At 68.2% G+C, this 55,288-nt stretch carries 55 protein-coding genes (2 of these 55 running past the window's edge); 20 read left to right on the top strand and 35 right to left on the bottom strand.

What is annotated here, in order from left to right:
* A protein-coding gene (gene hutG / locus AC3WJT_RS03745; RefSeq protein ID WP_492341723.1) for an N-formylglutamate deformylase crosses the window boundary here: on the top strand, window positions 1-168 show its 3' portion. 612 nt of this gene lie to the left of the window's left edge; only the last 168 of its 780 coding nucleotides appear in the window; the start codon falls outside the window, past its left edge; it ends in the stop codon at window positions 166-168.
* Between the two features lie 75 nt (window positions 169-243).
* A complete protein-coding gene (locus AC3WJT_RS03740) occupies window positions 244-531 on the top strand; it encodes a hypothetical protein (RefSeq protein ID WP_492341722.1) in 288 nt (95 codons plus the stop codon).
* Here the strand turns inward: AC3WJT_RS03740 and AC3WJT_RS03735 are convergent.
* On the bottom strand, window positions 528-1,937 hold the full coding sequence (locus tag AC3WJT_RS03735) for an amino acid permease (RefSeq protein ID WP_492341721.1): 1,410 nt from the start codon (window positions 1,935-1,937) through the stop codon (window positions 528-530). The genes AC3WJT_RS03740 and AC3WJT_RS03735 overlap by 4 nt on opposite strands.
* A 123-nt stretch (window positions 1,938-2,060) precedes the next feature.
* Here AC3WJT_RS03735 and AC3WJT_RS03730 point away from each other — a divergent pair, with 123 nt between their 5' ends.
* On the top strand, window positions 2,061-3,866 hold the full coding sequence (locus AC3WJT_RS03730) for a DUF885 domain-containing protein (RefSeq protein ID WP_492341720.1): 1,806 nt from the start codon (window positions 2,061-2,063) through the stop codon (window positions 3,864-3,866).
* On the opposite strand, the gene AC3WJT_RS03725 is transcribed toward AC3WJT_RS03730, so the two are convergent.
* Both AC3WJT_RS03725 and AC3WJT_RS03720 read right to left on the bottom strand, forming a co-directional pair.
* Window positions 3,863-4,102: a DUF6356 family protein gene (locus AC3WJT_RS03725; protein WP_492341719.1), complete on the bottom strand. Its 240-nt coding sequence runs from the start codon at window positions 4,100-4,102 to the stop codon at window positions 3,863-3,865. The two genes, AC3WJT_RS03730 and AC3WJT_RS03725, sit on opposite strands and share 4 nt — an antisense overlap.
* A 93-nt stretch (window positions 4,103-4,195) precedes the next feature.
* A complete protein-coding gene (locus AC3WJT_RS03720) occupies window positions 4,196-4,837 on the bottom strand; it encodes a TetR/AcrR family transcriptional regulator (RefSeq protein WP_492341718.1) in 642 nt (213 codons plus the stop codon).
* A 106-nt stretch (window positions 4,838-4,943) separates the two neighbouring features.
* Between AC3WJT_RS03720 and AC3WJT_RS03715 the strand changes: the two genes are divergently transcribed.
* Window positions 4,944-5,756 carry a UDP-2,3-diacylglucosamine diphosphatase gene (locus AC3WJT_RS03715; protein ID WP_492341717.1) on the top strand — a complete coding sequence of 271 codons (813 nt, stop codon included), beginning with the start codon at window positions 4,944-4,946 and terminating at the stop codon, window positions 5,754-5,756.
* On the top strand, window positions 5,756-6,850 hold the full coding sequence (locus tag AC3WJT_RS03710) for a glycosyltransferase family 4 protein (RefSeq protein ID WP_492341716.1): 1,095 nt from the start codon (window positions 5,756-5,758) through the stop codon (window positions 6,848-6,850). Before AC3WJT_RS03715 ends, AC3WJT_RS03710 begins: the two co-directional genes overlap by 1 nt.
* Before the next feature lie 206 nt (window positions 6,851-7,056).
* Here the strand turns inward: AC3WJT_RS03710 and AC3WJT_RS03705 are convergent, their stop codons facing one another.
* The 6 genes from AC3WJT_RS03705 to phnC form a co-directional block, all read right to left on the bottom strand.
* Window positions 7,057-8,094: a substrate-binding domain-containing protein gene (locus AC3WJT_RS03705; protein ID WP_492341715.1), complete on the bottom strand. Its 1,038-nt coding sequence runs from the start codon at window positions 8,092-8,094 to the stop codon at window positions 7,057-7,059.
* Between the two features lie 88 nt (window positions 8,095-8,182).
* Complete coding sequence (locus AC3WJT_RS03700) at window positions 8,183-9,406, bottom strand: OprO/OprP family phosphate-selective porin (protein WP_492341714.1); 1,224 nt, start codon at window positions 9,404-9,406, stop codon at window positions 8,183-8,185.
* Between the two features lie 281 nt (window positions 9,407-9,687).
* A complete protein-coding gene (locus AC3WJT_RS03695) occupies window positions 9,688-10,869 on the bottom strand; it encodes an OprO/OprP family phosphate-selective porin (RefSeq protein WP_492341713.1) in 1,182 nt (393 codons plus the stop codon).
* A gap of 184 nt (window positions 10,870-11,053) precedes the next feature.
* Entirely contained in the window at window positions 11,054-11,902 is an 849-nt protein-coding gene (gene phnE, locus AC3WJT_RS03690) for a phosphonate ABC transporter, permease protein PhnE (RefSeq protein ID WP_492341712.1), read from the bottom strand.
* Window positions 11,903-11,907: 5 nt separating this feature from the next.
* Window positions 11,908-12,930, bottom strand: a complete 1,023-nt coding sequence (gene phnD / locus AC3WJT_RS03685) for a phosphate/phosphite/phosphonate ABC transporter substrate-binding protein (RefSeq protein WP_492341711.1) — start codon at window positions 12,928-12,930, stop codon at window positions 11,908-11,910.
* On the bottom strand, window positions 12,927-13,721 hold the full coding sequence (phnC, locus tag AC3WJT_RS03680) for a phosphonate ABC transporter ATP-binding protein (RefSeq protein WP_492341710.1): 795 nt from the start codon (window positions 13,719-13,721) through the stop codon (window positions 12,927-12,929). The genes phnD and phnC overlap by 4 nt, the downstream gene beginning before the upstream one ends.
* 280 nt (window positions 13,722-14,001) lie before the next feature.
* On the opposite strand from phnC, the gene AC3WJT_RS03675 reads away from it, so the two are divergent.
* From AC3WJT_RS03675 to AC3WJT_RS03650, 6 genes are all read left to right on the top strand, one after another.
* Window positions 14,002-15,267, top strand: a complete 1,266-nt coding sequence (locus AC3WJT_RS03675) for a type III PLP-dependent enzyme (RefSeq protein ID WP_492341709.1) — start codon at window positions 14,002-14,004, stop codon at window positions 15,265-15,267.
* A gap of 172 nt (window positions 15,268-15,439) precedes the next feature.
* The gene (locus tag AC3WJT_RS03670; protein ID WP_492341708.1) at window positions 15,440-16,486 is read left to right on the top strand and encodes a 1,9-bis(guanidino)-5-aza-nonane synthase; all 1,047 of its coding nucleotides are present in this window, start codon (window positions 15,440-15,442) and stop codon (window positions 16,484-16,486) included.
* A 76-nt stretch (window positions 16,487-16,562) separates the two neighbouring features.
* Window positions 16,563-17,009 (top strand): hypothetical protein, encoded by a 447-nt coding sequence (locus AC3WJT_RS03665; RefSeq protein WP_492341707.1) that lies wholly within the window; start codon window positions 16,563-16,565, stop codon window positions 17,007-17,009.
* A complete protein-coding gene (locus tag AC3WJT_RS03660; RefSeq protein WP_492341706.1) occupies window positions 17,006-17,803 on the top strand; it encodes an acid phosphatase in 798 nt (265 codons plus the stop codon). The genes AC3WJT_RS03665 and AC3WJT_RS03660 overlap by 4 nt, the downstream gene beginning before the upstream one ends.
* 39 nt (window positions 17,804-17,842) lie before the next feature.
* Window positions 17,843-18,328: a Fur family transcriptional regulator gene (locus tag AC3WJT_RS03655; RefSeq protein WP_492341705.1), complete on the top strand. Its 486-nt coding sequence runs from the start codon at window positions 17,843-17,845 to the stop codon at window positions 18,326-18,328.
* Between the two features lie 5 nt (window positions 18,329-18,333).
* The gene (locus AC3WJT_RS03650; RefSeq protein WP_492341704.1) at window positions 18,334-19,266 is read left to right on the top strand and encodes a thioesterase family protein; all 933 of its coding nucleotides are present in this window, start codon (window positions 18,334-18,336) and stop codon (window positions 19,264-19,266) included.
* On the opposite strand, the gene AC3WJT_RS03645 is transcribed toward AC3WJT_RS03650, so the two are convergent.
* A complete protein-coding gene (locus tag AC3WJT_RS03645) occupies window positions 19,263-20,141 on the bottom strand; it encodes an alpha/beta fold hydrolase (RefSeq protein ID WP_492341703.1) in 879 nt (292 codons plus the stop codon). The genes AC3WJT_RS03650 and AC3WJT_RS03645 overlap by 4 nt on opposite strands.
* Window positions 20,142-20,184: 43 nt before the next feature.
* Window positions 20,185-20,841 carry a glycine zipper domain-containing protein gene (locus AC3WJT_RS03640; RefSeq protein ID WP_492341702.1) on the bottom strand — a complete coding sequence of 219 codons (657 nt, stop codon included), beginning with the start codon at window positions 20,839-20,841 and terminating at the stop codon, window positions 20,185-20,187.
* Window positions 20,842-20,969: 128 nt separating this feature from the next.
* Here AC3WJT_RS03640 and AC3WJT_RS03635 point away from each other — a divergent pair, with 128 nt between their 5' ends.
* Window positions 20,970-21,830 carry a crotonase/enoyl-CoA hydratase family protein gene (locus tag AC3WJT_RS03635; RefSeq protein WP_492341701.1) on the top strand — a complete coding sequence of 287 codons (861 nt, stop codon included), beginning with the start codon at window positions 20,970-20,972 and terminating at the stop codon, window positions 21,828-21,830.
* A 34-nt stretch (window positions 21,831-21,864) separates the two neighbouring features.
* Here the strand turns inward: AC3WJT_RS03635 and AC3WJT_RS03630 are convergent, their stop codons facing one another.
* The 4 genes from AC3WJT_RS03630 to AC3WJT_RS03615 form a co-directional block, all read right to left on the bottom strand.
* Window positions 21,865-23,076, bottom strand: a complete 1,212-nt coding sequence (locus AC3WJT_RS03630) for a pentapeptide repeat-containing protein (RefSeq protein WP_492341700.1) — start codon at window positions 23,074-23,076, stop codon at window positions 21,865-21,867.
* A 79-nt stretch (window positions 23,077-23,155) separates the two neighbouring features.
* Entirely contained in the window at window positions 23,156-24,115 is a 960-nt protein-coding gene (locus AC3WJT_RS03625) for a magnesium transporter CorA family protein (RefSeq protein WP_492341699.1), read from the bottom strand.
* A 66-nt stretch (window positions 24,116-24,181) separates the two neighbouring features.
* Window positions 24,182-24,871: a CHAP domain-containing protein gene (locus AC3WJT_RS03620; RefSeq protein WP_492341698.1), complete on the bottom strand. Its 690-nt coding sequence runs from the start codon at window positions 24,869-24,871 to the stop codon at window positions 24,182-24,184.
* Between the two features lie 74 nt (window positions 24,872-24,945).
* A complete protein-coding gene (locus tag AC3WJT_RS03615) occupies window positions 24,946-26,037 on the bottom strand; it encodes an acyltransferase family protein (protein WP_492341697.1) in 1,092 nt (363 codons plus the stop codon).
* A 154-nt stretch (window positions 26,038-26,191) separates the two neighbouring features.
* Here AC3WJT_RS03615 and AC3WJT_RS03610 point away from each other — a divergent pair, with 154 nt between their 5' ends.
* Window positions 26,192-26,992 (top strand): TerC family protein, encoded by an 801-nt coding sequence (locus AC3WJT_RS03610; protein WP_492341696.1) that lies wholly within the window; start codon window positions 26,192-26,194, stop codon window positions 26,990-26,992.
* 128 nt (window positions 26,993-27,120) lie between these two features.
* Here AC3WJT_RS03610 and AC3WJT_RS03605 read toward each other — a convergent pair whose 3' ends face one another.
* On the bottom strand, window positions 27,121-29,283 hold the full coding sequence (locus AC3WJT_RS03605; protein ID WP_492341695.1) for a primosomal protein N': 2,163 nt from the start codon (window positions 29,281-29,283) through the stop codon (window positions 27,121-27,123).
* Between the two features lie 39 nt (window positions 29,284-29,322).
* On the opposite strand from AC3WJT_RS03605, the gene fsa reads away from it, so the two are divergent.
* The 3 genes from fsa (at window position 29,323) to AC3WJT_RS03590 (ending at window position 31,764) form a co-directional block, all read left to right on the top strand.
* A complete protein-coding gene (fsa, locus tag AC3WJT_RS03600) occupies window positions 29,323-29,976 on the top strand; it encodes a fructose-6-phosphate aldolase (RefSeq protein WP_492341694.1) in 654 nt (217 codons plus the stop codon).
* Window positions 29,977-30,029: 53 nt separating this feature from the next.
* Window positions 30,030-30,698: a DUF484 family protein gene (locus AC3WJT_RS03595; RefSeq protein WP_492341693.1), complete on the top strand. Its 669-nt coding sequence runs from the start codon at window positions 30,030-30,032 to the stop codon at window positions 30,696-30,698.
* A 148-nt stretch (window positions 30,699-30,846) separates the two neighbouring features.
* Window positions 30,847-31,764, top strand: coding sequence for a tyrosine recombinase XerC (locus AC3WJT_RS03590; RefSeq protein WP_492341692.1), 918 nt, complete (start codon window positions 30,847-30,849; stop codon window positions 31,762-31,764).
* A gap of 211 nt (window positions 31,765-31,975) precedes the next feature.
* Here AC3WJT_RS03590 and lpdA read toward each other — a convergent pair whose 3' ends face one another.
* From lpdA to AC3WJT_RS03525, 13 genes are all read right to left on the bottom strand, one after another.
* Entirely contained in the window at window positions 31,976-33,376 is a 1,401-nt protein-coding gene (gene lpdA / locus AC3WJT_RS03585; protein WP_492341691.1) for a dihydrolipoyl dehydrogenase, read from the bottom strand.
* Between the two features lie 82 nt (window positions 33,377-33,458).
* Entirely contained in the window at window positions 33,459-33,980 is a 522-nt protein-coding gene (locus AC3WJT_RS03580) for a hypothetical protein (protein WP_492341690.1), read from the bottom strand.
* Window positions 33,981-34,047: 67 nt separating this feature from the next.
* Window positions 34,048-34,710, bottom strand: coding sequence for a hypothetical protein (locus AC3WJT_RS03575; protein WP_492341689.1), 663 nt, complete (start codon window positions 34,708-34,710; stop codon window positions 34,048-34,050).
* Window positions 34,711-34,732: 22 nt separating this feature from the next.
* Entirely contained in the window at window positions 34,733-35,191 is a 459-nt protein-coding gene (locus tag AC3WJT_RS03570) for a putative signal transducing protein (RefSeq protein WP_492341688.1), read from the bottom strand.
* A 35-nt stretch (window positions 35,192-35,226) separates the two neighbouring features.
* Entirely contained in the window at window positions 35,227-36,444 is a 1,218-nt protein-coding gene (gene odhB / locus AC3WJT_RS03565) for a 2-oxoglutarate dehydrogenase complex dihydrolipoyllysine-residue succinyltransferase (RefSeq protein WP_492341687.1), read from the bottom strand.
* 51 nt (window positions 36,445-36,495) lie between these two features.
* Window positions 36,496-39,450 (bottom strand): 2-oxoglutarate dehydrogenase E1 component, encoded by a 2,955-nt coding sequence (locus tag AC3WJT_RS03560; RefSeq protein WP_492341686.1) that lies wholly within the window; start codon window positions 39,448-39,450, stop codon window positions 36,496-36,498.
* Between the two features lie 248 nt (window positions 39,451-39,698).
* Entirely contained in the window at window positions 39,699-40,583 is an 885-nt protein-coding gene (gene sucD, locus AC3WJT_RS03555) for a succinate--CoA ligase subunit alpha (RefSeq protein WP_492341685.1), read from the bottom strand.
* Window positions 40,584-41,783, bottom strand: coding sequence for an ADP-forming succinate--CoA ligase subunit beta (gene sucC, locus AC3WJT_RS03550; RefSeq protein WP_492341684.1), 1,200 nt, complete (start codon window positions 41,781-41,783; stop codon window positions 40,584-40,586).
* Window positions 41,784-42,047: 264 nt separating this feature from the next.
* The gene (locus AC3WJT_RS03545; RefSeq protein ID WP_492341683.1) at window positions 42,048-44,294 is read right to left on the bottom strand and encodes a TonB-dependent receptor; all 2,247 of its coding nucleotides are present in this window, start codon (window positions 44,292-44,294) and stop codon (window positions 42,048-42,050) included.
* A 204-nt stretch (window positions 44,295-44,498) separates the two neighbouring features.
* On the bottom strand, window positions 44,499-45,194 hold the full coding sequence (locus AC3WJT_RS03540; protein WP_492341682.1) for a TetR/AcrR family transcriptional regulator: 696 nt from the start codon (window positions 45,192-45,194) through the stop codon (window positions 44,499-44,501).
* Window positions 45,195-45,274: 80 nt separating this feature from the next.
* Window positions 45,275-45,808, bottom strand: a complete 534-nt coding sequence (locus tag AC3WJT_RS03535; protein ID WP_492341681.1) for a DUF2306 domain-containing protein — start codon at window positions 45,806-45,808, stop codon at window positions 45,275-45,277.
* Between the two features lie 2 nt (window positions 45,809-45,810).
* Window positions 45,811-47,268 (bottom strand): carotenoid oxygenase family protein, encoded by a 1,458-nt coding sequence (locus tag AC3WJT_RS03530; RefSeq protein ID WP_492341680.1) that lies wholly within the window; start codon window positions 47,266-47,268, stop codon window positions 45,811-45,813.
* A gap of 30 nt (window positions 47,269-47,298) precedes the next feature.
* Window positions 47,299-47,763 (bottom strand): DUF2141 domain-containing protein, encoded by a 465-nt coding sequence (locus tag AC3WJT_RS03525; protein ID WP_492341679.1) that lies wholly within the window; start codon window positions 47,761-47,763, stop codon window positions 47,299-47,301.
* Between the two features lie 133 nt (window positions 47,764-47,896).
* Here AC3WJT_RS03525 and AC3WJT_RS03520 point away from each other — a divergent pair, with 133 nt between their 5' ends.
* Window positions 47,897-48,643, top strand: coding sequence for a LytTR family DNA-binding domain-containing protein (locus AC3WJT_RS03520; RefSeq protein ID WP_492341678.1), 747 nt, complete (start codon window positions 47,897-47,899; stop codon window positions 48,641-48,643).
* On the opposite strand, the gene AC3WJT_RS03515 is transcribed toward AC3WJT_RS03520, so the two are convergent.
* From AC3WJT_RS03515 to mdh, 4 genes are all read right to left on the bottom strand, one after another.
* Window positions 48,640-49,077, bottom strand: a complete 438-nt coding sequence (locus AC3WJT_RS03515) for a DUF2141 domain-containing protein (RefSeq protein ID WP_492341677.1) — start codon at window positions 49,075-49,077, stop codon at window positions 48,640-48,642. The two genes, AC3WJT_RS03520 and AC3WJT_RS03515, sit on opposite strands and share 4 nt — an antisense overlap.
* Window positions 49,074-49,622 carry a GNAT family N-acetyltransferase gene (locus tag AC3WJT_RS03510; protein ID WP_492341676.1) on the bottom strand — a complete coding sequence of 183 codons (549 nt, stop codon included), beginning with the start codon at window positions 49,620-49,622 and terminating at the stop codon, window positions 49,074-49,076. The genes AC3WJT_RS03515 and AC3WJT_RS03510 overlap by 4 nt, the downstream gene beginning before the upstream one ends.
* On the bottom strand, window positions 49,619-50,101 hold the full coding sequence (locus AC3WJT_RS03505) for a DUF6265 family protein (protein ID WP_492341675.1): 483 nt from the start codon (window positions 50,099-50,101) through the stop codon (window positions 49,619-49,621). The genes AC3WJT_RS03510 and AC3WJT_RS03505 overlap by 4 nt, the downstream gene beginning before the upstream one ends.
* A 266-nt stretch (window positions 50,102-50,367) precedes the next feature.
* A complete protein-coding gene (gene mdh, locus AC3WJT_RS03500; RefSeq protein WP_492341674.1) occupies window positions 50,368-51,330 on the bottom strand; it encodes a malate dehydrogenase in 963 nt (320 codons plus the stop codon).
* A gap of 225 nt (window positions 51,331-51,555) precedes the next feature.
* Between mdh and AC3WJT_RS03495 the strand changes: the two genes are divergently transcribed.
* Window positions 51,556-52,605, top strand: a complete 1,050-nt coding sequence (locus AC3WJT_RS03495; RefSeq protein ID WP_492341673.1) for a MaoC family dehydratase — start codon at window positions 51,556-51,558, stop codon at window positions 52,603-52,605.
* Window positions 52,598-53,023 (top strand): HIT domain-containing protein, encoded by a 426-nt coding sequence (locus AC3WJT_RS03490; RefSeq protein WP_492341672.1) that lies wholly within the window; start codon window positions 52,598-52,600, stop codon window positions 53,021-53,023. The genes AC3WJT_RS03495 and AC3WJT_RS03490 overlap by 8 nt, the downstream gene beginning before the upstream one ends.
* Before the next feature lie 39 nt (window positions 53,024-53,062).
* Here AC3WJT_RS03490 and AC3WJT_RS03485 read toward each other — a convergent pair whose 3' ends face one another.
* Together AC3WJT_RS03485 and AC3WJT_RS03480 are read right to left on the bottom strand one after the other, a co-directional pair.
* Complete coding sequence (locus AC3WJT_RS03485; RefSeq protein ID WP_492341671.1) at window positions 53,063-53,764, bottom strand: hypothetical protein; 702 nt, start codon at window positions 53,762-53,764, stop codon at window positions 53,063-53,065.
* On the bottom strand, window positions 53,761-54,624 hold the full coding sequence (locus AC3WJT_RS03480; protein WP_492341670.1) for an HpcH/HpaI aldolase/citrate lyase family protein: 864 nt from the start codon (window positions 54,622-54,624) through the stop codon (window positions 53,761-53,763). Before AC3WJT_RS03480 ends, AC3WJT_RS03485 begins: the two co-directional genes overlap by 4 nt.
* A gap of 336 nt (window positions 54,625-54,960) precedes the next feature.
* On the opposite strand from AC3WJT_RS03480, the gene mtaB reads away from it, so the two are divergent.
* Window positions 54,961-55,288, top strand: the beginning of a protein-coding gene (gene mtaB / locus AC3WJT_RS03475) for a tRNA (N(6)-L-threonylcarbamoyladenosine(37)-C(2))-methylthiotransferase MtaB (protein ID WP_492341669.1). The gene runs 947 nt beyond the window's last position; only the first 328 of its 1,275 coding nucleotides appear in the window; its start codon is at window positions 54,961-54,963; its stop codon lies off the right edge, out of view.

Raw genomic sequence — 55,288 nt, 5'->3', positions numbered from 1 at the left:
ACCCGCACCTACGGCGACCCGGCCAGCGGCGTGCACGCCATCCAGATGGAACTGGCCAAGAGCACGCACCTGGGCGCCGACAACCGGGTCGACGCCGGACGCGCGGGGATCCTCCGGCCAGTGCTCAAGGGCGCGATCTCGGCGGCGCTGGCGGCCGCGGAGTCCTGAGCGGCGTTTGACTATTATCAAGGCGATTAGACGAGGCGGTCGCTACTTCCGGGTGAAATCCAGAGGTCTTCTCCCTTGCCCGTCACGACTGAGACAGAAACGCGCATCACGCTGATCGGCGTCCTGCGGTGCGTCGGCATCTGCGTGGCGATTGGCGAGATGGCCTACCTGTTCGCCTGGATGCTTCTGACCCTGTCCCTCGCGGCCGAGGTCAGGCGGACCGAGGCGCTGAGCGGTCTGTTCGACCTCGGCGTTGGCATGGTCTGGGCGGCCCTGTTCGGCACGGTCGTCGGCCTGACGACCACGCTGACGTTCAATCTGATCGACCGGAGGCCGGTTGTCCGCGCGCGGACGAGGAACTAGGCCTTAGACAGGTTGCTGGTGGTCCGGAAGTACAGCAGGTACGCCGCCAGCCCGATCAGGTTCCAGATCACGAACACGATCATCGTGAAGGTGTTGAGCCCTGCGAACAGGTAAGCGCAACCGAGCACCGCGAACGGTCCCACCAGCCACCAGAGCGGCGTCTTGAACCGTCGCGGACGGGCCGGCTGCTGGACGCGCAGGATCATCATGGCGATGGCCGTGGCGATGAAGGCGGCCAGGGTGCCGGCGTTGGCGACCGAGACGATGGTGCCCAGGGGCAGCGCTCCCCCGAGAATGGCCGCGATGACCCCGGTGAAGAGGGTCACCGCCACCGGCGTGCCCAGCTTGCTGTGCACCTTCGCAAGACCGCGCGGCAGCAGACCATCACGCGCCATGGCGAAGAACACGCGGGTCTGTCCGTACATGAACACCATGATCACCGTCGGCATGGCGATGATGGCGGCAAGACCGATCAGCCAGGCGGCCTTGGGGTGGCCGAGCTCGCGGATGATGTGCGCCAGCGGCTCGGGGCTCTTGGCGAACTCGGCCGGAGCCATCGCGCCGATCGCGGTGGCGGCGACCGCCATGTAGATCAGCGTGCACAGCAGCATCGAGCCGACGATTCCGATGGTCAGGTCCCGCGCCGGATTCTTGGTTTCCTCTGACGCCGTCGAGATCGCGTCGAAGCCGTAGAAGGCGAAGAAGATGATCGAGGCCGCGCCCATCACGCCGAACTTCACGCCATCGACTTCGTGCGCCCAGAAGCCCTGGGGCATGAACGGCGAGAAGTGGGCCGCGTTGAAGGCTGGAAGCGCCAGGGCGATGAAGCCGGCCAGGGCGACCAGTTTGACGATTACCAGCACGAAGTTGACCCGGGCGCTCTCGCGCGTGCCCAGCGCCAGCAGAGCGGCCACCAGCAGGGCGATGACCACCGCCGGCAGATTCACGATCCCGCCGGCCTCGGGGCCCTTGAGCAGCTGTTGCGGCGCATCCGGCCACCAGCTGAGGATCAGGCCCGAGGCGTAGCCGGCCCAACCGACCGACACGGCTGCGCAGACCACGGTGTATTCGAGGATCAGGCTCCAGCCGACGACCCAGGCGGCCGTCTCGCCCATGACCGCGTAGCTGTAGGTGTAGGCGCTGCCCGCCCGCGGCATCAGGGTGGCCATCTCGGCATAGCAGAGGGCGGCGGCGGCGCAGACGGCCCCGGCGATCAGAAAGCTGAGCATCGCCCCCGGCCCCGCCAGGCCCGCGGCCTCGCCGGTCAGGGTGTAGATGCCGGTGCCGACGATGGCCCCGACGCCGAGCGCAACCAGATGCGGCCAACCCAGCGTGGGCTTCAGGCCGTGGCCCTCCACATGACCAATCTCACGATCGATGGCGATGCGCCGCGTCAGGAAGCTCATGAGCCCCTCCCCCAGAGTTCAGGCGCGGAGCATGGCCCGCGCCGGGCCGGTTCGCCAAGCCCCGGCTTGCGGCGGCGCGCGGGCGGCGCCAGCTTGGCGGGCTCTGACGAGGGGATGAAGTCGATGGTTCGAGGAATTTCGCTGGCTGTGGCGCTGGCCGCCACGCTGGGCCTGTCCGGCGCGCAGGCCCGCGAGGGAGCGCCGGCGACGGTCGCTGTCACCGTCCCGACGTCACAGGCCCTTTCGCCGCTGGACGCCCTCGTCAGCGACTACGAGGCCTGGAACCTCGCCCAGAGCCCGATATCCGCCGGCCAGAACGGCGACCGGGCGGCGCTGTCGAAGCTGCCGGACGTGACGCCGGCCGCCGATGCGGCGCGCAAGGCCGCGCTGGAAGGGTTCAAGGCGCGGCTGGACGCGATCCCCGCCGCCTCGCTGGATGCCGATGGCCAGCTGAACCGCGCCTTTCTGGCCCGTCTGATCCGCGACAACCTGGGCTACATCGACTTCGACACGGGCCGGTTCGCCTTCTCCAGCGACGACGGCTTCCATCTGCTGGCGCCCTATGTGGCGACGGTGACGCCGATCAACTCGGTCGCCGACGCCGAGGCCTGGCTCGGCCGGATGGGCGCGCTGGCGAAATACTACGACGACAACATCGCCAACGCCCGCCGGGGCATCACGACCGGCTGGCTGCAGCCGCGGATGATCAGCGAGATCGTGCTCGGCCAGGCCCAGGCGGCGCTGAAGATCGCGCCCGAGGCCGACCCGTTGATGACGCCGTTCCGCGCCATGTCGCCGGCGATCGCCGCCGCCGAGCAGGCGGCGCTGAAGGCCCGCGCCCTGGCCATCATCACCGGCCAGGTGCGCCCGGCGCAGCAGCGCTTCGCCACCTTCGTCGAGAAGGAATACCTGCCGAAGACCAAGGCCGCGCTGGGCGTCGGCAGCGCCCCCGGCGGCAAGGACTATTACGCCTTCCTCGCCCGCCGTTTCACGACCACCAGCCTGACCCCCGACGAGATCCACGCTCTGGGCGAGCGCGAGGTGGCCCGCATACGGGCCGAGATGGACGCGGTGCGCGCCGAGGCCGGCTTCTCGGGCACACACGCCGAATTTCTCGCCTTCCTGCGCAGCGACCCGCAGTTCTATGTGACCACCCGCCAGGCGCTGCTGGAAAAGGCCAGCGAGGTCGCCAAGCGGATCGACGACCAGCTGCCGCGCTATTTCGGAACCCTGCCTCGCCTGCCCTACGGCGTGCGGCCCGTGCCGGCGGAAATCGAGAAGGGCTACACCAGCGGCCGCTATTTCCCGGGCAGCGCCAGTCAGGGGATCGCCGGCGGCTACATGGTCAACACCTACGCGCTCGACCAGCGCGGCCTCTACGAGTTGCCGGCCCTGACCCTGCACGAGGCCGTCCCCGGCCACCACCTGCAGATCGCCCTGGCCCAGGAACTGGAGGGCGTGCCCGCCTTCCGCCGCGACGCCGACATGACCGCCTTCGTCGAGGGCTGGGCGCTGTATGCCGAGAGCCTCGGCACGGAGATGGGCATCTACCGGACGCCCTACGAGAAGTTCGGGCGACTCTCGATGGAGATGTGGCGCGCCTGCCGGCTGGTGTCGGACACTGGACTGCACTGGCTGGGCTGGAGCCTGGACGAAGCGCGCAAGTGCTTCACGGAGAACACGGCGCTCTCGTCGCTGAACATCGAGGTCGAGCTGGCGCGATACGTCGGCTGGCCGGGGCAGGCGCTGGCCTACAAGGTCGGTGAGCTGAAGATCAAGGAACTGCGCAAGCGGGCCGAGACGGCGCTGGGCGCGAAGTTCGACATCCGCCGGTTCCACGACGCGGTGCTGCTGGCCGGGCCGCTGCCGATGGATCTGCTCGAAGTCCGTATCGACGCCTGGATCGCGGCGGAGAAGACGCGGACCTAGACCCCCGCGCCTTCCCAGTCGCCGTAGCCGGCTTCAGCCGGCCCACGGCCGGTGAGGCGGTGGTAGAGCGTCTTGATCGTGCGGCTGCCGGTGGTCTGGAACATCCACGGGAAGACGCCGTGCAGGACCGACGCGACGCCCGCGCCGATCATCGCGAAGCCGAAGCTCGTCGCCACGCCCAGATGCTTGCCGTAGCTCTCGCCGACGGAATGCGGGTGATCGGTGAAGGGGTTCATGACCGGCTCCGGGGTGCGGTGAGCCAGTGATGGCCTGAGCCGAGCGGGAGGGTCAAGCAGTCGGGGACATGGACCGCAGGTCCATGTCCCCGCTTATTCCGGCCAGAGGTCGGTCACGCCGCCCTTGCGGTTGAGCATGTGGGTGGCGCGCTTGATGACCGTCAGCAGGCGCTCGACGCGCTCATCCTTGTCGTAGGTCACCTGAGCTCTCGCCATGCCCTCGAGCATGAACCGGGCGAGGTCGCGGCTGGCCTGGAACCGGGGGCCGGCGCCGGCATGCAGCATCTTCAGGAAATGGTCGCCGATCTGCGCCCTGTCGAACTCGGCCAGCGAGGGGGCCAGCAGGTCGCGCACCAGCGGATCGGTGCGCGAGGCGGCCTCCAGTTCGGCGAAGGCGACGAACGGGAGACGGTGCAGAAGATCCCAGTAGGTCTCGATCGCGTGCTCGGTGACGTCCGCCCCCGGCGGCAGACTTTCGGCCGCGTCGCGGAACATCTCCGCCCGCCGGGCCTGGATGAAGTCGATCGCCGCCTCAAGCAGGCTCTCGCGCGTCGGGAAATGGTAAAGCATCGCGCCGCGGGTGATCTCGGCCGCTTCGGCTACCGCGGCGTTGGTCGTGGCCGCATAGCCGTTTTCGGCGATGACCCGCACGGCTTCCTCGAGAATCCGGGCGCGCGTGCGGCGCGATTTGGGGGTGTCACGCGATACTGAAAGGGCCTCTGCCATGGGGCTCATCTAGGGCTCCCCATATTGCGCCGCAACATGTCCTGTCCCCGTTTCACGAGACTGACACGCAATCAGCCTAGCGGCTGGGGATCGGCGCCTGTCAGCGGAGCGAAAAATGGGACCGCACGCCCAAACCTTGAGCTGCCGCGCGGCGTTCATCAGCGACGTGCATCTGGGGACGCGCGGCTGCCAGGCCGAGATGCTGCTCGACTTCATCCGCCATCTTGAATGCGACCATCTCTATCTGGTCGGCGACATAATCGACGGCTGGAAGCTGAAGAGCGGATGGCACTGGCCGCAGAGCCACAACGACGTCGTCCAGAAGGTGCTCCGGATGGCGCGCAAGGGCGTCAGGGTGACCTATGTGCCCGGCAACCACGACGAGGTGGCCCGAGACTTCTGCGGCGTTCATTTCGGCGGTGTGGTCGTCGTGCGCGACGCCATCCACGAAACCGCGGACGGGCGGCGTTTCCTGGTCGTCCACGGGGACGAGTTCGACGGTATCGTGCAACACGCCCGCTGGCTCGCCTTCCTCGGCGATTGGTCCTATAGAACGCTCCTGCTACTGAACACTCTCGTCGCCCGGGCGCGTCATCGGCTGGGGTTGGGATACTGGAGTTTCTCGGCCTACCTGAAGGTCAAGGTGAAGAACGCTTTGCAGTTCATCGAGAATTTCGAGGAAGCCGTAACCGACGAGGCCCGTCGGCGCGGTGTGGATGGCGTGATCTGCGGCCATATCCACAAGGCGGAGATGCGCGACTTCGGCGGCATCCTCTATGTCAACGACGGCGACTGGGTGGAGAGCTGCACGGCGCTGGTCGAGCATCATGACGGCCGCCTGGAGATCGTGGAGTGGGCGAAGCGCCGTTCCTGGTCCACAATGGCGCGGGGCGACTCCGACGCCCTGCCGGAGCCTGCCGCCGCCTGATGCGTATCCTCGTGGCCACCGACGCCTGGGAGCCCCAGGTCAACGGCGTTGTCCGGACGCTGACGCGCACGGTCGCGGAGATGCGCGCCATGGGCCACGAGGTCGAGGTGATCAGCCCCGACCAGTTCAACACCGTGCCGCTGCCGACCTATTCCGAGATCAAGCTGGCCGTCGGCGCCTATGAACCGATCCAGGAGCGGTTCAAGTCGTTCGAACCCGAAGCGATCCATATCGCCACCGAAGGTCCGGTGGGTCTGGCCGCGCGGCGCGTGTGCCTGGAATGGAAGCTGCCGTTCACGACCAGCTATCACACGCGCTTTCCGGAATACGTCTCGGCCCGCCTGCCCGTCCCGCTGGCGGCCGGCTACGCCTACATGAAGTGGTTCCACAAGCCGTCCGGCCGGATGATGGTGGCCACCGACACCATGCGCGAGGAGCTGGAAAGCCACGGCTTCCGCAACATCTCCGCCTGGTCGCGCGGGGTCGATACCGACATCTTCCATCCGAAGCGGGATGACGAGCCCGACGTCTATGCGGGTCTGGCGCGGCCGATCTTCCTCAATGTCGGTCGCGTGGCGGTGGAGAAGAACATCGAGGCCTTCGCCAGCCTCGACCTGCCCGGCACCAAGGTGGTGGTCGGCGATGGTCCCCAGCGCGCCGAGCTGGAGGAGAACTATCCGGATGTGAAGTTCGTCGGCGCCAAGTACGGCGACGAGCTGGCGGCCTACTTCGGCTGCGCCGACGTGTTCGTGTTCCCCTCGCTGACCGACACGTTCGGCCTGGTGATTCTGGAGGCGATGGCGGCCGGCGTCCCCGTCGCGGGCTTCAATGCGCCGGGGCCGGCGGACATCATTCCGGGGTCCAACGCCGGCGCCCTGGCGCCGGACCGCGTCAACGGCCTGCGGGAGGCCTGCCTGGCCTGCCTCGAGCTCGATCGCACCGCCGTCCGGGCCTTTGCCGAACAGTTCAGCTGGCGCGCCTGCGCCGAGCAGTTCGTGAAGAACCTCGAGCCCTATCCCGAGCCGGAGAAGACCCGCTTCTGGCGGCGGCTGCGGCGGCTGGCCCGGCTGCGGCGCCGGCCGAAGGCGGCCTAGCTCATACATAGTCATGGCCCGGCTGGTCCGGGCCACCCATGCATGTTGGCGCCAGCCAGGCCGAGTGCTGCCCTTTCGGCGTTCGACTTCCCTTGTCAGTTTTCTCGGATGGTCCGGACAAGCCGGCCCATGATGGATCATGGAAACAGAAAAACGCCGCGGATCATTCGATCCGCGGCGCAAGTCTTTGGGTTCGGGAGAGAGTCTTACGAAGCAGGACGGCCCATGACCGTACCGGCCTTGAACGCGGCCTTGCCGGCGTCGTGCTGGCCGGCAGGCAGCGGGATCAGACCCCGGCCCTGCAGGTAGCCGCCGCGGCCCGTGGCTGCGTCGGAGAGGAACTCCTCGACGAACTCACGCAGGCCCGGCGTCACGCCGAGGTTGGACTTCTTGACGTAGATGTAGAGCGAGCGCGACAGCGGGTAAGCGCCGCTGGAGATGGACGCCGCGGTCGGCGCGACGCCATTGACCGTCGCACCCTTCACCTTGTCGCCGTTCTCTTCCAGGAAGCTGTAGCCGAACACGCCGAGGGCGCCCGGCGTACGGGTCAGGGTCTGGACGATGGCGTTGTCGTTCTCGCCGGCGTCGATCCAGCCGTCCGCGCGCAGCGGATCGACCAGGCCCTTGAAGCCCTTTTCGTTGTTCGAGCGCATTTCGTCGAGGACCGGGAACTTGCGGGCCCCGGCCTCGATGCCGAGCTCAAGCCAGGCGTCACGGGTGCCGGACGTGGGCGGGGGGCCGTAGACCAGGATGCGGTTGCCGGGCAGGCCCGTGCCGATCTCGTCCCAGGACTTGTAGGGGTTGGGCACGAACTTGCCGTAGCGCAGCACTTTGGCCGACAGGCCCAGATACAGGTGCTCAAGCTTGAAGTCGTAGTTGGCGCCGTCCTTGTCGACCGCGATGACGATGCCGTCGAAGCCGATCTTGATCGCGATGATGTCCTTCACGCCCTTGGCGGCGCAGGCGTCGAATTCCGACTTCTTCATCGGGCGCGAGGCGTTGGCGATGTCGGGGAATCCTTCACCCGTGCCGCCGCAGAACAGCTTGAAGCCGCCGCCGGTGCCAAGCGATTCGACCTTGGGCGCCTTGGAGCCGGTCTTGCGGGCGAAGTTCTCGGCCACGCGGGTCGTGAACGGGAAGACGGTGGAGGAGCCGGCGGCCCAGACGTAGTCGCGGGCGGCGTGGGCCTGGGTGGCGAGGGTCATGACCGCAAGAGCGGCGACCGCGCCAAGTGCTTTCTTCATGGGAGAATCTCCGGACAGAAGCGGGGTTGACCCTTGGCCAATCCCGAAAAGGGTGGACCCGCCGGAAATTCCGACGGGTCCGTGAGGCCTAGAAGTCGAACTGGGCGCGGAACTGGAGGGTGTCCACGTCCACGTCGTTGGCGAGGATCGCGTTGTCGTTCTGCGACTTCGTGTAGTTGGTCATGAAGCGGACGTACGGGAACGGATACCAGGTCGCGCCGAGCGTCCAGGCGGTGTACTCGCCCGCCGTCGCCACGCCGGTGATGTCCGTCAGGTCGGCGCTGTCATAGCGCGCGGCCAGTTCGAAGGCGCCGAAGCCGCCGGCGGTCATCGGCGAGAGGATCTTGGTGCGACCCAGTTCGCCCTTCTTGACGTCCATGTTCCGGCGCTCGCCGGTGACGAACCAGCTGGCGGCCACGTAGTAGGCGTTGGCTTCCTGCTGCAGACCATTGGTGCGATCGATGTCGATGTTCGCGTACTCGCCCTGCAGCGAGAACGGACCGGCGATGTAGAGCGCTTCCACGCCGATCATGGTGTCGCTGTCGCCAATGCCGCCCGACGAAACGTAACGCGCACCGTAGTTTGTGTTGTTGCGGACCTGGTAGTTGAAGCCGGCCTGATCGCCGCGATCGCGCTGGCGGCCCCAGATGCCGAGGTGCAGGGTCTGGGTGTCGGTCATGACCGGCGCCCAGGTGGCGCGGGCGTTGACGCTGACCTGATCGCTGCCGCCGTCGTTGCCGACAACCGTGGGATCAGCCGAGTTGATCGAGTCGCCGGAGACGGCCGCCTGGAGGGTCCAGTTTTCGCCGTTCATCTTGGCCGAGACGTTCATGACGCGGCCGGCGTCGATGATGTCGTTGAACGGGCCGCGTTCCATGAAGGTGATGTAGCGCGAGGAGGAGATGTTCTCGAGCGAGACGGTCTTGAAGTTGCCGACCATGATCGAGCTGAAGTCGTTGGGCTTGTATTCCAGGACGACGTCTTCCCATTGCGTCGTGCCGCCGCCGCTCGAAATCGCGGCTTCGGCCTTGTAGGCCCAGTTCTGGTTCCAGGTGCCCTCGACGCCAAGACGGGCGGTGCGGACGCGGCTGACCTGCGAGCTGAAGTCGTTGCCGACGGCGCGGTCAACTTCCTGGCTGACGACGTCCATATAGACGCGGCCGCGGACCTTGAAGGTCAGGGTGTCGTTGGAGAATTGCGGAGCGCCTTTCCAGGCGGTGGTGGTTTCCTGCGCCGAGGCGCCCGAGACCAGGGCCAGCGCCAGCAGCGCGCCCATGGCAGACCCACAGGCCAGCGAGGTCTTCGTTTTCATTGTCGGATCCTTGTCGATCTCGCCCCACGCCCCTCGCGGGGGGTCGAGGCGGACTCCTAGGCCCGAGCGACGACGGTCAGACGACAGGACGACCAAGGTTCCGCAACAGCGGCGCGTCGGTTTCGTGACATTCGATCCGGCGACGGATCATTTCGCGACTGCCCTCTGACCCGCGACGCCAAGCTGGCGCATGTCGTGCTACCGCGACCTCTAGGGCCGGTCGCGCGAGGTCGACCGGTCGAAGGCGGGCGGATTCCTGCGGCGCCCCAAGCCGCCCTGGATCAGAAGTCGAACTGGGCGCGGAACTGCAGGGTATCCACATCCACGTCCGCGCCGACGGCCGGATTGTCGTTTCGGGACCGGGTGAAGTTGCCCATGAAACGGACGTGTGGGAGCGGGTACCAGTTCGCCCCAAGGGTCCAGGCGCTGTACTGACCGGCCGCGGCGGGCCCGCTGATATCCGTGAGATCGACGCGGTCGTAGCGGGCCGCCAGCTCAATGGCGCCAGGGCCGCCCGACGTAACGGGAGACAGCACCTTGGTGCGGCCTATCGCGCCCTTGCCGACGTCCAGCTTGCGGCTCTCACCGGTGACGAACCAGCTGGCCGCGACGTAGTAGGCGGCGGCGTTCTGATCGAGACCATTCGTGCGATCAATCGCGATATGGACGGCTTCACCCTGCAGGGACAGGGGGCCGAGGATCCACAGCCCCTCGAGACCGATCATGGCGTCGCCGTCGCCAATTGCGCCGGTCGAGGTGTAGCGGGCGCCATAGTTGGTGTTGTTGCGGACGCGGTAGTTGAAGGCCGGGCCTTCTCCCCGGTCCCGCGCGCGCGCCCAGAAACCCAGATGCAGCGCCTGGCCTTCGGCCACGGCCGGCGCCCAGGTCCCGCGCACGGAATAGGCCACCTGCTCGCTGGTGATCGTGTCGCCGGTGTTGACGGTGTCGCCCGACACGGCGGCCTGGAGCGTCCAGTTCGGCCCGGTGCGTCGCACCACGAGGTTCATCACCCGACCGGCGTCGATGATGTCGTTGAACGGGCCGCGCTCCATGAAGGTGTTGTTCAGGGACGACGAGATGTTCTCGAACGACACGGTCCTGAAGTTGCCGGCGATGATCGAGGTGGACGCATCGACCTTGTAGGTCAGCAGGAGATCTTCCCACTGCGGTTTCTGGTCCTGGCTCGAGATCGAGGCCTCGGCCTTGTAGGTCCACTTCGAGTTCAGATTTCCCGCAAGGGCCAGGCGGGCCGTGCGCAGGCGGCCTTCACCGATCGCGGCGTCAGCGCCGGCCTCCCGGTCGACCTCCTGGTCGACACTGTCGAAATAGATCCGCCCGCTGAGCTTGATCGTCGGGGCCCAGACATCCGCGGCGGGAGCGTCCTGCGCCGTGGCTGCCGTCGCAAGAAACAGAACCAGGGCGCCGAGCCCCGCGCTGCATGTCGCCGTCGTCACGGTTGTCATTGCCCCGTCCTGTCGCCGAGCCCGCTGCTGGCGGGAACCTGCAAAGCTCTAGGGGCGTTCGGCGGGCATTGGGAGACAATTTGCGACAGCCACGTGACCCCGGCGCGGCGAAAGACCCCGCGACCGAAGGCCTGAAACGCCGCCTCAAGGCGCGTCAACGCAGGCCGTCCTGCATCGGAGGCCGCTACAGCAGGCGGCTGCGGATGGTCTGCGACAGCAGGTCGATCGCCGACACGGCCACCACGATCACCAGCACGATGCAGCCGGTCTCGTCGTAGCGGAAGGTGTTGGTCGAATCGATCAGCACCTGGCCGATGCCGCCCGCCCCGATCAGCCCCAGCACCGTCGCGGCGCGGCTGTTCGATTCGAAGCGATAGAGCCCGTAGCTGGTCCACAGCGGCGCGACCTGCGGGATGACCCCCCAGACGATCTCGTGCAGCCGCCCGGCTCCGGTGGCGCGAACGCCCTCGACCGGACCCTTGTCGATCGACTCGACCGCCTCGGAGAACAACTTGGCCAGCACGCCGCCGGTGTTGAACATCATCGCCATGACGCCGGCGAAGGGGCCAAGGCCCACGGCGGTGATGAAGATGACCGCGACCACCAGGTCGGGGATCGAGCGGATCAGGTCCAGAACCCGGCGCACAGGCTGCTGGATCCAGGCCGGGGTGATGTTGCTGGCCCCCAGAAGGCCGAACGGGATGGCTACGATGATCGCCAGGGCCGTGCCCCAGAGGGCCATCTGGATCGTCTGCCACATCTTGCCGATGTAGAGCGGCCAGTCCTTGCCGCTGAAGTCCGTCGGCGACCAGGCGCTGTCCCAGAAGCGGAACGGCGCGAAGAAGCCGGCGATGAACTCGCCCATACGGCTCTCGGAGCTGAACAGCATCGGGAACTTGCCGATTTCGGCGGGTCCGAAGCTGATCACGAGCAGGATGGCGATGCCGCCCCACAGCGCGAGGTCGAACATCTGCGCCGAAAGGGAGCGGCGCGGGGGCTGAAGATCAGCGGAAGCGGGAGCGGCAGAGGTCATGGAACTTACCCGGCCGGCGCGGGAGCCGCCGGCGTCGCGGCGGCCTTCTTGTCAAGCGCGGCCTGGATCTCGTCATAGGCCTTCTGCGCCGCGGCGATCTTTGCCGGATCGCCGGCTTCCTTGGCGAGACCCAGCGCCTCGAGGGCCTCCATCTTGCGGACGACCAGCAGATGGGTGTCGTCGGCCGGCAGGAAGCCGCCGATGCTGATCTTGGCCATGTTGGCGCGCTGGCGCTCGGCCTCGGGACCCTCGCCCCGGCCGTAGGTCAGGAAGAACTGGCGCAGCTTTTCCTTGATCGCCGGATCGAGGTCCTTGCGCCAGACGATCGGGTCTTCCGGCAGGGTGTCCGATTCCCAGATCACCCGGATGCGTTCGGCCTGGCCTTCGCCGCGCGCCTTGTTCAGGGCGATGGCGGTGGAGTTGTTGGTCGCTGCGTCGAGCCGGCCGTTGGCCACCGCGAACAGGTTGGCCTGGTGGCTGGCGCTCAGCACGGTCTTGAAACAGGTCTCCGGCTTCTTGCCCGCCGGGATGAAGACATAGGTCATCGGCGCCAGGGTGCCCGATGTCGACTTCTTGTCTCCCATGCCGAAGTCCAGGGTGCCGTCGCACTTCAGCAGATCGGCGACCGTGCGGATCGGGCTGTTGGCGGGAACGATGATCACCGACTTGTAGCCGTCGGTGCCGGAGTCATCGATCGTGCGGGCGAAGACTTCCCCGTTCGAGCGGCGCACGGCTTCCAGACCCGACTGGTTGGAGAACCAGCCCAGGTCGACCTGCTTGAAGCGCATCGCCTCGATCAGGGCGCTGTAGCTGCCCGAGAAGAACGGCTTCACCTTCAGGCCGGTCTGCTTTTCCATGTCGGCCAGGATCGGGGTCCAGTAGGACTCCATGTTCTGGGCGGACTCGGTCGACAGGATCGAGAAGGTGATCGTGTCCTGGGCGGCGCCCGTGGCGGCCTTCTCGCCGCAGCCGGCGAGGGCCATGGCCGCGACGGCCCCGAAAGCCAACAGTGAGCGGCGGAGAATCATGCGGGGGCTCCTTCCCAGAAGACGTCTTCGAATTCCGGGCCGTAGATTTCGATCAGTTTGGGCTTGTGCAGGCCGGAGGCCGGGCCGTCGTAGACCATCTTGCCGGCCTTCAACGCCACGACGCGGTCACAGTACTTCAGGGCGTAGTCGACCTGGTGCAGGGTGACGATGACCGTCAGCCCGTCTTTCTGGTTCAGCTCGCGCAGGATCTCCATGACCTTGCGGGCCGACACCGGGTCGAGCGAGGCGACCGGCTCGTCGGCGAGGATGATCTTGGCCTTCTGGACCAGGGCGCGGGCGATGGCGCCGCGCTGCTGCTGGCCGCCGGACAGGGTGTTGGCCCGCTGGCCGGCGTAGTCGGAGACGCCCACCCGGTGCAGCGCCTGCATGGCCGCGGCCTTGGTCTCTTCCGGCCAGCGGCCGAGCAGACCCTGCATGAAGCTGATCCGCCCGAGCGAGCCCAGCGCGACGTTGGTGAACAGGCTGAGCCGGCCGACCAGGTTGAACTGCTGGGCGATGAAGCCGATCCGGATGCGCGCGTCGCGCACCTTGTCGCTGAGACGGCCCTTGACCTGGACCTTTCCGCCGAAGGCCTCGATGACCCCCTCGCCGTTGTCGATGGTCTGCAGGCCGTCGACGGAGCGCAGCAGGGTCGACTTGCCTGAGCCGGACGGCCCGATCAGGGCGACCATCTCGCCGCGGGCGACGTCAAGCGTGACCCCGTCGAGCGCGCGGCGGGAACCAAAGGTCTTGGAGACCGAGCGGATCGAGAGGACAGCGTCTGTCGTCATGGGTTTTCGTCGAGAGTCCTAACACAGATGCCCATCCCTCATGGAAGGGGCATGCGAAAGTTTCGTGACTGACAGGCATATCTCCCCGCGCGAGGCCGTGGGAAGCACGATCGCGCCTCAGGCTGCGCGAATTCGACACGCGCCCTGCTCGCGGCAGGCGACAAAAGGTTCTTTACATCCGGGGAAAGCGACCTTACATCGCGCGCTTCCGGCGGACCCCGTGTCCAACTGCGCTGCTAACGCCGGTCTGGGTTTAACAATTTACAGGGGTCTACGTGAATTGCGCACGTACCATAACCCCCTGGACCTGGTCCGTGAGCGGTCGCCGGAAAGGCCTGTCGCCCTTGTGCGACATGCCCCCGTCGCCGTAGCGGCGCGCTGGTTCCAGGACAATCTGAAAGCTGACGTCTTCTATGCGGTGAAGGCGAACCCTTCGCGTTGGGTCATCGAGACCCTGGTTGAAGCGGGCGTCACCGGATTCGACGTCGCCTCGCTGCGAGAGATCGAACTGGTGCGGTCGGTGAGCCCGGACGCGCGGTTGGCCTTCATGCATCCGGTGAAGAGCCGCGCGGCGATCACCAAGGCCTATTTCGATCACGGCGTCCGGACGTTCTCGCTGGACTGCCACGACGAGCTGGAAAAGATCCTCGATTCCACTGGCCAGGCCAAGGATCTGAACCTGATCGTGCGCATGGCGGTCTCGGCCGATGGCGCGGCCTACACCCTGTCGGGCAAGTTCGGCGTCTCGCCGGACCAGGCCCCGTCACTGCTCCTGGCCACCCGCCAGGCGGTGAAGGACGGGCTGATGGGCGTCAGCTTCCACGTCGGCAGCCAGTGCATGCGTCCGACCGCCTATCAGGCGGCGATGGCCCAGGTCAGCCGCTCGATCAGCCGCGCCGGCGTGATCGTCGATATCGTCGATATCGGCGGCGGCTTCCCCTCGGTCTATCCGGGCATGGTTCCGCCGGACATGAGCGAGTACGCCGACGCCATCCATCGCGGCTTCAACGAGATGCCGGTCAGCGAGACCACCGAGCTGTGGTGCGAGCCCGGCCGCGCGCTGGTGGCCGAATCGTCGTCGGTGCTCTGCCGGGTCGATCTGAGGAAGGGCGACGCCCTGTATCTGAACGACGGCTCGTACGGCGCGCTGTTCGACGCCACCCACTCGCGCTGGCCGTTCCCGACCAGGCTGGTGCGGGACGCCGCCTCCTCGACCGAGCTCAAGCCGTTCCGCTTCTACGGACCGACCTGCGATTCCATCGACCACATGCCGGGACCGTTCTGGCTGCCGGCCGATGTGCGCGAGGGCGATTTCATCGAGATCGGCATGCTGGGCGCCTATGGCGTGGCCATGTCGACCGGCTTCAACGGCTACGGCGAGCACGAGATAGCCGGGGTCGAGGACGCGCCGATGGCGTCGCTCTACGGCCTGGCGCCCCGCTCCATCCCGACCGTGCGCACCACGGCCGAGGAGCAGGCTCGCAAGGTCGTCCGCCTGTCGCGCCCGAAGGGCAAGGCGGGCGTCCGCAAACAAAGGCGCCGCTAGGATTTTCCGCACATCCCGGCCTATGCCGGGACCCAGATGACATATCTCCGCGCTATAGGATCTGGGCCCCGGCATTCGCCGGGGTGAGCGGAGTTTGTTTCACCGGTCGCTCCGTCCTGGTGAGGCAAGGTATTTGACGACGGGCGCTCAAACGATCAGGGAAACCCGACCAATGAACGCTCCCGTTCCGAATACGAAGGCCCAGCTGCTCGCCAACACCGTCGAGCACATCGACATCACCAGCTTCGACGCCCGCCCGATCATCGACGGCATGCGCAAGATGAGCTTCAGCTCGCGCGACATGGCGCGGGCCGCCGACATCTTCAACATGGCGCTGGAAGACAAGGCCTGCTCGCCCTGGCTGATCCTCGCCGGATCGACCAGCGCCGGCGGCTGCATGCATGTGTACCGCGACATGGTGAAGTTCGGCATGGTCGACGCGGTGGTCGCCACCGGCGCCTCGATCGTCGACATGGATTTCTTCGAAGCCCTCGGCTTCAAGCACTACCAGGCCGCCGGCCAGGTCGACGACAACGTCCTGCGCGACAACTACATCGACCGGATCTACGACACCTACATCGACGAGGAAGAGCTCCAGGCCTGCGACCACACCATCCTGGAGATCTGCAACCGGCTGGAGCCGCGCGGCTATTCCTCGCGCGAGTTCATCTGGGAGATGGGCAAGTGGCTCTCCGAGGGCAACGCCAAGAAGCCCGGCTCGCTGATCCAGACCGCCTATGAAGAAGGCGTGCCGATCTTCTGCCCGGCGTTCGTGGACTCGTCGGCCGGCTTCGGCCTGGTCAAGCACCAGAAGGAGCGGATCGCGGCGAAGCAGCCCTATCTGATGATCGACGCCGTGGCCGACTTCCGCGAGCTGACCGACATCAAGATCGCCGCCGGCGTCACCGGTCTGTTCATGGTCGGCGGCGGGGTGCCCAAGAACTTCGCCCAGGACACCGTCGTCTGCGCCGAGATCCTCGGCATCGAGGCCGAGATGCACCGCTACGCCGTGCAGATCACCGTCGCCGACGTGCGGGACGGCGCATGCTCGTCCTCGACGCTCAAGGAGGCGGCCAGCTGGGGCAAGGTGCAGACCACCCACGAGCAGATGGTCTTCGCCGAGGCAACCACGGTGGTGCCGCTGATCGGATCCGACGCCTATCACCGCGGCGCCTGGAAGAGCCGGGTCAAGCCGCGCTGGGCCAAGCTGTTCGCCTGACCCCGGCCCATTGCCAATGATGAAGGACCGCGCGAGGCTTGCCGTCTCGCGCGGTTTTTCTTTGGGGGATCCTGTCTTGCGTCTCGTCTTCGCCCTGGCCTTCGTCGGCCTGTCGCTCGCCGCCTGTGGAAAGCCCGACGCTCAAAGCGCCCCTGCCGCGAAGGTCTCCGATGGTGCGGTCAGCGTCGCCGCCGGGCCGGCGGCGACCGCGGCGGCTTTGCCGGACTTCGCCCCGATCTATCCCGGCTCGGAAATGAAGAGCACGGCGACGGGGATCGGCGACGCCAAGACCAACGGCGGCATGGCCGTCTTCGTGACCCCGGACAGTCCTGACCAGGTGCTGGACTTCTATCGCCAGAAGGCCAGGGCCGCCGGGCTGGAAGTCCAGCTGGACGCCGATATGGGCGCCGCCCGGCAGTTCGCCGCCAATGACGAGGCTTCGGGCCGGCTGCTGCAGGTGATCGTCTCCGCCCAGGCCGGGATGTCCCAGGTGCAGGTGATCTGGGGCATGAACCGGGCTTGAGCCGGGTTCGCGGCATGATCGGCACGCGCGTCACGGCGCTGACCCTCACCGGCCTGCTCGTCATGCTGGCCGCCGGCGCCGCGTCCGCGCGGTTGCCGTGGAAGGGCTATCTGACGCCTGAGGCCCTCGACACGATCACCGTCCTCGCGCCGCCGCCGGAAGCCGGCTCTCCGGAGGCGGAAGCCGACCGGACGATCTTCCGCGCGACGCGCGCCCTGAAGGACACGCCGCGCTGGCAGATGGCGGTCGCCGATCTGCCTGAACGCAACATCCTGAAGAACCTGAGTTGCGCCATCGGCGCGGATCTCAATCCGCTGGCGACGCCGAAACTGACCGGCCTGCTGCTGAAGATGGCCCCGGACGTGAGTCGCGCCGTCGCCCGGCCCAAGGCGCTCTACAGCCGCCAGCGTCCCTACCTGCTCGATGAAGGCGACATCTGCGCAGACCGGAGCACGCGGCTGGCGCGAAGCCCGGACTATCCGTCCGGCCACGCCACCTGGAGCTGGGCGGTCGGACTGGTCATGGCTGAACTTGTCCCTGAACGATCAAGCGCCATCCTCACGCGCGCCCGGGCGTTCGGGGAAAGCCGGATTGTGTGCGGCGTGCACAATGCCAGCTCCGTCGCGGCCGGGCGTCAGAACGCCGCCGCTGTGGTCGCGTCGTTGCATGGCGTCCCCGAGTTCCGGGACGACATGGCGGCGGCCCGGCGGGAGATGTCGCGAGCCTTGACCCGCGCGAAGGCGCCGACCGGCTGTGACGCCGAGGCCGCGGCGCTGGCGACGCCGCTCCGCTAGGGATTGCCCTTGGGGCGCCGGCTCTCTACCTCTCACCCGATGGCCCATTCCCACGCCTGTGACCACGACCACGACCACCGCGGCCTGCAGGGCGACGCGCTGTCGGTGGGTCTGAGCGCCGCCATGACGCGATGCGAGGCGGCCGGCCAGCGGCTGACGCCGCCCCGGCGGCGGGTGCTGGAGATGCTGCTGAAAGCCGGCCAGCCGGTGAAGGCCTATGACCTCATCGCGGCGTTTGGCGACGGCGGGGCCCCGGCCAAGCCGCCCACCGTCTATCGGGCGCTCGACTTCCTGTCGAAGCTCGGGCTGGCCCACCGGATCGAGAGCCTGAACGCCTACATGGCCTGTGGTGGCGGCGGCGAGGGGCATGCAGCGGCGTTCCTGATCTGTGACTGCTGCGGCGCGACGCGCGAGATCGCCCCGACGGTCGCGAACGAGGTCGAGCGACTGGCCGGAGCCCAGGGCTACAGCCTGACCGCCCTCATGGTGGAGGCCCATGGCCTCTGCGCCGATTGCCGGGCCTGACCCGAATGGCTGACGGCATCGAGATCTGGCGCGGCGGCGTCAACACCTGGGAATGCGACGAGATGGGGCACATGAATGTGCGCTTCTACGTCACCAAGGCCGTCGAAGGGCTGGTCGGACTGGCCGCGGCGCTGGGCCTGCCGCACGCCTTCGCGGCGCACGCCGGCTCCACGCTGATGATCCGCGAGCAGCACATCCGCTTCCTGCGGGAAGCCCACGCGGGCGTCGCGCTGCACATGACCGGCGGCGTGCTGGAGATCAACGCGGACGAGGCCCGCGTGCTGATGCTGCTGTGGCACTCGGATTCCGGCGCCCTGGCCGCGAGCTTCCAGACCGTGGTCGCCCACGTGACCCCTACCGAGGGACGGCCCTTCCCCTGGCCGCAGCGGACACTCGAGCTGGCGGCGGGCCTGGCCATCGACACGCCCGAACAGGCGATGGCGCGCAGCGTCTCACTCGAGCCCGTGGTTTCGACCGCCAGTCTGGCGCGGGCTGAAGCACTGGACCTGGTGCGGATCGCCCAGGGCGCCATCTCGCCGGCCGATTGCGACCTCTATGGCCGGATGCGGCCCGAACTGTTCATCGGCCGGGTGTCGGACGGCATCCCGCGTCTGATCCGCAGCTTCCGCGATGCGGTAGTCAGCGGGGCCGCCGAAACACCCAAACGCGTCGGCGGTGCAGTACTGGAGTACCGGCTGATCCAGTTCGACTGGCCGCGCGCCGGCGACCGGATCGAGATCCGCTCTGGCCTGAAGGACGCAGACACCCGCACCAAACGCATGGTCCACTGGATGCTCGATCCGGACAGCGGCAAGGCCTGGGGCGCCGCCGAGGCGGTCGCCGTGACCTTCGACCTCGACGCCCGCAAGATCATCCCGATCAGCGACGCCGCGCGCGTGGAACTGATGAAGCACGCGAAGGCCGGGTTGGCGCTCTAGACCCCCGCCGCCGCCTCGATCAGCGCGGACCGCACAAGTTCCGGGCACTCCATCGGCAGGAAGTGGCTGGTTCCGGGGACGGTCTCCATCCGCACGTTGTCGCCCGCTTGGTCGGCATCAAGACCGCAGGTGGAGCCGATCTCGGCCTTGAGGACGCGGATCGGCATCGTGGCGCGTGCGAAGGCGCCGACCGTGTCGTGGTGGTGGGCGCCGAAGTTGGCCGCCTCCCAGTCCGGGCGGCAGGACAGATGGACCTGGCCGTCCTCGCCCTCGAGCACGCCGTCGGCCAGATAGGCGCGCAGGCTGGCCTCGGGCCAGGAGCGAAACGCGCCGCGGCCGTTGTAGGCCTCGAACGCAGCCTCGCGATCCGGGAAGGTCGCGCGCCGGCGGCGGGCGCCGATGGCCAGAGGCGAATTCTTCAGGCCGTCCGGCCCGGCCTGGGCCGCGCGGTCCGCGGTGATCACGACGGGATCGAACAGCACCAGCCGCTTCGCCGCGTCAGCCCGCTCGGCGGCCGCCAGTAGGCCGACCGTTCCGCCCATTGAATGGCCGGCCAGAACCGTCGGGCTCTCTCCGAGCGCTTCCAGCAGCGCCAGCAGGTCGTCGCGGAACACCAGCCAGGCGTCGTGCGTCTCCGGATCCGCCGGCAACGTCGTGCGGCCGTGTCCGCGCTGATCCACGGCGAGGATGCGCAGATCACTCGCCAGCGGCGTCAGGATGTCGGCGTAGGTCCCGGCATTGAAGCCGTTGGCGTGCAGGAACAGCACATCGAGCGGCCGATCGGCGGGGCCGAACTCGAACCCGGCGATCTCTCCGCCGGGAACAGGGACAGCGCGGCGGCGCGCGGCGGGAAAGGGCGGGGCGGCGAGGGTCATCGCCGCCTGCCTATCCCGATAACGCGACGTCAGTCGATAGCGGTCAGATCTTCGTCAGTTGCCAGGCGCCGCCTGGCTTGCGGCAGGCGCGGTAGCGCTCGGTCTCGCGACCGTACTTCTTGGTGTAGGCCGTCTGTTCGATGGTCTCGCAGCCGTCCCGCGAGGCCGCGCGGACCACCGACTTCGAGACAAAGCCGCCGTTCACCTGAAGCCAGGCCGAGCTGTACGAGGAGGCGTCAAACATCTCCCCGGCGGTCAGCTGGCCGACGACCCGCGCCCGGGTCGAGGGCGTGGCGCGGATATTGACGGTGCCCGGCGCGTACCAGCGGCCGCTGCTGCCGACCGGCAGCACGCGAATCTCGCCGTAGGCGCCGGACTTCGGGTTGCGCCAGCTGGCCGGCTGGCCCGTGGCCAGGGCCTCGTCGAGGGCGGCTTCGGCGCGACGCTGGTCTTCCTCCTGCATCTTGCAGCCGATCGACGACCCGATGGCGGCGCCGAGGCCGGCCCCGACGACCGTGCCGGCGCCGCGCTCGCGCTTGGCGAGCTGGTTGCCGATGATGCCGCCGATGATCGCGCCGACGGCCGCGCCGCCTTCCTGCTTGCCGCCGCTGGCGTCACAGCTGAAGACACCCGCGTTGGCGGCGCCGGGAAGAGCTCCGAAAGTCAGAACCGCGATACAGGCGGTAAGGGCGATGCGCATGATAGGCTCCTGTCTGAAGTCTGGCGTCCGGAGCGATATCTAGCCCCATTTGGCGCCTGGTGCGTTCGGGGTTGGCTTTCCCGACGTCATCTCACGAGAATGTGCGAATGCCTGCGAGGACTGGAACCATGAACGCCCACACCCCTGAGACCGCCGTCTGGACCTGCTTCAACGTATCGATCGAAGATCAGGTTGCGCATATCCAGATGAAGCGCCCCGAAGCGATGAACACCATGAACAAGGCGTTCTGGTCCGAGCTTCCGGCGATCGTCCGCGACATCAACGACAACGCGCGCGCCCGTTGCATCGTGATCTCCTCGACCGGCAAGCACTTCTGCGCCGGCATGGACCTTCAGGTGTTCGCCAACGTCGGCGAGAGCGGCGGCCAGACCGACCGGCACGTCGCCGGCGAGAGCTTCCGCAAGCACGTCCACGCGCTGCAGGACACCTTCAGCTGCCTCGACGAGGCGCGCATGCCGGTGATCGCCGCGATCCAGGGCGGCTGCATCGGCGGCGCGGTCGATTTCACCAGCGCCTGCGACATCCGCTACTGCACCGCCGACGCCTTCTTCACGATCATGGAGATCAACATCGGTATGACCGCCGATGTCGGCACCTTCCCGCGGCTGTGCAAGCTGATCCCCGAAGGCTGGGTGCGCGAACTGGCCTACACCGGCCGCCGCCTGCCGGCGCAGCGGGCGAAGGAGATCGGCCTGGTCAACGATGTGTTCGACAGCCACGAGGCCGTCGTCGCCCACGCCCTGGCCACCGCGCGCGAGATCGCCTCGAAGTCGCCGCTGGCCGTGGCCGGCAGCAAGGTGATGATCAACTACGCTCGCGACCACACCATCAAGGACGCACTGGACTACATCGCCGTCTGGCAGACCGGCATGTTCTCCGGCCCGCACATGGCCGAGACCTTCGTGGCGAAACAGGAAGGCCGCGAGCCGGTGTTCCCGGACCTGCTGCCGCTTCGCAAGGGGCTTTAGGTCGGAGGGGGCATGTACCGAAGGTACGTGTCCCCTACGTCTCCAGCTCGGCCTCGGCGAGGTCGGCGCCGTCGAACTTCACGCCCTGCAATTCCGCTTCGAGGAAGCGGGCGCGGCGGGCGTGACAGTCGCGCAGGTCGGCGCCCTTGAGCACCGCCCGCGTCAGGTCGGTGCGGATATAGCGGCCTTCCGAGATCATCAGGGGGCCGAGCTTCGCGCCGCGCAGATCGGCCTTGTTCAGCTTGGCGCCGACCAGCTTGGCGCCGCGCAGGTCGGCGTCCTTGAGCACCACGCCGCGCAGGTCGGCTCCGGTGAGGTCGCAGCCCTGGAGCTCGGCGCCCTCCATGTTGAGGCCGAAGAACACCGACTTCTGGGCGACCATGCCGGTCAGCATGCGGCGGCGCAGTTGCTTGAGCGGCCGGAAATCGACGCGCGAGACCTTCATCACCTCGCCCTCCGCGCCGCCCGACTTGCAGAAGCGTTCATGGTCGCTGATCAGGTCGCCGAGCGGCCGGTCGTCGACGTAGACGATCGGCGGCGGGGCGCGGAGTACCTCGCTGAGATCGACGCGTTCGAAGTTGGCGTCGTCGAGTCGCACGCCGGAGACCACGGCGTCCTTCATCGTCGCGCCGGAAAAGTCGGTGTGAAAGACGTCGGCGTTGGACAGGTCGGCCCCGTCCAGCACCGCATTCACCAGCTTGGCGCCGTTGAGGCAGGCCCCGGTTAGGTTGGCTTCGGTAAAGTCGGCGCTGACGGCGTGCGCGCCGGCCATCTGGGCGCCCGCGAGATTGGCGCCCTGAAGCACCGCATAGTCCAGTTCGCCAGGCTTGCGCTCGTGCTTGAGGATCCTGAAGCCCTGGCCGCCGCCCTGGAGGGCGATCTGGCCCTCACGCAAGTCGCAGCCGGCCAGATTCGCGCCGGCGAGATTGGCCCCGCGCAGGCAGGCGCCGCGCAGGTCCGCCTGGCTGAGGTCGCAGGTTCGCAGGTCAGCGTCGCGAAGGTCCGAGCCGAACATGATCGCGCGCCTGAGATTGGCGCCGTGCAGGCTGGCGCCGGCCAGCCGGGCGCCGGTCAGGTCGGCGTCGCTCAGATCGACACCGGACAGCGACATGTTGGACAGGTCGACATAGGTCAGGTTGGCGCGCTTGCCGCCGCTGCGGCCGCTCAGATACCGGCCGTGCGCCTCGATCACGGCCTTGACGGCGGTGAAGTCGAGCGGGCGGATGATGCTGGGCGCGGCGGACATTCAGGACCTGATCCAGAGAATCCCGAAGCATGGTCCCCGGCGGCTTAAAGAAGGGTTGTTTCCGGCCCGCGCGCGGCGATCAGAGCCAGCCCTTGCGCCGGAACCACCAGATCGGAACCAGCATCGTCACGATCATCAGCACCAGCGCCAGCGGATAGCCGCCGACCCAGCCCAGTTCCGGCATGTGTTTGAAGTTCATGCCGTAGATCGAGCCGATCAGCGTCGGCGGCATCAGGATCACGGCCCAGACCGAGAACACCTTCATGATCTCGTTCTGGTCCGTGTTGATCAGGCCGACCGCCGAATCGAGCAGGAAGGTCACGTTCTCCGTCACATAGGCGGAGTGGCCGGTGAGCGACTGGGCGTCCCGCTGCAATGTGCGCAGGCGTTCGCGGTGGTCCTTGCTGTCTGTGATCTCGTCAGACAGGGCCGCGAATGACAGCAGCCGCGACAGGCTGACCAGGCTGCTGCGCGCCTTGGCGGCGATCGACTGCGATCGGCCAAGCTGGCGCAGGAGCGGCTTGAAGCCCACCTTGCGGGCCGGCCGGAAGATTTCGCCGGAGGTCGCGTCCACCTCGGCCGAGGTCTTTTCGAGAATGTCCGCGATCCGGTCGATGATCGCGTCCAGCAGACCCAGGAAGGCCTCGACTCCGCCCTGGCAGAAGTCGGCGTCCCGTTCAGCCTGGGCGGCATAGGCCACGAACGCGCGCGGCTCGACGTAGCGGATGGTGATCAGCCGCCCCTTGGCCAGCACGAAGGTCACCGGCGCCAGCGCGGGGTCGTCGCCGTCGGCGCCGACCAGCACGAAGGCGGTCATGAAGGTGCCGCCGTCCTCCTGGTACAGGCGGGAGGAGACCTCGATCTCGGCCATTTCCTCGGCGGTCGGCAGGAACACGCCGAGCGCTGCCTCGGCGACCAGCTCTTCGGCCCTGTCGGGGTCGGTCAGGTCGATCCAGGCGACGTCGTCAGGCAGGACCCAGTCAGGGCCGGCCTCAACGGGCGTGAGTCCGCCCCCGCCACAGCGAAGCACTCTGAGCATGGACGTATCGCCTCCGGTCCGCCCCGGAATGGCGCGGCGGCCGGTCAGCGTCAACCACGGCGACGATCAGTCGTCGGCGGGGTCCTGGGCAGGGGTCTGACCGATGGCCGCGGAAATCAGCGCGGCGATCCGGTCGGTCGCGTCCGCGGCCTGGTTGATCACGCCCAGCGGGGACGGGATCGGGCCGACCGTCGAGGCGGTCTGGTTCGCGGCCGAGCGCGCCATGGTCACGCCTTGGGCGCTCCAGTAGCGCGGGTCGGTCTGGGCCAGCTGCACGGCCTGGCGATTTTGATAAATGAAGCCGTAGGTCGGATAGACCGACGTACCCAGGTCGCGGATCGGGTCGTACCAGACCTTGACCATGCTCCAGTCGCCGACCGGCGACACGTCGATGACGGTGACGTCGGTTTCGATCTGGCCGCGGGCGCCGCCGATGCGAGACCAGTTGGCGTGGGTGATCTGGATAACGCGGTCCGTCACCAGTCGGCTGACCACGGCGACGTGGCCCAGCTGCATCCTGGAGGTCGGGACAAACGTCAGCACCGCCCCGGTCTTGGGCGTGCGGCCGGTCTCATACTTGCCGGAGGCCTGGCCCCACCAGGTTCTGGCGTCGCCATAGATCTGTATGCCCGACAGGAGTCGGGCGAAGGGCACACACTGCCAGTAGATGTCAGCCAGAGCGTTCGCCGAAGGCGTCAGGCTGAGCATCACTGCAGCGGCCAGGGAACCAAGGTAGGTTTTGGTTCGTTGGCGCATTCAGGAGGTCTCCCCCGTCACTGGAAGTGAGGGGATAACCATCTCACGCCCGAATGAAAAGAGTCTTTTCAGCATCAGGCTGCGACAGCGCGTCGCGACCGCCATGAGTCAGCCATGAGCTTCATGCGTTCGCGGGCCGGTTTCTCGATCAGATGATACGAGGCCGCTGACAGTGGAACCAGGGCAGTGATGAAGATCAGCCACACCCACAGTGGCAGCTTTTCGTCCGTTAGATTCAGACCTCGCGCCGCAGCATTCACGAAGATGATCTTCCACGGCACGCAGATCATGTAGGTCGAGTAGCTTATCTCGCCCAGATACACGAAGACGCCCTGTGATCCGAAAGTCGATCCGTGCTGCGCGAGGCCCGCGAGGCTGAGGATCAGGGCCCCGAACGTGACCAGCGTAACCATGTCCGGCGCGCCCAGGATGGCCGAGGCGAGCAATGCGGCGCCTGAAAAAAAGGCGCCGATGGCCGCCATCCGGACGCTGCGGACGACGCCCGACCGCCACAGACTGTGCATTGCGCAGCCCAGGGCGAAGCAGGGAACGATTCGCAGGGCGCCCCAGGCGATGGTGGCCTGGGTCAAAGACTTGCCGGTCAGGGCCTGGAACGCGGGATAGAGGGTGGCGATCGCCGCCAGCGTCCCGGCCGCCAGCAGCCATGGCCGGTTGCGCAGCCGCCAGGCGACGAAGGCGAAGGCCGGGAAAGTCAGGTAGGCGAACCACTCCGCCGAGATCGACCAGGACGGATGGTTGAAGGCCGCCTCGGGCGCCAGACCCCAGGCCTGGAGCAGAAGCAGGTTCGCCGGCAGCGCGTCCCACCGCAGGATGCCGGCGTCGACCGAGAACCCGGCCAGACCGGCCACAACCCCCAGAGCGATCATCCCCAGCAGCGTGGCCAGATGCAGCGGATAGACCCGCGCAAGCCGGTTCCACAGGAAGGAGCCGTATTTGAACCGTTCCTCTCCGAAGGCCGTCAGATAGACGTGGCAGAGGATGAAGCCGCTGAGCACGAAGAACAGCTCGACCCCCAGATAGCCCTTCTCAACCAGCATCGGGGTGACGGCCGCATCGAGCTTGGGCCAGTAGTGGTAGAGCACGACCCACAGCGCCGCGAAGAAGCGCAACGAGGTCAGAGGCCGGATATTGGCGGCGTCCTGCATGGCCCAATCCTGTCTTCTCGCGCCGGCGGGCCATGCCCGGTTCGACGCCGCGTGGGGAGCGGCGGGAAAAATCAGCGAAAGCCGGTTCATCCAGACGCATGTCAGGCTATGTAAGCTCCATTCGGTTCACCAGTCGTGAAAGGCCCGACACCGTATGGACAGCCTGCTTCAGCTCGCCACCGACCCCGCAGTCTGGGCGGCCCTGGTCACCCTGGTGGTCATGGAGATCGTGCTCGGGATCGACAATCTGGTCTTCATCTCGATCCTGTCGAACAAACTGCCGGTCGAGCAGCGCCAGAAGGCGCGCCGGATCGGCATCTCGCTGGCGCTGATCATGCGTATCGGCCTGCTGTTCTCGATCGCCTGGCTGGTCAGCCTGACGACCCCGCTCTTCGACCTCGGCATCACCGGACCGGTGGGCGAGCACGGGGAGCCGGGCTTCGACACGGCCTTCTCCTGGCGCGACCTGATCCTGATCGCCGGCGGGCTGTTCCTGCTGTGGAAGGCGACCAAGGAGATCCACCACACGGTTGATCCGGCGCCCACGGGCGACGTGATGGACACGAAGAATGTGGTTGTTTCCAACTTCAACGCCGCGATCGTCCAGATCCTGCTGCTCGACCTGGTCTTCTCGGTCGACTCGATCCTGACCGCTGTCGGCATGACCAACCATGTGCCGGTCATGATTGTCGCGGTGATCATCGCCGTGATGGTGATGCTGCTGGCGGCCGACCCGCTGGCCAACTTCATCCACAACAATCCCACCGTGGTGATGCTGGCTCTGGGCTTCCTGCTGATGATCGGGGCGGTGCTGATCGCCGACGGCTTCGGCGTGCATGTGCCCAAGGGCTACATCTACGCGGCCATGGCCTTCTCCGGCCTTGTCGAGGGTCTGAACATGGTCGCCCGCAAGAGCCGGGAGAAGAAGGCCGTGGCGGACGAGACGAAGCACTGATGAGAATGCTCCCCTTCGGGGGAGCTGTCCGCGAAGCGGACTGAGGGGGTCACCCGAAATTTGAGCGGACCCCCTCCGTCACTGCTTCGCCTTCGGCTTCGCAGCGCCACCTCCCCCGATGGGGAGGATTACAAAAAGCTGTAGGGATCCACGTCGATGGCCACGCGCACGGACCCCGGCGGTCGCGCCCGCGCCCGCCAGGCGGCGAGGAAGCCTTGCAGGTCTACGGTCCGGTCCGCTCTCACGAGGAACCGCTTGCGCCGTCGGCCGCGCACCATCGCCAGCGGCGCGTCGGCGGGGCCGTAGATGTCCACCCCGTCGGTGTTGGGGGCCGCCGCCGCCAGGGTGCGGACATAGGCGTCCAGCGCCACGGGATCCGGCCCCGAGCAGATGATCGCCGCCAGCCGGCCGAACGGCGGCAGGCCGGCCAGTTCGCGACCGGTCATCTCCGCCTCGAGAAACGCGTCCCTGTCCTGCGCCGCCAGCGCCTGCATGACCGCATGGTCGGGGGCGTAGGTCTGCAGCATCGCCCGCCCGGGCCGGTCCCGACGCCCGGCGCGACCACTGGCCTGGGCCAGCAGCTGGAAGGTCCGCTCCCCGGCGCGCAGGTCGCCGCCGCGCAGGCCGAGGTCCGCGTCGACCACCCCCACCAGGGTCAGCATGGGAAAGTCGTGCCCCTTGGCCGCGGCCTGGGTGGCGACCAGCACGTCGATCTCGCCGTCGGTCATCGCCTTGACGATCGACCGCGCGCCGTCGGCGTCGAACACCGTGTCTGACGAGAACACAGCCACCCGGGCTTCCGGGAACAGGTGGCGCACCTCTTCCTCGACCCGCTCCACGCCCGGTCCGATGGAGACCAGACTGTCCTGCGCCCCGCAGTGCGGGCAGCGATCCGGCTTGGGCATCGAGAAGCCGGTCAGGTGGCAGACCAGGCGGCCTGTATAGCGGTGCTCGACCAGCCAGCTGTCGCTGTCGGGCGCCTTCATCCGCTCGCCGCAGGCGCGGCAGAGGACCAGCGGCGCATAGCCCCGACGGTTGAGGAACAGCAGGGTCTGTTCGCTGCGGCCGTACGTCTCCTTCATCGCCTCGACCAGCGGCGGCGACAGCCAGCGGCCGGGCTCGGGCGGCGTCTCGCGCATGTCGATCAGGGTGACGTCCGGGAGTTCCGAGGCGCCATGCCGCGCCGCCAGCCGGAGCCAGCGGTAGCGGCCCTGCTCGGCGTTCCACAGCGTCTCCAGCGAGGGCGTCGCCGAGGCCAGCACGACCGCGCACTTCTCAAGGCTGGCGCGCGCCACGGCGAGGTCGCGGGCCTGATAGATGAAGCCCTCCTCCTGCTTGTAGGAGCCGTCGTGTTCCTCATCGACGACGATCAGGCGCAGAGACCGGTAGGGCAGGAACAGGGCCGAACGGGCGCCGACGACGATCCGCGCCCGGCCCGTGGCGACGCCCTCCCAGACCTGACGGCGGCGGGGCGGCGGGACGGCGGAATGCCACTCCGCCGGCTGGACGCCGAACCGGTCCTCGAACCGGGCGATCACCGCCTGCGTCAGGGCGATCTCGGGCAGCAGGACCAGCACCTGGGCGGCGGGGTCGGCGTCGAGGGCGGCGGCCACGGCCTCCAGATAAACCTCGGTCTTTCCCGAGCCGGTCACCCCGTCCAGCAGCGCCGCCTGGAATCCGCCCTCGCGCACCATGCCCGCCAGCACACCGGCGGCGGCCGCCTGGCTGGCGTTGAGACTCGGGCCGGGCCGGGCCGTATCCGGCGCGGCGAAGCGGGTCTCCGGCATATGCAGCCGGAGTTCGAGACAACCTTCGTCCAGCAGCCCCTTGACCACCCCTGCCCCGACCCCGGCCTTTGCAGCGAGGTCCGGGCCCGTCAGCGGACCTTCGGCGGCGGCGGCCAGCACCTTCTCGCGCGCAGGGGTCATCCGCGCCGGCGCCGTTCCGGTGGCCGCCAGCAGCTTGATCGGCCGGGGCTTCGGCGCGCGCAGCCCGCGCAGCGCCATCGCCAGCGGCCAGCCGGGCAGGTCCACCGAATAGCGCGCCGCCCATTCCACGAACCGCAGGGTGGTCTCCGGCAGGGGCGGATCGTCGAGCCGCTCCAGCACCGGCTTCAGCGGGCGGTTGCCGCCGGCGCTCTCGCGCAGACTGGTCACCACGCCGCGCGACGTGCGCGGGCCGAGCGGTACGGCCACATGGTCGCCGACAGCCAGCCCCATGCCTTCGGGCTCGGCATAGTCGAACGCCTCGGGCAGCGGCATCGGCAACAGGACGGCGGCGATTCGGCTCACGGGTGGCGCCCCGCGTTCCGGCTCGCTAAAACCCCGTCCATGCAACTCTTCCTCGACACCACAGACACCGCCGTCCTCAAGGACCTCGCCACCACCGGACTGGTGGATGGCGTCACCACCAATCCTACGCTGATCGCCAAGTCCGGTCGGCCCATGGCGGAGGTCATCGCCGAGATATGCGGTCTCGTCGAGGGGCCTGTCAGCGCCGAAGTTGCCGCGATGGACGTCGAGGGCATGCTGGCCGAGGGGCGCAAGCTGGCCGCCATCGCCACGAACGTCGTGGTGAAGGTGCCGCTGACCCGCAACGGCCTGATCGCCACCGCTGAATTCGCGGTCGAGGGCATCCAGACCAACGTCACGCTTTGCTTCTCCGCCGCCCAGGCCTTGCTCGCCGCCAAGGCCGGCGCGTCCTACATCTCGCCGTTCATCGGCCGGCTCGACGACCACGGCGCCGACGGCATGGAGCTGATCCGCGAGATCCGGGCGATCTACGACAACTACGGCTATGACACCGAAATCCTCGCCGCCTCGATCCGCACCCCGGCGCACGTCGCGGAAGCGGCGATCGCCGGCTCGGACTGCGCGACCATCCCGCCGGCCACCTTCGAGGCGCTGTTCAAGCACCCGCTGACCGACAAGGGCCTGGAACAGTTCATGGCCGACTGGGCGAAGACGGGCCAGTCGATCCTCTGAACGGATTGGTAGGAGGTCGGCGCTAGCGTCTCCCGATCGGACGGGAGATGACCATGAGCACGGCCAGGCAGACGGAATCGGCGGCGGACGACCTGCGCCGGGTGCTGCGATCCCATCCCGAGCTGATCCGCGACGACGCCGAACTGCTGGCGGACCTCGGCCTGCGGGTCGATGCGGCCAATCTGGTCGACTTCGGCCCGGCGGCGCTGGCCCGCGTGAGCGCCGCCCACAAGCGCGAGACGACCGTACGCCGCAAGCTGGAGGCCATGGCGCGGGCCAATTTCTCCGCCCAGGCCCAGACGCACGCGGCGGTCATCGATATTCTGGAGTCCCGCAATCACTCCGACCTCGCCCGCCGGGTCGATGACCTGGCCAGCCTGCGCTTCGGTCTGGTCGCGGCGACCATCGCCATCGAGGGGACGGGCCGCACCCCGGCCGGCTGGTACGAGCTGGTCGAGGGTCAGACCGACCTGATTCTGGGTCCGCAGCGGCTGGCGCGGATGGGTTTCCATGCGCCGGCGCTGGGGCTGTTCGGCGACCGGGCCGAGAATGTGCGCTCCATGGCCATGGTCCGGATCGCGATCTGGGAGCCGGGCCGCCAGGGCGTGCTGGCGTTCGGCTCGCATGACGAAAAGGGCTTCACCGCCGACATGGGCGCCGAACTGGTGGCCTTCCTGGCGCGGGTCGTGGAACGGACGGCCGAGCGATGGCCGGTGCTGTGATTTGCTGCCCTCTTCCAGAGGGAGAGGGAGGGGCCCGACGGCCCAGCCGGCGGGAGGGTGAGGGGTTACGCCCGCGCCGCCTTACCCCCTCAACCTCCCACACCCTTCGGTCGTGGGCCCCTCCTTCTCCGCATGGGAGAAGGAAAAGATGACGACAGCCCGAGACGCCATGTCCCAATGGCTGGACCATCTGGCCAACGAGCGCCGGGTCTCGCCACGGACGATCGAGGCCTATCTGGGCGCCGTCTCGCCGTACCTCGCCTTTCTTGAGCAGCATCGCGGCGAGACCCTGTCGCGCGCCGACACCGGAACGATCACGGCGGCCGAGCTGCGCGCCTATCTCGCCCATCGACGGGACGGGGAGCGGCCGCTGTCGGCGCGCTCGGTGTCGCAGGCGTTGTCGGCCGTGCGGTCGTTCCACGGCTTCCTGGACCGGCGGCTGGGCGTTCCCAATGCGGCCCTGGCGCTGGTGAAGGGGCCAAAGGTCCGGCCCTCGGCGCCGCGTCCCGTCACCGAGGACCAGGCGCGCGGGCTGATCGAAGAGGCCGCCTGTGATCCCGAGCGCGAGGGCTGGGCGGCCCTGCGCGACGAGGCGGTGCTGACCCTGCTGTGGGGCTGCGGCCTGCGGATCAGCGAGGCGCTGTCGCTGAAGCGGTCGGACGCGCCGCTGGGCGAGAGCCTGCGGGTGTTGGGCAAGGGCTCAAAGACGCGGATCGCGCCGGTCCTGCCGGCAGTGCGGGAGGCGGTCGACGCCTACCTGGCCGCCCTGCCCTTCGCGCTGGATCCTGACGAGCCGCTGTTCAGGGCCGCCCGTGGAGGGCCGCTGAGCCCGCGTCACGTCCAGGCAACGATGCAGCTGCTGCGCGGGCGCCTGGGCCTGTCAGACCGCGCCACGCCCCACGCCCTGCGTCACAGCTTCGCCACCCATCTGCTGGGCGCCGGCGCCGACCTGCGCTCGATCCAGGAGCTGCTGGGCCACGCGTCGCTCTCGACGACGCAGAAGTACACCGCGGTCGATGCGGCAGGGCTCCTGGCGGCCTACGGGAAGGCGCATCCGCGGGCTTAATGAGCTCGCACCCCTCGCGGCAGAGAACGTCCTGATGTCTTGATGAGCATTCTTGCTCCGGCGGGACCTTGGTCAAGGACGACCCCTGCGGGGTCGCCGCTGCGCGGCCGCGAAGCGGTCCTTGAGCAAGGGCCCGTCCGGAGCGGACCATTCCATCAAGGCCTTCAGGGCGTATTGCATCCGGACCGCAGCAGAGCTGCGCTGCCGGCCCCTACGCCTGCATCGTCCATCCCTCGACCCCCATGGCCGCCTGGCGCAGGGCCTCGGAGCGGGTCGGGTGGGGGTGGCAGGTGCGGGCGACGTCCTCGGACGAGGCGGAGAACTCCATGGCCACGCAGTATTCGGCGATCATGTCGCCGACGTTGGGGCCGATCATGTGGACGCCGAGGATGCGGTCGGTCTTCGCGTCCGCCAGCACCTTCACGAAGCCCTCGCCCTCGTGGTTGATCTTGGCCCGGCTGTTGGCGGTGAAGGGGAACTTGCCGACCTTGTAGGCGACTCCCGCGGCCTTGAGCTCTTCCTCGGTCTTGCCGACCGTGGCCACTTCCGGGGCGGTGTAGATGACGCCGGGGATCAGGTCGTAGTTCACATGGCCGGCCTTGCCCGCGATCAGCTCGATACAGGCGACGCCCTCGTCCTCGGCCTTGTGCGCCAGCATCGGGCCGCTGGTCACGTCGCCGACCACCCAGACGCCGCCGACGCCGGTCTTGAAGTGATCGTTGGCGATCACGCCGCGCTTGTCGGGCGTGATACCGACTGTCTCCAGGCCGAGGCCCTGCGTGAACGGCCGGCGGCCGATGGCCACGAGCACATAGTTGGCCGCCAGGGTCTGGGGCTCGCCGCCCTTGACCGGCTCCATGGTGATCTCCACGCCGCTGGCGCTGGCCACGGCGCCGGTGACCTTCTGGCCCAGCTGGAACTTGAAGCCCTGCTTGGTCAGCGCGCGCTGGAAGGTCTTGGCGGTTTCCTCGTCCATGCCCGGGCAGACGCGGTCGAGATACTCGACCACCGTCACCTCCGCGCCGAGCCGGCGCCAGACGCTGCCCAGCTCCAGGCCGATCACGCCGGCGCCGATGACGACCAGGTGCCCGGGCACTTCCGGCAGCGACAGGGCGCCGGTGGAATCGACGATGCGCTTGTTGTCGACCGTCACGCCGGGCAGCGGCGTCGGCTCCGAACCGGTGGCGATGAGGATGTTCTTCGCCTCCAGCGTCGTCTCGGCGCCGTCGACGGCCTTCACGACCACCTTGCCGGGCCCGTCGATACGACCCCAGCCCTTGATCCACTCGACCTTGTTCTTCTTGAACAGGAACTCGATGCCCTTGGTCAGGGCCGTCACGCTCTCGGTCTTCTGGGCCATCATCTGCGGCAGGTTCAGCTTCGGCTTCACCTCGATGCCCAGGGTGGCGAATTCAGGGCCGGCGGCGGCGGCGTAGAGCTCGGACGCGTGCAGCAGGGCCTTGGACGGCATGCAGCCGACGTTCAGGCAGGTGCCGCCGAGGGTCTCACGACCCTCCACGACAGCGACCTTGAGGCCCAACTGGCCGGCGCGGATCGCCGCGTTGTAGCCGCCGGGGCCGCCCCCGATGATGACGACGTCGTATTGGGCCATGGATGGAGCCGCCTGTTGATTGTGCGCACAACATATGGGGCTTGCTCGCCCCTTGCGCGAGGCGGTTTAAGGCGCCGCCCCGTCAGGTCAACACGCCCCGCTCAAAAAGCAGCAGCACAAGCCCTGTCATGACCAGCCAGGTGATGAAGGCGTTGGTCGTGCGGCGTCGCCCGAGGGCGTCGGACTCGTCCTCCGGCGGCAGGGCGTTGCGCGCCCAGACGAGGTAGGCGGCCTGCGAGGCGGCGTTGAGCAGGAAGGCCGCGACGGCCGCCTTCAGCAGGAAGATCAGCAGAAGGCCGCTGAGCGCGGTCAGCCCGCTGGCGATGAGCATCGCCAGGCCGCGGGTGCGTTCAGCGGGGTCTGTCGCCTCGAGGCTGATCCGGGCGATGGCGTCGTCGAGGAACGCGTTCATCCGCCAGGCCCGCAGGGCGAACAGTCCGCCCACGAGATAGAACAGGCCCACCGCCCGGGCGAACCAGCCGAGTCCTGCGAGAAGCGCGTCGTCCATGGCGGCCCTTCGGTCAGCCCCGTTGAATTGGGCGTCGGCCTCCCCGAGCTTTTTCCGGCCGGTCGACGCCAGCAGGCAGAACAGCCCGAACAGCACCGCGGCCTCTACCTTCAGAAGGGTGGCAAGGGCCGCGCCCTCGGCCGGGCATCCGCCTCGATCACGGTCATCTCATGTGCTGGTTGAAGTACCGCGGCCTGGGCGTATGCGGTCCCAGGATGGTTGCCACCAGAAACAGGAAGATGAACTCCGCCACCAGCAGCTGCCAGGCGCCGGTGCGCTCAGCCGCGCCGGCGCTCTCGAGCGCCTTGCGGCCGAAATAGAGCCAGGCGCCGCCCTCGATAACGAGCGCCGCCATCGACCAGCCCACGGCATCCATGATGGCGTTGCGGGTCGTCCAGGCCGCGCGCAGGCGCATCAGCAGGGCGGGCAGGGCGACGAACCAGGGCAGCCACAGCCAGCCGGCCATCATCGCCGACAGGGGCGACAGTTGTTCAGGCAGGCGGCCCACAAAGGCGTCGATCACGGCTCTCGGCGCCTCGGGCGACAGGACCTTCGCCGCGTGCGGGAACGCGAAGACGAAGGCGAAGAGCAGGAAGAACGGCGCCATCCAGAGCATAGGCTTGCCATGCACCTGCTCGAAGGCCTTGACCTCGGCTGCGGCCGCGAGCTCCTCGGGCGGCGCCTTTGCGCGGACCTTTGGCGCCTTCGCCGCGGGGCGTTCTGTATCGGCGCGGCGGAGCCGCGCGCTGATCGCGCGCCAGGCGTCGATAAGGCGCTGCCAGTTGCCTGGCGGAGGCCCGTCGATGATCGGATTGTTCTGGTTCAAGAAGACCCCCTCATGCAGGCGGCTACGGCGGATCGAAAATCAGCAGGTTGAGCGCGACGAACAGCACCGCGCCGCCGCCGCCCGCGATCAGCAGGATCGCCAGGGCGAGCAGCGCGCCCGCCCCGGACTCGCCAATCAGCGAGCCCGAGCGCTTGCGGGCCAGCGCCAGGTAGCTGCCCGCCGCGCCGCCGAACAGGAACAGCACCGCAGCCAGCGCCATTCGGGCGGGCGGCGTCTCCACGGGAGGCTCGTCGTCAGGCTCTGGCGTACGGGCGTTGTGGCGCAGCAAGGCGCGGGCATCCTGGACGTCGTCTTCAGGCGCGGTCAGCCGAAAGCCGCCCAGGGCCTGTTGTTCCATCCAGAAGACGGCCCCGTAGTGGGTGTCGCAGACAGTCGCGTCGATCCCGGCCGAGCGCAGCATGCCGGCGGCGATATGCGCCTCGGGCAGCGACGCGAACCGTTGGACCTCGACCAGAGCCATGCCACCCCGCTTTCAGCGGAGAGCATGGCGCGTGATCAGACGTCCAGCAACAGGCGTTGCGGATCCTCGATGGCTTCCTTGACCTTGACCAGGAAGGTCACCGCGCCCTGACCGTCGACGACGCGGTGGTCGTAGCTGAGGGCCAGGTACATCATCGGACGGACCACGACCTGGCCGTTCACGACCATCGCCCGGTCCTTGATCGCGTGCATGCCCAGAATGCCCGACTGCGGCGCGTTGAGGATCGGGGTCGACATCAGCGAGCCGTAGATGCCGCCGTTGGTGATCGAGAAGGTGCCGCCTTGCATGTCCTCGATGGCCAGATGGCCGTCGCGGGCCTTCTTGCCGAGGGCGCCGATGGCCTTTTCGATCTCGGCCAGACCCATGGCCTCGGCGTCGCGGACGACCGGGACCACCAGGCCCTTCTCGGTGCCGACGGCGATGCCGATGTCGTAGTGGTTCTTGTAGACGATATCCGTGCCGTCGATCTCGGCATTAACGTCAGGAACCGCCTGAAGGGCCGCGACGCAGGCCTTCACGAAGAAGCTCATGAAGCCGAGCTTCACGCCGTGCTTCTTCTCGAAGCTGTCCTTGTACTGGTTCCGCAGGGCCATCACCGCGCTCATGTCGACCTCGTTGAAGGTCGTCAGCATGGCGGCGTTGTTCTGGGCTTCCTTCAGCCGGCGCGCGATCGTCTGGCGCAGCCGGGTCATCTTCACCCGCTCCTCGCGCTCGTGAAGGGCGCGGGGCGCGACAGGGGCGGCGACCGGCGCAGGTGCGGCGGCGCGGGTTTCCAGCGCGGCCAGGGCGTCGCCCTTGGTGATGCGGCCGTCCTTGCCAGTCCCGGCGACGGCGGCGGGGTTCAGACCGGTCTCGGTCACGATGCGCTGGACCGAGGGGGCGAGCGGCGCAGCCACGGCGGCCGGCGCAGGGGCGGTGGCCGGCGCGGGGGCCGGCGCGGCAGGGGCAGGAGCCGGGGCGGCCGCGGCGGGCTTCGGTGCGGACGGCGCGGCTGCGGCGCCGGCGGCGACCACGCCCAGCAGGGCGCCCGGCGTCACCGTCTCACCATCGGGCGCGGCGATCGATTCCAGCACGCCGTCGGTCGGGGAGGCGACTTCCAGGCTGACCTTGTCGGTTTCAAGCTCGACGAGGATCTCGTCCTTCCTGACCGCGTCGCCGGGCTTTTTCGTCCAGCGGGCCACCGTTGCTTCCGTGACGGATTCGCCCAGGGCGGGAGTCATGATGTCGGCCATGGTCAGGTCTTTCGTATCTCGTACAGGTCAGTCGGGGCGGGCTTGCAGGCGTCAGGCGAAGGCTTCGGCGAGGAAGGTCTCGAGTTCCCGCTGGTGCCGGCTCATCTGGCCGGCGGCGGTCGAGGCGGAGGCCGGGCGGCCGACGTAGCGGGCGCGTTTGGCCTTGATCGACAGGCGATCAAGGGTCAGCTCCAGCCAAGGATCGACGAAGGTCCAGCCGCCCATGTTCTTGGGCTCTTCCTGGCACCAGACCAGCTCAGCGTTGGCGAAGCGGGCCATCACCTGCATCACCGACTTCATCGGCCAGGGGTAAAACTGTTCCAGGCGCAGGATGTAGACGTCGTCGCGGCCGGCCTTGGCCCGCGCGTCGACCAGGTCGAAGTAGACCTTGCCCGAGCAGATGATCACGCGGTTGATCTTGTCGTCGGGCTGCAGGGTCACGCCGCCGACGTCGCAGCCGGCCTCGGCCCCGTCGACCATCACGCGGTGGAAGGACGAACCCTCGGCCAGATCGGACAGGTTGCTGACCGCCTTCTTGTGCCGCAGCAGGCTCTTGGGCGTCATCACCACCAGCGGCTTGCGGAACTCGCGGTGCATCTGCCGGCGCAGGGCGTGGAAGTAGTTGGCGGGCGTCGAGCAGTTGAGGACCTGCATGTTGTCCTCGGCGCAGGACTGCAGGAAGCGCTCGAGGCGGGCGGAGCTGTGCTCCGGACCCTGGCCCTCGTAGCCGTGCGGCAGCAGCATGACGAGGCCGCTCATCCGCAGCCACTTGCGTTCGCCCGAGCTGATGAACTGGTCGATGACCACCTGGGCGCCGTTCACGAAGTCGCCGAACTGGGCTTCCCAGAGCGTCAGCGTGTTGGGATCGGCGAGGCTGAAGCCGTACTCGAAGCCGAGCACCGCTTCCTCGGACAGCGCCGAGTCGATGACCTCGAAGTTCGCCTGACCGGGCCGGATGTTGTTGAGGAAGGTGTAGTGCTCCTCGGTGGTCTGGTCGATCAGGTCGCAGTGGCGCTGGGTGAAGGTGCCGCGCACGCTGTCCTGTCCGCTGAGGCGCACCGGGATGCCCTCGTCCAGCAGGGTGGCGAAGGCCAGATGCTCGGCCGTGCCCCAGTCCAGCCCTTCCCCGCTGTCGATGGCGGCGCGGCGGCCGTCGATGACGCGGCGGACGGTCTTGTGAGCGTCGATCCGCTCGGGGACCGTGGTGATCGCCCGTCCCAGATCGACCAGCTTCTGCAGCGATACGCCGGTCTGGCCGCGACGCTCCTCGTCGCCGGGCAGGGTCAGGCCCGCCCACTTGCCGTCGAGCCAGTCGGCCTTGTCGGCCTTGTAGGTCTTGCCGGCCTCGAACTCCGCCTCGAGGAAGGCGTCGAACTCGGCGACCCAGCCCGCGATATCCTCTTCGGTCGCCACGCCCTCGGCGATCAGCCGACGGGCGTAGAGCTCGCGGGTCGAGGGGTGATCCTTGATCTTCGCGTACATCAGCGGCTGGGTCATCGTGGGGTCATCCCCCTCGTTGTGACCGAAGCGCCGGTAGCAGAACATGTCGACGACCACGTCCTTGCCGAACTTCTGGCGGTACTCGGTGGCCACCTTGGCGGCGTAGACCACCGCCTCGGGGTCGTCGCCGTTGGCGTGGAAGATCGGCGCCTCGACCATCAGCGCCACATCCGACGGATAGGGGCTGGTGCGCGAGTAGCGCGGGTCGGTGGTGAAGCCGATCTGGTTGTTGACGATGAAGTGGACCGTGCCGCCGGTGCGGAACCCGCGCAGGCCGGACAGGGTGAAACACTCCGCCACCACGCCCTGGCCGGCGAACGCCGCGTCGCCGTGCATCAGCAACGGCAGCACATGCGTGCGGCCCGCGTCCGGCGTCTCGCGCAGGGTGAAGGCCTGCTTCGCCCGCGCCTTGCCGAGCACCACCGGGTTGACGATCTCGAGGTGGCTGGGGTTGGCGGTCAGCGACAGGTGGACGTTGTTGTCGTCGAACGAGCGGTCCGACGAGGCGCCCATGTGATATTTGACGTCGCCCGAGCCCTCGATGTCCGACGGCAGCGACGTGCCGCCCTGGAACTCGTGGAAGATGACGCGATAGGGCTTGCCCATCACGGCGGCCAGGACGTTCAGGCGGCCGCGGTGCGGCATGCCCAGGACGATGTCCTTCACGCCCAGCGCGCCGCCGCGCTTGATGATCTGTTCGAGCGCCGGAATGGCCGCCTCGCCGCCGTCCAGGCCGAAGCGCTTGGTGCCCGGGAACCGGCGGTGGAGGAACTTCTCGAAGCCCTCGGCCTCGATCAGCTTCTTGAGGATCGCCACCTTGCCCTGGGGCGTGAAGACGATCTCCTTGTCGCGCCCCTCGATGCGCTCCTGCAGCCAGCCCTTCTCCTGCGGATTGGAGATGTGCATGTACTGCACGCCGACCGCGCCGCAGTAGGTGCGACGGACGATGGCGAGGATCTCGCGCAGGGTCGAGGTTTCGAGGCCAAGCACGTAGTCGAGGAAGATCGGGCGGTCGTAGTCGGCCTCGGTGAAGCCGTAGGTCGTCGGGTCAAGCTCGGTGGCGTCGCCCGGCGGCATGGCGATGCCCAGCGGATCGAGGTTGGCCCGCAGATGGCCGCGCATCCGGTAGTTCCGGATCATCATGATGGCGCGCAGGGAGTCCAGCGTGGCGGCGCGGACATCGGCCGCCGGCGCGGCGGGCGCGCGGGCCTCGATGGTCTTGCCCAGCTTGGCCTCGACCGCCGGCCACAGGCCGTCGAGCGCCGACAGCCAGTCAGGCCGCGCGGCGGGAGTCGGATTGCTGGTCCAGGAGGGTTTGGCGGCGGCGGCCCTGATGGCCTCGTCGCGGTCGGCCAGCGAGGCGAAGAAGGCCTGCCAGGAGGGGTCGACCGAGGACGGGTTTTCCGCCCAGCGGGCGTGGAGATCTTCCACGAAGGCGGCGTTGCCGCCGTACAGGAAGGAGGTTTCGGTCAGAACCTGATTGATGATGCCTGCGTCGTCCGCCATCGGTCTCGCGCCTTCAGCCCCCGGGGTCAGGGCTGTGTATCTGCGGGGGTATATAGTCTCTGTTAACTCCGCGGGGACCCGCGAAATTCCCGTGGGGGGTGTTTTTTCGATGCAGGCCGCAATATCGGGCGACTTTCGTCCCCAAATCGGAGGCCCCGCAATCCTGGAAGGACGAAGGGGGCCGGTCTCACGACCAGCCCCCTCCCCTGAATAGCGCCGCAGGCGCCCCGAAGGGCGCCTTCGATTCGTCAGCCCTTGAGGACTTCCAGCAGCGTCTCGCCGAGCCGCGCGGGCGAAGGCGACACGCGGATGCCAGCGGCTTCCATCGCCGCGATCTTGTCCTCGGCGCCGCCCTTGCCGCCCGACACGATGGCGCCGGCGTGGCCCATGTGACGGCCCGGAGGCGCCGTGCGGCCGGCGATGAAGCCGACCATCGGCTTCTTGCGGCCGCGCTTGGCTTCATCGATCAGGAACTGGGCCGCGTCTTCCTCGGCCGCGCCGCCGATCTCGCCGATCATGACGATCGACTTGGTGGCTTCGTCGGCGAGGAACAGCTCGAGCACGTCGATGAACTCGGTGCCCTTGACCGGGTCGCCGCCGATGCCGACTGCCGTCGTCTGGCCGAGGCCCGCGTTGGTCGTCTGGAACACCGCCTCATAGGTCAGGGTGCCGGAGCGCGAGACCACGCCGACCGAGCCCTTGGAGAAGATGCCGCCCGGCATGATGCCGATCTTGCACTCGCCCGGCGTCAGCACGCCCGGGCAGTTCGGACCGATCAGGCGCGACTTGCTGCCTTGCAGGGCCTTCTTCACCTTGACCATGTCGAGCACCGGGATGCCCTCGGTGATGCAGACGATCAGGCCGATCTGCGCGTCGATGGCTTCCAGGATGGCGTCGGCCGCGAAGGGCGGCGGGACGTAGATCACCGAGGCGTCGGCGCCGGTGGCGTCCTTGGCTTCGCCGACCGTGTCGAACATCGGCAGGCCGACGTGGACCGTACCGCCCTTGCCCGGCGTCACGCCGCCGACCATTTTCGTGCCGTAGGCGATGGCCTGTTCGGTGTGGAAGGTGCCCTGGGCGCCGGTGACGCCCTGGCAGATGACCTTGGTGTTGGAACCGATGAGAACCGACATCTAGCGAGCACCCTTCACGGCGGCGACGATCTTCTCCGCGCCGTCACTGAGATCGTTGGCGGCGATGACGTTCAGGCCGCTTTCGTTGATGATTTTCTTGCCCAGCTCGACGTTGGTGCCTTCGAGGCGCACGACCAGCGGAACCTTCAGCCCGACTTCCTTGACCGCAGCCACCACGCCCTCGGCGATGATGTCGCAGCGCATGATGCCACCGAAGATGTTGACCAGGATGCCCTTCACCGCCGGATCGGCCGTGATGATCTTGAAGGCCGCGATGACCTTTTCCTTCGAGGCGCCGCCGCCGACATCGAGGAAGTTGGCCGGCTCGGCGCCGTACAGCTTGATGATGTCCATGGTCGCCATGGCGAGGCCCGCGCCGTTGACCATGCAGCCGATTTCGCCGTCGAGGGCGATGTAGGCGAGGTCATGCTTGCTGGCTTCGATTTCCTTGGAGTCTTCCTCGGTCTCGTCGCGCAGGGCCTTGATGTCGGGGTGGCGGTAGAGGCTGTTGCCGTCGAACGAGACCTTGGCGTCGAGGACGCGCAGGTGATCGTCGGCGGTGACGATGAGGGGGTTCACCTCCAGCATCGCCATGTCCTTGGCCAGGAACGCCGTATAGAGCTGCGTCAGCAGCGAGGCCGCTTCCTTGGCCAGACCGCCGGTCAGGCCGAGCGCCTTGGCCAGTGCGCGCTGGTGGGTCGGCCAGACGCCGGTGGCGGGGTCGATGGAGAAGGTGTGGATCTTCTCGGGGGTGTCGTGCGCGACCTCCTCGATGTCCATGCCGCCCTCTGTCGAGGCGACCACCGAGACCATGCTCGACTGCCGGTCGACCAGCAGGGAGAGGTAGAATTCCTTGGCGATGGCCGCGCCCTCTTCGATGTAGAGGCGGTTGACCTGCTTGCCCTTGGGACCGGTCTGGTGGGTCACCAGCACGCGGCCGAGCATTTCCTCGGCGTTGCTGCGAACCTCGGCGACCGACTTGACGACGCGGACGCCGCCCTTGGCGTCGGGGGCCAGCCCTTCGAACTTGCCCTTGCCGCGCCCGCCGGCGTGGATCTGGCTCTTCACGACGAAGACGGGCGTGCCGAGCGTCTCGGCGGCCTTGGCGGCTTCATCGGGAGTAAAGGCGGCGAAGCCGCGCGGAACGGGGACGCCGAATTCGGCCAGAACGGCCTTGGCCTGGTGCTCGTGAATATTCATCGCGCTATTGGGGTCTCGCGGATGCGGGGAAAGGGTCCCGCAGGCGCGGGTCGCGCGGTTTATAGTCGCCGCCTTGCCGCACGCGCAACCCGATGTGGCGGGTAAGGAAAAACATCCTGCGAAGCGACGCCTGAGCGGGGAAGGCGGCCCCGTTTCGGCCCAAACGCGCGCCGGTCTTGCCGCTCCGGGCGGCCATACAAGTGAGAACGGCGGCGACCCGGGAAGGTCGCCGCCGCTCCGATGGAATCGGACTTGAGGCCTGGCCTAGTACTTGGCGGTCAGGCGGAAGGTCCAGGTCCGGGGGGCGCCGTAGTAGGCGGTCCGGATGCCGCCGACCGAGGAGAACTCCTGGGCGTCGGTCTTGTAGAGCTCATCGCCGATGTTCTGGCCGTAGACGCCGGCGGAGAAGCGGCGGTCGACGCTCTCCCAGACCAGACGGGCGTCCATGATCCAGTGGTTGTCATCCCACATGCCGGGCAGACGAACCTTGCTGTTGGTCGGCGTGTTGTCGATGGCCAGGGCCATTTCCGAGCGATAGCGGGTCTGGCCGCCGAGCGTCAGGTAGCCCGTGTCGCCCAGGTTCCACTCGTACTGGGCGCCGTAGCGGGCCGTCCAGCGCGGCGCGAAGGCCGGCTCCTGGAAGGCGCGGCTGCCGCCCGTGGCCACAAAGCGCACGTCGTCGAAGTCGTCGTAGCGGGCGTCCAGCACGCCGATCTGGGCATCCAGACGCAGGCCGCTGACCGGCACGACGATCAGTTCGAGCTCGGCGCCCTCGATGACCATGGCGCCGGCGTTGATGACCGTCAGTTCCGGGCTCGGCAGGCCGGTGCCGGGATCGGTGACGGTGCCGGAGACGCGCGCCTGGAAGTCCTGGTAGTCGTTGTGGAAGACGGTGAAGTTCGCCAGCACGCGACGCTCGAGGAAGGTCGACTTCACGCCGGCCTCAAGGCTGGTCACCTCTTCGGGATTGTAGGGCGCCTGTTCGCCGGGGTTGTTGGCCCGGCCGTTGAAGCCGCCGGACTTGAAGCCCTTCGAGTAGCGGACATAGGCCATGATGGTATCGGACGGCTTCCAGTCCAGCGAAACCATCGGCGAGACATTATCCCAGGACTCGTTGAGGCCCGAGAAGGCGAAGGCGGGGTTCGCGCCGAACAGGGCGTTCGACGAGAAGGTCGAGGTCGTCCGCGAGTAGGTCTTCTCTTCCTCGGTGTAGCGCAGGCCGCCCGAGAGATTGACGGTGTCGGTCAGGGCGTAGGTGGCGTTGACGTAGAGCGCCTTGCTGGTGGTCTCCAGGTCGTCATCCACGGTGCGGCGGAAGGTGATGCCGCCGCCGAGCAGGTCATCGGCGAAAGCTTCCTGATGCGAGGTGATGTTCTCCTGCATCCAGAACAGGCCGGCGACGACGGACAGCGGACCGCCGGCGTCATAGGCCAGCTGGAACTCCTGGCTGGTCTGATCCTGATCGACGCCGACAAACACGTCGCCCAGTTCGAGATGGGTCGCGTCGATGTCGATGTAGTCGTCGGTTTCGAGATTGCGGTAGGCGGTGATCGACTTGAGCGTCAGCGAGTCCGACAGCTCCCAGGAGATGTTCGCGGCGTAGCCGTAGTGGGTCAGCTTGGTCGAGTTGGGCAGGCCCGGGGTCGTGCGGGTCTTGAAGTCGTACGCGGCCGGCGGGTTGGTGACGACGATCAGCGGCACGCCGAAGAGCGTCGAGAGCGTGCTGGTCGGCTGGCCGACCGTCATGGCCGCGTCGTCGCGGCTGTAGTCCGCCGACAGGTCAACCCGGACCGTGTCGGTCGGCGTCCAGCTGAGCTGGCCGCGGATCGCCATCGTGTCCTTGTCGTTGTACTCGGCCTTGGTCACCGGGTCGGTGACGTAGCCGTCGCGCCGCGCCACCAGGCCGGAGACGCCGACCGACACCGTGTCGCTGATCGGGCCGGAGATCGAGCCCCGGGCTTCGGTCTGGTTGTAGCTGCCGTAGGCGAGGGCCACGTTGGCGCGGTACTCGTCGCCCGGACGGCGCGTAACCACCTTCAGCGCGCCACCGATGGTGTTCTTGCCGTAGAGCGTTCCCTGCGGTCCGCGCAGGACTTCGATGCGCTCGATATCGAACAGGTCAAACTGCGTGCCGCGGATACGGCTGTAGTAGACGTCGTCGACATAGACGCCGACGGCCGGATCGAAGGTCTGCAGCGCGTCGGGCTGGCCGATGCCGCGAATGAAGATGTTGGTGGCGTTGGACGAGCCGCGGCCCTGGCCGAGCACCAGGTTCGGCACCGATCCGGTCAGGCCCGTCACGTCGGTCGCCTGAACGCGCTCAAGCGCCTTTTCGTCGAAAGCCGTGACAGCGGCGGGGACGTCCTGCAGGCGCTCCTCGGTGCGACGGGCGGTGACCACGATCTCGCCGACCGTGGTATCGTCCGCGCCCGACTCCTGGGCCATCGACACGCCGCTCATCGCGGTCCAGGCCGCGCCGGCCAGCAGTACGCTCTTCCACATGGTCTTCATTGATTCCGCCCTCCCAAATGGCGTCGCTACGACCGAAGTCGATAAGCCGGTCCGTTAGCGGACGCTGTTGATTGCTAAATTCACCAATCTGCGAATTGAGCAGACCATCGGGCATGACGGACTCGCACGGAAGGCCCCACCGGCCCGTCCGTCGCTATTTTTCACCAGGTGATGAATTGGCGCCACACGGGCGCCGGCTGGTTGTCAGCCGGCCCGCTTTCGCGCCACGGCCTCGAAGCCTGCCGCGCAGTAGGCATAGAGCCGCTGGCGCGCCGACTCGAGATCGCTCGACTGGCAGAGTCCGTCGGACAGCTGGTCGATCCGCCCCGTCTCGGCGACCGTCAGCATCATCGAGCCGGTGAGAAACTGGTAGCACCAGTAGAGGTCGCGCAGATCGGCGCCGGGGATGGCCTTGCCGAGCGTTTCGATCAGCTGGCGAACGACCGGGTCGAAGAAGCGGTGCATCACCTCGCCGCCCCAGGCCGGAGTGGTGTTGATCTGCGCCACGAGATTGAGCCAGTTCTTCCAGCCCTGCCCGCCGGTCAGCGCCCGCTCGGCCAGCGGATCGATGAAGGCGGCGATGACGCCCTCGGCCGTCATCGCCCCCGGGTGGGCCGCCTCGTAGGCCGACATTGCGTCGGCGCGCGCCTGGTTGATCTCCCCGGCCCGGCGCAGCAGCACGGCGTCGAAGAGCTCGCGCTTGGCGCCGAAATAATAGTGGATCAGCGCGGTATCGACGCCGGCCTCGGAGGCCACCTGCCGGGTCGTGACGCCGTAGAAGCCGTGGCGGGCGAACAGGCCCTCGGCCGAATCGAGGATCGCTTCCTTGAGATCCAGGCCCGTCCCCTTGGACGGACGCCCCCGGCCGGCGCCGCGGGTTCGGGGCTTGGCTGCGGTCATCGGGCGGCGTCCTGGCGGGGGTCGAAAGCGTCGGCCCGCCCCTGCGATACGCCGCGCCCTCGCCTGCTGGCAAGGCCGGTTCAGCCCATGAACAGCGTCCACATCAGGCGGCCCGGCAGGAAGGTGAACACGCCGGCGACGATCGATGCGCCCCAGAAGATGCCGGTCATGGCGCGCTTGTGGACGTCGACCTTGTGCTTGCGGGCCGCCCAGACGGCGAAGGGCAGGATGACCAGCGTCCAGCCGCTGAGCAGGTGAATCAGGGACCAGTGGTCGCCGTTCAGGCCGACGATGAAGAGCGAGCTGCCGGCGGTCACGGCCATCAGGCTCGCCCAGATCCAGCCCATCGTGCGGTGGAACGTGCGGCCCTTTCGGGCGGACAGGATCACCGCGCCGACCAGCACCGAGGCGACGGCCGCGAGAATGTGCGCCTGGATCACCGTCGGCTGCTTCAGGAACAGCGGAACGTCCAGACCGTGCGGCGTGGCGTGGGTGACCATGCGCAACATCTGGGGCCCGAACAGGACCAACGCGGTCAGGCCGGCGGCGACGGCCAGCACCGTGCCGGCCAGTCGGCTGGCGGGCAGGACCTTGGAGAACAGGGCGAGGGTCATGATCAGGCTTCCTTGAAAATGCCGTGCAGGCTGATCGGCAGGGCCACGTCGGCCCGCCAGCTGCACACGGGTCCGGCCGCAACGCGGCGCGCGTCAAAGACGTGAAGTTCGGTCGCCCTGGCATCGAGATTGATGCCCGTCCCGACGAGCCAGCCGTCGAACTCCGCCGACCCGCCCGGACGTGGCACGAAGACCATTTCCTCGAGCAGATGCCGCGGTCCGAAGTCGAAGCTGTCGACGCGGTCGCGCTTCCAGTCCCGCACGTCGACCGTCTGGTGGAAGGGATTGTCGCCGGGGCCGTAGCCGAGCGTGGCGGTCTTCGTGCGGGCCAGACCGGCGAACCGGGGATCGGCCTTGGGGAATTCCGCCGCGAGGCCCGCACGCTCGATGCGAGCCCGGCCATCGGGATGCAGGCTGATGAGGCGCAGGTCGGGGCTGGCGGTCAGGACCGGCTTGCGGCCCTCGACCATCGCCCGGGCGCCCTCGACGGCGAACTTCGGATCGGGGCTGGTGCAGATGTCGAAGCGGATCGTGCCGTCGGCTTCCTCCCAGGCGTCGCCCATGTGGAAGAAGAAGAACGGGTCGGTCTCAAAGACCCGGCGACGGCTCAGATCGGCCTTGTCGATGACCAGGATCTGCGTGCCCGTCTCCGGCCGCCAGCTGTAGCCGTCGACGATCGGGGCCACGAGCCGGTCGTGGATCCAGGGCTGGAGCACCAGCACCAGATGGCGGGCGGTGGCCGTGAAGTCGTGCAGGTAGCTTGCGCGGGGCAGGTCGATCACATCGGCCGCCTGCAGCGCGCCGTCCGCCCCGAGCCGCCAGACGACAGCCCTGCGGCCGGCGACGCCCAGGTTCCAGACCCTGCCGTCGGGATCGACCCGCGGGTGGGCGAGGAACGGCATGCCCTTGAGGTCGGGACGAAGGGTCTTTGGGCCGCGCGTCTCGAGCGTGTCGGGGTCCATGACGATCGGCGATCCGGATTCCCACAGCGCCCAGAGTTCGCTGCCGGCCATCATCACCGAGATGTTCGCGGCGTTGACGTCGTCGGCCGAGCCCACCGAGGCGCGCTTGCTGCCCGCCGTGCCGAAGCCTGCGGTGACCACCGCGCCGGCAGCCGTGTCGGCGCGGCGCTTGGCGGTGTCGACAAAGCGGGCCGACAGGCTGACCTCGCCGTCGTCGATCGCGTAGCGGCGCATCAGGCCGTCGCCGTCGAACCAGTGGCTGACCGAGCCGCCCGGGCGATGGAACTTCGCCGGGCCGTTGCGATAGAGCCTGCCGGCGAGGCCCGCCGGCGCGCGTCCATGGACAAGGCGCAGGGTCTGCGGGGCGATGTCAGCCTCGACATCGGCCACGCCGAGGGTCCAGTCGCCGATGCCGGCCGAGGCGGCGTAGAGCACATCGGGATTGAAGGCGACGGCGGCGAGGCCGGCGGCGGCGGTGAGGAACGAGCGGCGGTTCATGGCGAGGCTCCGGTCAGGGCGTTTGGCGGGTCAGTCGATCGTGATCGACTGGGCGTTCTCGCCGGCGGCGACCTCGAAGACGGCGTCGGCCCAGGCCGGCGGCCCCATACGGGCGGGGGCGTTGTTGGACGCCGCGTAGGGCTCGGTCGGCATGCCGAACGGGTTGGTGTTCATGCGGCCGTCGCCATTGACGTCGTGGTAGACCTTGATCCCGTAGCGGCCCGGCTTGAGGCCGGAGATCACCGTCGCGGCCTCGGCGCCGGACACCTCGACACGCACGCCCTGGACCGGCTGGCCGCCGGCGAAGGCCGCTTCGGTATCGTAGACGCCGACCATGATCGCGCCGGTCGGGGTCTGGATGCCGGTGAAGGTCACCGTCACATTCGCCGCCTCCTGGGCCTGCGCCGAGTTGAGCGGAAGCATCGTGAACGCGGCGGTCTGCAGCGTAGCGATTGACAGGAGAAGGGCGGCGGTCTTGATCCGGGGAGAGGTCATTTGGGTCTGCCTGTGCTGGGCGGGTTGTCGATGACGACGGCTTAGACGGGGCGGCCGGATGGCGCAGTCGGACATGCGTGGACAGGAAGCGGCCGTTCGCCAACGGACAGGCGCCGCCGTTCGCGCTTCGTGGATGGCGGCCCTGCGCGATCCACGGCACGTGAAGGGACTGGCCATCGCCCTGGCGGCCGGGGTGTTCATGGCGTCGGTCGGCGCGTTCGGCAGCGGCGAGGCGCCCGTCGCGGTGCGCTACGCTTACTGGATCACGGTCATGCTGGCCGGCGCTTCCGGCGGCGTGCTCGTCTCGATCCTGGTCGACCTTGGCGGCTGGTTCGACGACAGGCCTGTCCTGCAGGGCGTGGTGATCGCCGTAGCGCTGACCATTCCGCTCACGCTGGTGATCTGGCTGATCTCGGCCTTCGCCTTCCAGCAGGCGCGACCGGAACTGGCCTACCTGAAATACTACGTCGGGCCGGTGTTCATCGTCACCTGCACCATGACCGCGCTCAACTATCTGGCCCAGCGCGAGCCGCCCGAAACCCACGCCGCGCCGTCGGGCGCCGCCCCGCCCCGGTTCCTGGAGCGCCTGCCGGTCAAGCTGCGCGGATCGGAGATCTTCGCCGTCGAGGCCGAGGACCACTATCTGCGCCTGCACACCAGCAAGGGGCAGGATCTGATCCTGATGCGCCTGTCCGACGCTGTCGCCGAACTGGAGGGGCTGGAGGGCGCCCAGGTGCACCGGTCCTGGTGGGTCGCGAAGGCCGCAGTGGCAGACGCCCGTCGCGGCGACGGGCGCGCCACCCTGACCTTGAAGGACGGCGCGCAGGTTCCGGTCAGCCGCGCCTATGCCAAGGCGCTGCGGAACAGCGGCTGGATCTAGCGCAACCGGATCGTCTGGCTGTTGCCGCCGCTCTTCACTTCGAAGGCCGCGCGGCGCCAGGACGGGGGACCGAACGGTGCGCGGGCGTTGTTCGAGAAGCCGTAGGGCTCGAGCGGCATGCCGAGCGCGTTGAAGTTCATCTTCCCGTTCATGTCGCGGTCGTGGAACGACTTCACCGCATAGACGCCCGGCGCCAGGCCGGCGAGCGTCACCGCGAAGTTCCCGCCCGAGGCCGGCAGTTCGAGGGTGCGGACCGGGCCGGTGTTGGCGTCGTAGGCCGCCTTGCTGTCGAACAGCGCCAGGAGCACCACGCCCTCGCGCTTGCTGACGCCGTCGAAGGATACTGTCAGGGAGCCGTCGTCACTCCGGGCGGCGACCGCGAGGGGCGCCAGGGCCAGCAGGCCCGCCAGAAGGAGCCGCGGCAGCCGTTTCACCCCATCGACCTCCGGGCCCGCCACTGGTCGCGGCTCTGGCCCCAGATATCGATCGGCAGTTCGTGGAACGGCGGCGGCATGCGGCCTTCGCCCAGATTGGTCGAGCCCAGCCGCATGGCGACCTTCTGCGAGTTCACATTGCCGGGGTCGATGCAGTGGATGACGTCGGTCCAGCCGAGCGTGTCGAACGCCCAGTCGATGGCCGCCTCGGCGGCTTCCACCGCATAGCCCTTGCCCCAGGCGCGCGGGTGCAGGCCCCAGCCGACTTCCGTGCCCGGCCACTCTTCAGGCTGCCAGGGGCCGATCCGACCGACCCACAGGCCGCTCGACTTCTCGATCAGCGAGAACATGCCGAAGCCCTTGATCGCCCAGGACCCGGCCATGCTGGCCAGCCCGCGCCAGCTCTGCGCCCGGCCCTGCAATCCGCCGATGAAGCGCGAGGCCTCCTCGTCGGCCATCATCTCCGCCCAGCCGTCGAGGTCCTCCTCGCCGGTCGGGCGCAGGATGAGGCGGGCGGTTTCGAGCGTGGGGCCGGGTGCGATCATGGGATCCGTCTGTAACGCAGGACTTCGTCCCGTCCAGTCCCGTCGCGGCCGGTCATGCGGATGGTCAGGGTCATGGCGTCCGCGCCGGTGCGCCTGAAGGTCATGGCCTTGAAGGCCAGTTCATCCGGCGAGGCCGAAACCAGCGGGAAGTCCAGGAACCCGTCCTTCTCCTCCCAGCCGACGAAGTCCGGCGAGAAATGCTTCACCTTCAGCCGCAGGGTTCCGTCCTGTTCGGTCAGCAGGATCAGCTGGTGAAAGACCGCCTTGTCCCCTTGGAGGAGCGTGAAATAGCCCGCTATGCGACCGCCCGCGGGGTCTGACATGCCCTGCTGGAATGTCCCGCCCATGCCTTCGCCTGCCCAGCGCCCGGACAGCCACGCGGCGTCGGCGATGCTCGCCTTCGGCGGCGGCGCGTCCTGAGCGGACGCCGCCGATCCAAGGGTCAGCAGGGTGATGATGGCCAGAGCAACCCGTCGCATGACGTCCTCCCCGGAGCCGAGAATGGCTCATGCGGTGGCGAGACGCCTCCGCTTTCGTGAGACGCGCGAACGAGGGCGAATTCGACAGACGCCGTGCCTCTCCGCGTAGCGGGGAGGGGGACCATGCGGAGCATGGTGGAGGGGCGGCGCCAGACAGGCCGGATAGACCCGAATTCAGGATGGGGCCGTTCCCGCCGGCGCAGCCCCCTCCACCGCCTGGCGGCGGTCCCCCTCCCCTGCGTTGCAGGGGAGGATTCTCGAATAGCCTACTTCAGCGAGGGGTCGATCTGCTTGCAGGCTTCGATCAGGCCCTGCACCGAGGCCACCGAGGCGGCGAACATCGCCTTTTCTTCGGCGTTGGTTTCGAACTCGATGACCTTCTCCGCGCCGCCGGCGCCGATGACCACCGGCACGCCGACGTAAAGGTCCTTCAGGCCGTACTCGCCCGTCAGCCAGGCGGCGCAGGGCAGGACGCGCTTCTTGTCCTTGAGGTAGCTGTTGGCCATCGCGATCGCGGACTCGGCGGGCGCGTAGTAGGCGCTGCCGGTCTTGAGCAGGGCGACGATCTCGCCGCCGCCGCCGCGGGTGCGCTTGACGATGCCGTCGAGCTCGTCCTGGGTCATCCAGCCCTGCTTGACCAGTTCCGGCAGCGGCAGGCCGCCGACCGTCGAGTGGCGCACCATCGGCACCATGTCGTCGCCGTGGCCGCCCAGGGTCCAAGCATGGATGTCTTCCACCGACACGCCGGTCTTCTCGGCGAGGAACCAGGCGAAGCGGGCCGAGTCGAGCACGCCGGCCATGCCGATGATCTTGTTGGTCGGCAGACCCGAGAACTGCTGCAGGGCCCAGACCATCGCATCGAGCGGGTTGGTGATGCAGATGACGAAGGCGTTCGGGCAGTGGGCCTTGATGCCCTCGCCGACGGCCTTCATGACCTTCAGGTTGATGCCCAGCAGGTCGTCGCGGCTCATGCCCGGCTTGCGCGGCACGCCGGCCGTGACGATGCAGACGTCCGCGCCGGCGATGTCGGCGTAGTCGTTGGCGCCCTTCAGCGAGACATCCTTGCCGAACACCGCGCTGGCTTCGGCCAGATCGAGCGCCTTGCCCTGGGGCGTCCCCTCGGCGATGTCGAACAGGATCACGTCGCCCAGCTCCTCGCGGGCGGCGATGTGAGCCAGGGTGCCGCCGATCATGCCGGCGCCGATAAGGGCGATCTTCGCGCGAGCCATCTGTGGCGTCTCCGAATGTGGAAAAGGGTCGCGCGGGGTCTAGCCCCCGACGGGTTCCGCCTCAAGCCCCCTTTCGCGGATGCGAAGAGCGCGGCAATAGGTGCGTGCGTGGTTCGAGACGCTCGCCCGAGGCTCGCTCCTCACCATGACGACCTTCGATGTTCGTCATCCTGAGGAGCCCGAAGGGCGTCTCGAAGGACGCGCGATGGCGCAGCGGAGCACTCCATGTCCAAGACCGACCCCGGCAACTATTTCGAGGACTTCCGGCTGGGGCAGGTGCTGGCACACGCCACGCCGCGCACGGTCACGGCGGGCGATGTGGCGCTGTACAACGCGCTCTACGGCCCCCGTTTCGCGCTGGCCTCTTCGGACGAGTTCGCCCGGTCCTGCGGTCTGCCGGCCTCGCCGGTCGATCCGCTGATCGCCTTCCACATGGTGTTCGGCAAGACCGTGCCGGACATCAGCCTGAACGCCGTGGCCAACCTGGGCTACGCGGAGGGGCTGTTCCTCAAGGCGCTGTATCCCGGCGACACCGTGACCGCGACCAGCGAGGTCATCGGGCTGAAGGAGAACTCCAACCGCAAGACCGGCGTGGTCTATGTGCGCACGACCGGCGAGAACCAGCACGGCGAGACGGTGCTGAGCTACGTGCGCTGGGTGATGGTCCGCAAGCGGAGCGAAAGCGCCGAGGTTCCGGAGCAGGCGACGCCGAAGCTGGCCGAGGCCGTGGCCGCGGGCGACCTGATGCTGCCGGAGGGTATCGACCTCTCGCGATACGACTTCGCCCTGGCCGGCGCGCCGCACGCCTACGAGGACTACGCCATCGGCGAGAAGATCGACCATGTCGACGGCATGGCCATCGAGGAGGCCGAGCACGCCATGGCCACCCGGCTCTACCAGAACACCGCCAAGGTCCACTTCAACCAGTATGAGCGCGCCAAGGACCCGACGGGCCGGCGGCTGGTCTATGGCGGGGTGGTGATCTCCACGGCAAAGGCGCTGAGCTTCAACGGGCTTCAGAACGCCGGGCTGATGCTGGCCATCAACGGCGGACGCCATGTGAACCCTTACTTCGCCGGCGCGACCGTGTTCGCCTGGAGCGAGGTGCTCGACAAGGCCGACCTGGGCGAGGGCGTCGGGGCGCTGCGCCTGCGGCTGGTGGCGACCAAGGACCGCCCTTGCACCGACTTCCCGGACAAGGACGCCGCCGGCGCCTATCCGCCCGAGGTGATCCTCGACTTCGACTACTGGGCGGCGGTTCCCAAGCGTGGCTGAGTTCGCGCCGGATCCGGCGTTCGAAGCCGGCTCGATGGCGCTCGGCGAGCTGCCGCTGTGCCATGTGCGGCTGCAGACCGACGCGCGCTGGCCCTGGCTGATCCTGATCCCGCGCGGGGTCGGGCTGCGCGAGATCGAGGACCTGTCGCCGACGGACCGCACGCGGCTGATCGAGGAGTCGGTGCTGGCCGGTGAGGCCGTGCGGGCCATGGGCGCAGCGCTGGGCCGTCCGGTGGAGAAGCTGAACCTCGGGGCGCTGGGCAATGTGACCGCGCAGCTGCACGTGCATATGGTCGGGCGTCGGGCGGACGATGCGGCCTGGCCGGGACCGGTGTGGGGCGTGGGGACCAGCGTCGCCTACGCGCGTCATGACCTGGAGACGGTGATCGCCGCCGCGCGGCGAGGTCTGGGTCTCTAGGGGACACGTACCTTCGGTACATGTCCCCTCAGTCCCCGATCAGTTCCGGCGCATCGTGACCTGGTGGACGCCGTATTCGTCCATGATGTCGCCGGCCCATGAGCCGTCGGATGCAGGGGTCAGGCTGAGGACCGTCGTCGGCTTGCCGGGGGCCTTGGTGATCCGGATGGTCAGGACGGCCGGCTGGCGGTCGAGGCTGTCGATCAGGCCGACCTTGCTGACCGGCCCGTCGAGACTGCGCCAGGCGCCCTCAAGCTGGCCGTAGCCGTTGCCCCGGTCGACCAGCTGCAGCGACATCACCGCCACGCCGTAGCTTGAACGCACGGTCCAGCCGCCGTCGAGCGGACCTTGCAGGCCCTGGGCGGAGGCGACGGAGGCGCGGATCCGGCTCTCGTAGCCGAGGTCGGTGGGCGTTGGCGGGCCGTCGGGGCTCTTGCCGATTTCGTCGATCATCACCGGCCGGTCGAGGCTCGGACGTGACGGGGTGATCACCAGCGGTCGGGGCGGCGGGGGCGTCCAGGCCGGCGCGACCGGAACCGGCGGCGCGGTGGTCGGGGCGTCCGACTCCTGGTCCGTCGTCTCGTCGGGCGGCAGCGAGGCGGCGATGGCGTCGCCGATCGGGTCGTAGGCGGGCGGCTGGCTGTCCGGCTCGGCGGGCGCGGTGACGACGGGCGCGGTCTGGGCCAGCGCCCCGCCGGCGACCAGCGCCGACATCAGGATGATGACGAGGCCGAGCCTCAAGCGGCTTCCGCCAGGGCGATGGCCTCGGCCACGGCGACCAGCCGCTGCGCCTGGGCCAGATGCAGCAGTTCGGCCATCTTGCCCTCGACGCGGATGGCGCCCTTGCCATGGTTCTCCGGCAGGGCGAAGGCGGCGATCACGGCGCGGGCCCAGTCGACCTCGGCCGGAGCCGGCGAGAAGACCAGGTTGCAGAGATCGATCTGCTTGGGATGAATCAGGGTCTTGCCGTCGAAGCCGAAGTCGACGCCCTGGCGGCAGACGGCCTCAAGGCTGTTCTGGTCCTCGATGTCGTTGTGCACGCCGTCGAGGATGGTCAGGTCGTGCATCCGCGCGGCGGTCACGGCCATCGACAGGGCGGCGAAGAACGGCTCGCGGCCGGGCGTCAGGCGGAACCGCATCTCCTTGGCGAGATCGTTCGTGCCCATGACGAAGGTGGTCAGCTGGGTCGTCGCGCGGGCGGCGGCGATGCTGTCGAGAGCGAACAGCGCGCGGCTGGTCTCGATCATCGCCCACAGGGCCGTGTCGGCGTGCAGCGGGGCGCTGTAGTCGGCCACGTCGACGGCGGAGTTCACCTTCGGGACGAGGATGGCGTCAGGCTTCGCGGCGGCGGCGGCGCGCAGGTCGTCGGCGCCCCAGGGGGTGTCGGACCCGTTCACGCGGATAACCAGCTCGCGATTGCCAAAGCCGCCGTCGCGCACGGCCTGCACCGCCTGCTCGCGGGCGGCCTCCTTGGCCTCCGGGGCCACGGCGTCCTCGAGGTCGAGGATCACCACATCGCACGGCAGCGACCGCGCCTTCTCGATCGCCTTGGCGTTGGAGGCGGGCATGTAGAGGGCGCTGCGGCGGGGACGGGAGGTCATGGGTCGGTTCTGCGTCTCAGGCGGGGGTCTTCTGCATCTCTACTGTCATCCCGGACGGGCTGGAAGGCCGATCCGGAACGTCGCCGGGCTGTCTTGCAAAACCCGGTCCCGTTGATCCGTCATCCCGGGCCTTGTGCCCGGGATCCCTGCGGGCGGAATTCCGGCCGTGCCAGGCTCCCGCACAGCTCGTGTGACTGACGGAGGGGTCCCGGGCACAAGGCCCGGGATGACGGGGTCCGGGCGTGATGAAGGGGCGCCGGTTTGGGGCTTCTGTCCCTTCTGCTATATCCCCTCCCTCCAAGGGCGGCCGCATCGGCCGCCCGCTGTGTTTGCGACATGACCCTTCCCGCCCTCCCCGCCGCTGACGCCGATGACGTGCAGGTCGTCACCTTCGGCTGCCGGCTCAATGCCTATGAGAGCGAGGCCCTGCGCGCGCGGGCGCAGGCAGACGGGGTCGAGAACGCGGTGGTGTTCAACACCTGCGCGGTGACCAACGAGGCCGTGCGGCAGGCGCGGCAGGCGATCCGCAAGGCGCGGCGCGAGCGGCCGGACGCCCGGCTGATCGTCACCGGCTGCGCGGCGCAGATCGATCCGGCCGCCTTCGCCGCGATGCCCGAGGTCGACCTGGTGCTGGGCAACGCCGAGAAGGCGCAGCCGGGGGCGC

It is taken from the genome of Caulobacter sp. FW305-C-30-S16 (genome assembly GCF_058783025.1).
The sequence above is the reverse complement of the archived record's forward strand: the minus strand, read 5'-3'. Positions and strand labels throughout refer to the sequence as shown.

Excerpts from the sequence above, each read along its gene's own strand:
- AC3WJT_RS03710 (WP_492341716.1), top strand. The coding sequence starts at position 5,756 with ATGCGTATCCTCGTGGCCACCGACGCCTGGGAGCCCCAGGTCAACGGC.
- AC3WJT_RS03590 (WP_492341692.1), top strand. The coding sequence starts at position 30,847 with ATGACGACAGCCCGAGACGCCATGTCCCAATGGCTGGACCATCTGGCC.
- AC3WJT_RS03510 (WP_492341676.1), bottom strand. The coding sequence starts at position 49,622 with ATGATCGCACCCGGCCCCACGCTCGAAACCGCCCGCCTCATCCTGCGC.
- AC3WJT_RS03735 (WP_492341721.1), bottom strand. The coding sequence starts at position 1,937 with ATGAGCTTCCTGACGCGGCGCATCGCCATCGATCGTGAGATTGGTCAT.
- AC3WJT_RS03640 (WP_492341702.1), bottom strand. The coding sequence starts at position 20,841 with ATGCGCATCGCCCTTACCGCCTGTATCGCGGTTCTGACTTTCGGAGCT.
- AC3WJT_RS03525 (WP_492341679.1), bottom strand. The coding sequence starts at position 47,763 with ATGACCTCTCCCCGGATCAAGACCGCCGCCCTTCTCCTGTCAATCGCT.
- AC3WJT_RS03655 (WP_492341705.1), top strand. The coding sequence starts at position 17,843 with ATGGCCCATTCCCACGCCTGTGACCACGACCACGACCACCGCGGCCTG.
- AC3WJT_RS03695 (WP_492341713.1), bottom strand. The coding sequence starts at position 10,869 with ATGACAACCGTGACGACGGCGACATGCAGCGCGGGGCTCGGCGCCCTG.
- AC3WJT_RS03715 (WP_492341717.1), top strand. The coding sequence starts at position 4,944 with ATGGGACCGCACGCCCAAACCTTGAGCTGCCGCGCGGCGTTCATCAGC.
- AC3WJT_RS03480 (WP_492341670.1), bottom strand. The coding sequence starts at position 54,624 with ATGACCTCCCGTCCCCGCCGCAGCGCCCTCTACATGCCCGCCTCCAAC.
- AC3WJT_RS03570 (WP_492341688.1), bottom strand. The coding sequence starts at position 35,191 with ATGGCTCTGGTCGAGGTCCAACGGTTCGCGTCGCTGCCCGAGGCGCAT.
- AC3WJT_RS03530 (WP_492341680.1), bottom strand. The coding sequence starts at position 47,268 with ATGAACCGCCGCTCGTTCCTCACCGCCGCCGCCGGCCTCGCCGCCGTC.
- AC3WJT_RS03720 (WP_492341718.1), bottom strand. The coding sequence starts at position 4,837 with ATGAGCCCCATGGCAGAGGCCCTTTCAGTATCGCGTGACACCCCCAAA.
- AC3WJT_RS03625 (WP_492341699.1), bottom strand. The coding sequence starts at position 24,115 with ATGCTCAGAGTGCTTCGCTGTGGCGGGGGCGGACTCACGCCCGTTGAG.
- AC3WJT_RS03560 (WP_492341686.1), bottom strand. The coding sequence starts at position 39,450 with ATGGCGGACGACGCAGGCATCATCAATCAGGTTCTGACCGAAACCTCC.
- AC3WJT_RS03620 (WP_492341698.1), bottom strand. The coding sequence starts at position 24,871 with ATGCGCCAACGAACCAAAACCTACCTTGGTTCCCTGGCCGCTGCAGTG.
- AC3WJT_RS03670 (WP_492341708.1), top strand. The coding sequence starts at position 15,440 with ATGAACGCTCCCGTTCCGAATACGAAGGCCCAGCTGCTCGCCAACACC.
- AC3WJT_RS03630 (WP_492341700.1), bottom strand. The coding sequence starts at position 23,076 with ATGTCCGCCGCGCCCAGCATCATCCGCCCGCTCGACTTCACCGCCGTC.
- fsa (WP_492341694.1), top strand. The coding sequence starts at position 29,323 with ATGCAACTCTTCCTCGACACCACAGACACCGCCGTCCTCAAGGACCTC.
- odhB (WP_492341687.1), bottom strand. The coding sequence starts at position 36,444 with ATGGCCGACATCATGACTCCCGCCCTGGGCGAATCCGTCACGGAAGCA.
- lpdA (WP_492341691.1), bottom strand. The coding sequence starts at position 33,376 with ATGGCCCAATACGACGTCGTCATCATCGGGGGCGGCCCCGGCGGCTAC.
- AC3WJT_RS03540 (WP_492341682.1), bottom strand. The coding sequence starts at position 45,194 with ATGACCGCAGCCAAGCCCCGAACCCGCGGCGCCGGCCGGGGGCGTCCG.
- phnC (WP_492341710.1), bottom strand. The coding sequence starts at position 13,721 with ATGACGACAGACGCTGTCCTCTCGATCCGCTCGGTCTCCAAGACCTTT.
- AC3WJT_RS03705 (WP_492341715.1), bottom strand. The coding sequence starts at position 8,094 with ATGAAGAAAGCACTTGGCGCGGTCGCCGCTCTTGCGGTCATGACCCTC.
- AC3WJT_RS03615 (WP_492341697.1), bottom strand. The coding sequence starts at position 26,037 with ATGCAGGACGCCGCCAATATCCGGCCTCTGACCTCGTTGCGCTTCTTC.
- AC3WJT_RS03725 (WP_492341719.1), bottom strand. The coding sequence starts at position 4,102 with ATGAACCCCTTCACCGATCACCCGCATTCCGTCGGCGAGAGCTACGGC.
- AC3WJT_RS03495 (WP_492341673.1), top strand. The coding sequence starts at position 51,556 with ATGTCCAAGACCGACCCCGGCAACTATTTCGAGGACTTCCGGCTGGGG.
- AC3WJT_RS03650 (WP_492341704.1), top strand. The coding sequence starts at position 18,334 with ATGGCTGACGGCATCGAGATCTGGCGCGGCGGCGTCAACACCTGGGAA.
- AC3WJT_RS03700 (WP_492341714.1), bottom strand. The coding sequence starts at position 9,406 with ATGAAAACGAAGACCTCGCTGGCCTGTGGGTCTGCCATGGGCGCGCTG.
- AC3WJT_RS03635 (WP_492341701.1), top strand. The coding sequence starts at position 20,970 with ATGAACGCCCACACCCCTGAGACCGCCGTCTGGACCTGCTTCAACGTA.
- AC3WJT_RS03645 (WP_492341703.1), bottom strand. The coding sequence starts at position 20,141 with ATGACCCTCGCCGCCCCGCCCTTTCCCGCCGCGCGCCGCCGCGCTGTC.
- AC3WJT_RS03520 (WP_492341678.1), top strand. The coding sequence starts at position 47,897 with ATGGCGGCCCTGCGCGATCCACGGCACGTGAAGGGACTGGCCATCGCC.
- AC3WJT_RS03730 (WP_492341720.1), top strand. The coding sequence starts at position 2,061 with ATGGTTCGAGGAATTTCGCTGGCTGTGGCGCTGGCCGCCACGCTGGGC.
- phnE (WP_492341712.1), bottom strand. The coding sequence starts at position 11,902 with ATGACCTCTGCCGCTCCCGCTTCCGCTGATCTTCAGCCCCCGCGCCGC.
- sucC (WP_492341684.1), bottom strand. The coding sequence starts at position 41,783 with ATGAATATTCACGAGCACCAGGCCAAGGCCGTTCTGGCCGAATTCGGC.
- phnD (WP_492341711.1), bottom strand. The coding sequence starts at position 12,930 with ATGATTCTCCGCCGCTCACTGTTGGCTTTCGGGGCCGTCGCGGCCATG.
- AC3WJT_RS03610 (WP_492341696.1), top strand. The coding sequence starts at position 26,192 with ATGGACAGCCTGCTTCAGCTCGCCACCGACCCCGCAGTCTGGGCGGCC.
- sucD (WP_492341685.1), bottom strand. The coding sequence starts at position 40,583 with ATGTCGGTTCTCATCGGTTCCAACACCAAGGTCATCTGCCAGGGCGTC.
- AC3WJT_RS03545 (WP_492341683.1), bottom strand. The coding sequence starts at position 44,294 with ATGAAGACCATGTGGAAGAGCGTACTGCTGGCCGGCGCGGCCTGGACC.
- AC3WJT_RS03595 (WP_492341693.1), top strand. The coding sequence starts at position 30,030 with ATGAGCACGGCCAGGCAGACGGAATCGGCGGCGGACGACCTGCGCCGG.
- mdh (WP_492341674.1), bottom strand. The coding sequence starts at position 51,330 with ATGGCTCGCGCGAAGATCGCCCTTATCGGCGCCGGCATGATCGGCGGC.
- AC3WJT_RS03505 (WP_492341675.1), bottom strand. The coding sequence starts at position 50,101 with ATGCGACGGGTTGCTCTGGCCATCATCACCCTGCTGACCCTTGGATCG.
- AC3WJT_RS03535 (WP_492341681.1), bottom strand. The coding sequence starts at position 45,808 with ATGACCCTCGCCCTGTTCTCCAAGGTCCTGCCCGCCAGCCGACTGGCC.